At 70.7% G+C, this 57487-nt stretch carries 51 protein-coding genes (2 of these 51 only partly in view); 35 read left to right on the top strand and 16 right to left on the bottom strand.

Annotated features, from left to right (window positions below; all coding sequences use genetic code 11):
• From ACF062_RS14405 to ACF062_RS14370, 8 genes are all read left to right on the top strand, one after another.
• Nucleotides 1-1331 carry the 3' portion of a fatty acid--CoA ligase gene (locus ACF062_RS14405; RefSeq protein WP_392138103.1) on the top strand. 334 nt of this gene lie to the left of the window's left edge, so the window shows 1331 of its 1665 coding nt (coding positions 335-1665); its start codon lies beyond the left edge, outside the window; it ends in the stop codon at nt 1329-1331.
• 64 nt (nt 1332-1395) lie between these two features.
• Entirely contained in the window at nt 1396-2412 is a 1017-nt protein-coding gene (locus tag ACF062_RS14400; protein ID WP_320590053.1) for an LLM class flavin-dependent oxidoreductase, read from the top strand.
• A 44-nt stretch (nt 2413-2456) separates the two neighbouring features.
• Nucleotides 2457-3224, top strand: a complete 768-nt coding sequence (locus ACF062_RS14395) for a thioesterase II family protein (RefSeq protein ID WP_392138863.1) — start codon at nt 2457-2459, stop codon at nt 3222-3224.
• Between the two features lie 25 nt (nt 3225-3249).
• Nucleotides 3250-4728, top strand: a complete 1479-nt coding sequence (locus tag ACF062_RS14390) for an MFS transporter (RefSeq protein WP_392138101.1) — start codon at nt 3250-3252, stop codon at nt 4726-4728.
• 199 nt (nt 4729-4927) lie between these two features.
• Nucleotides 4928-6139, top strand: coding sequence for a cytochrome P450 (locus tag ACF062_RS14385; RefSeq protein WP_392138100.1), 1212 nt, complete (start codon nt 4928-4930; stop codon nt 6137-6139).
• Between the two features lie 109 nt (nt 6140-6248).
• Nucleotides 6249-7205 (top strand): diacylglycerol/lipid kinase family protein, encoded by a 957-nt coding sequence (locus ACF062_RS14380; RefSeq protein ID WP_392138098.1) that lies wholly within the window; start codon nt 6249-6251, stop codon nt 7203-7205.
• A 70-nt stretch (nt 7206-7275) separates the two neighbouring features.
• Complete coding sequence (locus ACF062_RS14375; RefSeq protein WP_392138096.1) at nt 7276-7644, top strand: nuclear transport factor 2 family protein; 369 nt, start codon at nt 7276-7278, stop codon at nt 7642-7644.
• A 101-nt stretch (nt 7645-7745) separates the two neighbouring features.
• A complete protein-coding gene (locus ACF062_RS14370) occupies nt 7746-9299 on the top strand; it encodes an MmgE/PrpD family protein (protein ID WP_392138094.1) in 1554 nt (517 codons plus the stop codon).
• A gap of 18 nt (nt 9300-9317) precedes the next feature.
• On the opposite strand, the gene ACF062_RS14365 is transcribed toward ACF062_RS14370, so the two are convergent.
• Nucleotides 9318-9980, bottom strand: coding sequence for a ScbR family autoregulator-binding transcription factor (locus tag ACF062_RS14365; RefSeq protein ID WP_392138092.1), 663 nt, complete (start codon nt 9978-9980; stop codon nt 9318-9320).
• A 229-nt stretch (nt 9981-10209) separates the two neighbouring features.
• Here ACF062_RS14365 and ACF062_RS14360 point away from each other — a divergent pair, with 229 nt between their 5' ends.
• Nucleotides 10210-11238, top strand: a complete 1029-nt coding sequence (locus tag ACF062_RS14360) for a ScbA/BarX family gamma-butyrolactone biosynthesis protein (RefSeq protein ID WP_392138091.1) — start codon at nt 10210-10212, stop codon at nt 11236-11238.
• On the opposite strand, the gene ACF062_RS14355 is transcribed toward ACF062_RS14360, so the two are convergent.
• Entirely contained in the window at nt 11215-11817 is a 603-nt protein-coding gene (locus ACF062_RS14355; RefSeq protein WP_392138089.1) for a TetR family transcriptional regulator, read from the bottom strand. The two genes, ACF062_RS14360 and ACF062_RS14355, sit on opposite strands and share 24 nt — an antisense overlap.
• Before the next feature lie 93 nt (nt 11818-11910).
• On the opposite strand from ACF062_RS14355, the gene ACF062_RS14350 reads away from it, so the two are divergent.
• Nucleotides 11911-13137, top strand: a complete 1227-nt coding sequence (locus ACF062_RS14350; RefSeq protein WP_392138087.1) for an oxidoreductase — start codon at nt 11911-11913, stop codon at nt 13135-13137.
• On the top strand, nt 13124-13771 hold the full coding sequence (locus ACF062_RS14345; RefSeq protein WP_392138085.1) for an HAD family hydrolase: 648 nt from the start codon (nt 13124-13126) through the stop codon (nt 13769-13771). The genes ACF062_RS14350 and ACF062_RS14345 overlap by 14 nt, the downstream gene beginning before the upstream one ends.
• Nucleotides 13772-13942: 171 nt before the next feature.
• Here ACF062_RS14345 and ACF062_RS14340 read toward each other — a convergent pair whose 3' ends face one another.
• Nucleotides 13943-15034: a pyridoxal-phosphate dependent enzyme gene (locus tag ACF062_RS14340; RefSeq protein WP_392138861.1), complete on the bottom strand. Its 1092-nt coding sequence runs from the start codon at nt 15032-15034 to the stop codon at nt 13943-13945.
• A 305-nt stretch (nt 15035-15339) separates the two neighbouring features.
• Between ACF062_RS14340 and cpt the strand changes: the two genes are divergently transcribed.
• From cpt to ACF062_RS14300, 8 genes are all read left to right on the top strand, one after another.
• Complete coding sequence (gene cpt / locus ACF062_RS14335) at nt 15340-15879, top strand: chloramphenicol phosphotransferase CPT (RefSeq protein ID WP_392138083.1); 540 nt, start codon at nt 15340-15342, stop codon at nt 15877-15879.
• 301 nt (nt 15880-16180) lie between these two features.
• On the top strand, nt 16181-17755 hold the full coding sequence (locus ACF062_RS14330; protein ID WP_392138082.1) for a S8 family serine peptidase: 1575 nt from the start codon (nt 16181-16183) through the stop codon (nt 17753-17755).
• A gap of 12 nt (nt 17756-17767) precedes the next feature.
• On the top strand, nt 17768-17908 hold the full coding sequence (locus ACF062_RS14325) for a hypothetical protein (RefSeq protein WP_392138080.1): 141 nt from the start codon (nt 17768-17770) through the stop codon (nt 17906-17908).
• Between the two features lie 77 nt (nt 17909-17985).
• Nucleotides 17986-18741, top strand: a complete 756-nt coding sequence (locus ACF062_RS14320; protein WP_392138078.1) for a GntR family transcriptional regulator — start codon at nt 17986-17988, stop codon at nt 18739-18741.
• A 241-nt stretch (nt 18742-18982) separates the two neighbouring features.
• A complete protein-coding gene (locus ACF062_RS14315) occupies nt 18983-19168 on the top strand; it encodes an SPOR domain-containing protein (protein ID WP_392138076.1) in 186 nt (61 codons plus the stop codon).
• Between the two features lie 16 nt (nt 19169-19184).
• The gene (locus ACF062_RS14310) at nt 19185-19583 is read left to right on the top strand and encodes a (deoxy)nucleoside triphosphate pyrophosphohydrolase (protein ID WP_392138075.1); all 399 of its coding nucleotides are present in this window, start codon (nt 19185-19187) and stop codon (nt 19581-19583) included.
• A gap of 116 nt (nt 19584-19699) precedes the next feature.
• Nucleotides 19700-20116, top strand: coding sequence for an ATP-binding protein (locus ACF062_RS14305; RefSeq protein ID WP_223776562.1), 417 nt, complete (start codon nt 19700-19702; stop codon nt 20114-20116).
• A gap of 173 nt (nt 20117-20289) precedes the next feature.
• Nucleotides 20290-22962: a SpoIIE family protein phosphatase gene (locus ACF062_RS14300; RefSeq protein WP_392138072.1), complete on the top strand. Its 2673-nt coding sequence runs from the start codon at nt 20290-20292 to the stop codon at nt 22960-22962.
• A 48-nt stretch (nt 22963-23010) separates the two neighbouring features.
• Here the strand turns inward: ACF062_RS14300 and ACF062_RS14295 are convergent, their stop codons facing one another.
• Nucleotides 23011-23724: a PspA/IM30 family protein gene (locus ACF062_RS14295; protein ID WP_392138071.1), complete on the bottom strand. Its 714-nt coding sequence runs from the start codon at nt 23722-23724 to the stop codon at nt 23011-23013.
• A 76-nt stretch (nt 23725-23800) separates the two neighbouring features.
• Nucleotides 23801-25891 (bottom strand): TPM domain-containing protein, encoded by a 2091-nt coding sequence (locus ACF062_RS14290; protein WP_392138860.1) that lies wholly within the window; start codon nt 25889-25891, stop codon nt 23801-23803.
• Nucleotides 25892-26065: 174 nt separating this feature from the next.
• Here ACF062_RS14290 and ACF062_RS14285 point away from each other — a divergent pair, with 174 nt between their 5' ends.
• Nucleotides 26066-26755, top strand: a complete 690-nt coding sequence (locus ACF062_RS14285) for an SMI1/KNR4 family protein (RefSeq protein WP_392138069.1) — start codon at nt 26066-26068, stop codon at nt 26753-26755.
• Between the two features lie 200 nt (nt 26756-26955).
• Here ACF062_RS14285 and ACF062_RS14280 read toward each other — a convergent pair whose 3' ends face one another.
• From ACF062_RS14280 to ACF062_RS14260, 5 genes are all read right to left on the bottom strand, one after another.
• The gene (locus ACF062_RS14280) at nt 26956-28188 is read right to left on the bottom strand and encodes an alpha/beta hydrolase family protein (RefSeq protein WP_392138067.1); all 1233 of its coding nucleotides are present in this window, start codon (nt 28186-28188) and stop codon (nt 26956-26958) included.
• 99 nt (nt 28189-28287) lie between these two features.
• The gene (locus ACF062_RS14275; protein ID WP_392138065.1) at nt 28288-29112 is read right to left on the bottom strand and encodes a succinate dehydrogenase/fumarate reductase iron-sulfur subunit; all 825 of its coding nucleotides are present in this window, start codon (nt 29110-29112) and stop codon (nt 28288-28290) included.
• Nucleotides 29109-31037, bottom strand: coding sequence for a fumarate reductase/succinate dehydrogenase flavoprotein subunit (locus ACF062_RS14270; protein ID WP_392138063.1), 1929 nt, complete (start codon nt 31035-31037; stop codon nt 29109-29111). The genes ACF062_RS14275 and ACF062_RS14270 overlap by 4 nt, the downstream gene beginning before the upstream one ends.
• Nucleotides 31037-31873, bottom strand: a complete 837-nt coding sequence (locus ACF062_RS14265; RefSeq protein WP_392138062.1) for a hypothetical protein — start codon at nt 31871-31873, stop codon at nt 31037-31039. The genes ACF062_RS14270 and ACF062_RS14265 overlap by 1 nt, the downstream gene beginning before the upstream one ends.
• A gap of 70 nt (nt 31874-31943) precedes the next feature.
• Nucleotides 31944-32258 carry a hypothetical protein gene (locus ACF062_RS14260; RefSeq protein WP_392138060.1) on the bottom strand — a complete coding sequence of 105 codons (315 nt, stop codon included), beginning with the start codon at nt 32256-32258 and terminating at the stop codon, nt 31944-31946.
• 348 nt (nt 32259-32606) lie between these two features.
• Here ACF062_RS14260 and ACF062_RS14255 point away from each other — a divergent pair, with 348 nt between their 5' ends.
• From ACF062_RS14255 to ACF062_RS14210, 10 genes are all read left to right on the top strand, one after another.
• Complete coding sequence (locus ACF062_RS14255; RefSeq protein ID WP_392138058.1) at nt 32607-35114, top strand: ABC transporter family substrate-binding protein; 2508 nt, start codon at nt 32607-32609, stop codon at nt 35112-35114.
• A 329-nt stretch (nt 35115-35443) separates the two neighbouring features.
• Nucleotides 35444-37318, top strand: coding sequence for a translational GTPase TypA (gene typA / locus ACF062_RS14250; protein ID WP_223776571.1), 1875 nt, complete (start codon nt 35444-35446; stop codon nt 37316-37318).
• Between the two features lie 491 nt (nt 37319-37809).
• The gene (locus tag ACF062_RS14245) at nt 37810-39438 is read left to right on the top strand and encodes an ABC transporter substrate-binding protein (protein WP_392138056.1); all 1629 of its coding nucleotides are present in this window, start codon (nt 37810-37812) and stop codon (nt 39436-39438) included.
• A 90-nt stretch (nt 39439-39528) separates the two neighbouring features.
• Nucleotides 39529-40458 carry an ABC transporter permease gene (locus ACF062_RS14240; protein WP_223776573.1) on the top strand — a complete coding sequence of 310 codons (930 nt, stop codon included), beginning with the start codon at nt 39529-39531 and terminating at the stop codon, nt 40456-40458.
• Nucleotides 40451-41413 (top strand): ABC transporter permease, encoded by a 963-nt coding sequence (locus tag ACF062_RS14235; protein ID WP_392138055.1) that lies wholly within the window; start codon nt 40451-40453, stop codon nt 41411-41413. The genes ACF062_RS14240 and ACF062_RS14235 overlap by 8 nt, the downstream gene beginning before the upstream one ends.
• Before the next feature lie 11 nt (nt 41414-41424).
• Nucleotides 41425-42486, top strand: coding sequence for an ABC transporter ATP-binding protein (locus ACF062_RS14230; protein ID WP_356581662.1), 1062 nt, complete (start codon nt 41425-41427; stop codon nt 42484-42486).
• Entirely contained in the window at nt 42479-43663 is a 1185-nt protein-coding gene (locus tag ACF062_RS14225) for an ABC transporter ATP-binding protein (RefSeq protein WP_392138053.1), read from the top strand. The genes ACF062_RS14230 and ACF062_RS14225 overlap by 8 nt, the downstream gene beginning before the upstream one ends.
• A gap of 166 nt (nt 43664-43829) precedes the next feature.
• Complete coding sequence (locus tag ACF062_RS14220; RefSeq protein ID WP_392138051.1) at nt 43830-44387, top strand: SigE family RNA polymerase sigma factor; 558 nt, start codon at nt 43830-43832, stop codon at nt 44385-44387.
• On the top strand, nt 44380-45051 hold the full coding sequence (locus tag ACF062_RS14215) for a hypothetical protein (RefSeq protein WP_392138049.1): 672 nt from the start codon (nt 44380-44382) through the stop codon (nt 45049-45051). Before ACF062_RS14220 ends, ACF062_RS14215 begins: the two co-directional genes overlap by 8 nt.
• Nucleotides 45052-45140: 89 nt before the next feature.
• Nucleotides 45141-45728, top strand: coding sequence for a GNAT family N-acetyltransferase (locus ACF062_RS14210; RefSeq protein WP_392138047.1), 588 nt, complete (start codon nt 45141-45143; stop codon nt 45726-45728).
• Nucleotides 45729-45740: 12 nt separating this feature from the next.
• On the opposite strand, the gene ACF062_RS14205 is transcribed toward ACF062_RS14210, so the two are convergent.
• From ACF062_RS14205 to ACF062_RS14180, 6 genes are all read right to left on the bottom strand, one after another.
• Nucleotides 45741-45911, bottom strand: coding sequence for a hypothetical protein (locus ACF062_RS14205; protein ID WP_392138045.1), 171 nt, complete (start codon nt 45909-45911; stop codon nt 45741-45743).
• A gap of 247 nt (nt 45912-46158) precedes the next feature.
• Nucleotides 46159-47199, bottom strand: coding sequence for an ABC transporter ATP-binding protein (locus tag ACF062_RS14200; RefSeq protein ID WP_392138043.1), 1041 nt, complete (start codon nt 47197-47199; stop codon nt 46159-46161).
• A 26-nt stretch (nt 47200-47225) separates the two neighbouring features.
• On the bottom strand, nt 47226-48296 hold the full coding sequence (locus ACF062_RS14195) for an ABC transporter ATP-binding protein (protein ID WP_392138041.1): 1071 nt from the start codon (nt 48294-48296) through the stop codon (nt 47226-47228).
• Nucleotides 48297-48308: 12 nt separating this feature from the next.
• Nucleotides 48309-49289 carry an ABC transporter permease gene (locus ACF062_RS14190; protein WP_223776582.1) on the bottom strand — a complete coding sequence of 327 codons (981 nt, stop codon included), beginning with the start codon at nt 49287-49289 and terminating at the stop codon, nt 48309-48311.
• A gap of 91 nt (nt 49290-49380) precedes the next feature.
• Complete coding sequence (locus ACF062_RS14185) at nt 49381-51168, bottom strand: ABC transporter substrate-binding protein (RefSeq protein WP_392138039.1); 1788 nt, start codon at nt 51166-51168, stop codon at nt 49381-49383.
• An 85-nt stretch (nt 51169-51253) separates the two neighbouring features.
• Complete coding sequence (locus ACF062_RS14180; RefSeq protein ID WP_392138037.1) at nt 51254-52279, bottom strand: ABC transporter permease; 1026 nt, start codon at nt 52277-52279, stop codon at nt 51254-51256.
• Nucleotides 52280-52644: 365 nt separating this feature from the next.
• Here ACF062_RS14180 and ACF062_RS14175 point away from each other — a divergent pair, with 365 nt between their 5' ends.
• The 5 genes in view from ACF062_RS14175 to ACF062_RS14155 are tightly spaced (at most 16 nt apart) and all read left to right on the top strand, a layout consistent with a single transcriptional unit that may run on beyond the window.
• On the top strand, nt 52645-54264 hold the full coding sequence (locus ACF062_RS14175; RefSeq protein ID WP_392138036.1) for an ABC transporter substrate-binding protein: 1620 nt from the start codon (nt 52645-52647) through the stop codon (nt 54262-54264).
• Nucleotides 54265-54280: 16 nt separating this feature from the next.
• Nucleotides 54281-55204 carry an ABC transporter permease gene (locus ACF062_RS14170; protein WP_392138034.1) on the top strand — a complete coding sequence of 308 codons (924 nt, stop codon included), beginning with the start codon at nt 54281-54283 and terminating at the stop codon, nt 55202-55204.
• On the top strand, nt 55197-56183 hold the full coding sequence (locus tag ACF062_RS14165; RefSeq protein WP_392138032.1) for an ABC transporter permease: 987 nt from the start codon (nt 55197-55199) through the stop codon (nt 56181-56183). The genes ACF062_RS14170 and ACF062_RS14165 overlap by 8 nt, the downstream gene beginning before the upstream one ends.
• Nucleotides 56184-56189: 6 nt before the next feature.
• Complete coding sequence (locus tag ACF062_RS14160; RefSeq protein ID WP_392138030.1) at nt 56190-57224, top strand: ABC transporter ATP-binding protein; 1035 nt, start codon at nt 56190-56192, stop codon at nt 57222-57224.
• A protein-coding gene (locus ACF062_RS14155; protein ID WP_392138028.1) for an ABC transporter ATP-binding protein crosses the window boundary here: on the top strand, nt 57211-57487 show its 5' portion. Its footprint extends 764 nt past the window's final position; 277 of the gene's 1041 nt are visible here — the first part of the coding sequence; its start codon is at nt 57211-57213; its stop codon lies off the right edge, out of view. Before ACF062_RS14160 ends, ACF062_RS14155 begins: the two co-directional genes overlap by 14 nt.

Genomic DNA, 57487 nt, shown 5'->3' with positions numbered 1-57487 from the left:
TCGACGACGAATTCTGGGAGACGGCGGACCGCGTCAAGCCGCAGCTTCCGCTGCTGCGCACCGTCGTCCGCGTCGACGGAACCGACAGCGAGGGCGAACCGGCCCGCGGCACCGGGCTGCCCGCCTGGTACGCCAACCACCCCGCCACCGACCTGGAACCGGGCACCGGCCCCGACGACGCCGTCGTGCAGATCTACACCAGCGGCACCACCGGCCTGCCCAAGGGCGCCGTCCTCGCCCACCGCAGCTTCTTCACGCTGCCCGCCGCGATGCGCGAGCACGGCGCCAACTGGCTCGACTGGCTGCCGGACGACGTCAGCCTGATCTCGCTGCCGGGCTTCGGCATCGCGGGCATCGGCTGGTTCATGCACACCTTCAACGCCGGTGGCACCAGCGTGGTGATGCCGCAGTTCATCCCGCAGGAGGCGGTGCGGCTGATCCGGGAGCACGGCGTCACGATCACCTTCGCGGCGCCCGCCATGCTCCAGATGATGATGGCCGAGCGCGACGCGGGCCCCGCCGCGTTCACCTCGATGCGCAAGATCGCCTATGGGGCCGCGCCGATGTCCCCGACGCTGCTCGAACGCTGCCTGGAGGTTTTCGGCTGCGAGTTCGCCCAGATCTACGCCAGCACGGAGACCGGCAGCGTCGCGGTGTGCCTGCCGCCCGAGGCGCACCGCCCCGGCACCCGCCTCCTGACGTCGGTCGGCAGGCCCTGCCCCGGCAACGAGGTAAAGGTCATCGGCCCGGACGGCGAGACACTGCCGCCCGGTGAGACCGGCCAGATATGCGTACGCACCCCCTCACGGATGCTCGGCTACTGGAACCTCCCCGAGGCCACCGAGCGGACCCTGGTGGGGGAGTGGCTGCACATGGGCGACGCCGGCTACCTCGACGAGGACGGCTACGTCCACCTCCGGGACCGCATGAACGACACGATCATCGTGGCCGGGCAGAACATCTACCCCGCCGAGGTCGAGAAGGCGCTCGCCGCGCACCCGGCCGTCGCCGACGCCGCCGTGGTCGGAGTGCCCGACCCGCACTGGGGCGAGGCGGTGCACGCCGTCGTCGTCCTGCGGCCCGGCGCCACCGTCAAACCCCGCGAACTCCTCGTCGCCCTCCGCGGCCACCTCGCCGACTACAAGATCCCGAGCAACTTCCACTTCGCCGACGACCTGCCGCGCAACCCCTCGGGGAAGATCCTGCGCCGCGCCGTACGGGAGCGGCTGACCGCCGAGGCCCCCGCGCCGGCCGAGCGCCTCACGCTTCCCCTCCAGCGCCGCACCTCGGCCAAGGCGGCCTCCCTGCCGCCGCAGAGACAGCCCATCTGACGCGTACGCCCCGTCAGCGCACCGCAGCCACAGCAACCTCCGCCACACGAAACGGAGTACCCCCATGCAGTCCTTAGCCGCCGGGCCCCTTCGCATCGGCATCCTGCTGCCCACCCGGGAGCAGGCCATCAACGGCACCTACGCCGCCGCCCCGCTGCTCGACTTCGCCCGGCAGGCCGAGGCGCTCGGCTTTGACTCGCTGTGGGCGGGGGACTCGCTGACCGCCCGGCCGCGCCTGGACCCCCTCGTCGTGCTCTCCGCGGCCGCCGCGGCCACCGAGCGGATCACCGTCGGCACGGCCGCGTTCACCCCCGCCCTGCGCCACCCGCTGATCGGCGCCCACATGATCGCGAGCCTCGACCACGTGGCCGCGGGACGGCTGGTCCTCGGGCTCGGCTCCGGCTTCCCGATGCCCGAGACGGAGGAGGAGTTCGCCTCGGTCGGCGCCTCCTTCGCCGGACGGGTGGGACGGCTGGACGAGATCACCGCCCTGTGGCGCACCGCCTGGCGCTCCGGCGAAGAGGGCCGGCCCTGCGACTTCGAGGGCAGGTTCTGGCAGGCCGACCGCCTGGAGCGGCTGCCGAAGCCGGCCACGCCCGGCGGTCCGCCGCTCTGGCTGGCCGGCAGCGACACCCCGAAGGTGCTCGCCAGGGTCGCCGAGAAGTACGACGGCTGGCTGCCGTTCCTGCCCGACGCCGAGGCGTACGGCAGGGCCCGCGCCCGCATCGCCGAACTCGCCGAGGCGGCGGGCCGCGCCCCGGACGCGGTCACCCCCGCGCTGTACGCGACGGTCACCGTCAACCGCGACGAGGCGGCGGCCAAGGCCGAGCTGGAGCACTACATCGAGCACTACTACGGGCGCTCCCTGGAGCAGATGTCGGCCATCCAGGCCTACGGCTGGGGCAGCGCCGAGAGCTGCGCCGAGTGGCTGGGCGCGTATGTGCGGGCCGGCGCCCGCCACCTGGTCATCCGCGTCGGATCGCTCGACCCGGAGCCGCAGCTGAAGGAGATCGCCGAGGTGCTGCTGCCCGCGGTACGCGCCATCGGGGAGCAGACAACCGTTGGGAGAGCACAGTCGTGACCACCGCCACCACCACCGCCACCACCGCGGTCCTCGGCCAGGACATGTCCGCCGCGGGGGAGTGGTTCCACCCCGCCGAGCCGTCCGAGGACGCCTCCGTACGGCTGTTCATGCTGCCGCACGCGGGCAGCGGCGCCATCATCTACCGCGACTGGGAGCGGCTGCTGCCCGCCGACATCGCCCCGCAGGCGGTGACGCTGCCCGGCCGCCACAACCGGCGCGAGGAGATGAGTTACGAGGACTGGGACCCGCTGCTCGACGCGCTCCACGAGGCCGTGCTCGACGACCTGGACGAGCGGCCCTTCGCGCTCTTCGGGCACTGCCTCGGCGCCCAGCTCGCGTTCCGGCTCACGATCCGCATGGAGGCCGAGAGCGGTCCCGCGCCGATCCTCGTCGGCATGTCCGGCTGGTCGCCCGAGGGCTTCTTCCAGCCGACGGAGGAGCAGAGCCGGATGCCGGACCCCGAACTGGTCGAGTGGATCAAGAAGTTGGGCTCGTTCCCCGCCGAGATCTACGACAACCCGGAGATGCTCGCCCTGGTCGTCCCCGCGCTCCGCGCCGACCTGCGGGTCGCCGCGCAGTACGTCGACGACGGCGCGGGCACCGCCTGCCCGCTGGTCTCCTACGGCGGCGCCTGTGACCCGCTGATGGAGAGCCCGGACGCCATGTCGCACTGGGCCGGGCGCAGCCCCCAGTACCTGGGCCACAGCGAGTACCCCGGCGGCCACTTCTACATCGACAGCCACGCCGAGGCCGTCACCACGCACTTCGCCCAGCGGCTGCGGCGGCTCGTCACCGCGTCCGCCCGCTGAACGAACGATTCAGGGAAGGTCGGTCATGACCACCGAAGCGGAAATCAAGGGCGCGCAAGCACCACCGCTCGCGCCGACGGCCGCGCCGCCGGACGAGGCCACGGCGGCCAGGCCCTCCTACGGGGCGCTCCTGGTCGTCCTGGCCGGTCTCTTCATCACCAATCTCGACTTCTTCATCGTCAACGTGGCGATCCCCTCGCTCCAGAAGAACATGCACGCCACGGCGGCGGACATCCAGCTCATCGCCGTCACGTTCACCATCGGCCTGTCCGCGCTGCTGATCACCGGCGGCCGGCTCGGGGACATCTACGGGCGGCGCCGGGTCTACTCGATCGGCGTGGCGGTCTTCACGCTCGCCTCGCTCGCCTGCGGCATCGCGCAGAACATGAGCGAGCTGATCATCGCCCGCGGCATCCAGGGCGCGGCCGCCGCCCTGGTCATCCCGCAGGTGCTCGGCATCCTGACCACCACGTACTCGGGCAAGCACCGGGCCGTCGCGTTCAACGCGTACGGCGTGGCGCTCGGCGCGGCGGCGGTCTTCGGGCAGCTGATCGGCGGCCTGCTGATCAAGGCCGACGTGTTCGGCTGGGACTGGCGGACCATCTTCCTGATCAACGTGCCGATCGGCGTGCTCGTCCTCGTGCTGACCCCGAAGCTGGTGCCGGAGTCGAGGTCCGAGGGCCGCACCGGGCTCGACCTGACCGGAGTCCTGCTGGTCACCGCGGGCCTCACCGCCGTCGTGCTGCCGCTGGTCATCGGCCGCGAGGAGGGCTGGCCCACCTGGACGTGGCTGTGCATGGCGGCCGCGGTGCCGCTGCTCGCCGCCTTCTGGGCCACTCAGCGGCGGCTCGCGGCGCGCGACAAGTCGCCGCTGGTGAGCCCGTCCCTCTTCCGTGACCGCGCGTTCGGCGTCGGGTCCGTCACGATCCTCGTCTACTTCTCGGTGATGGCCTCCTTCTTCCTGGTCCTCGCGCTCTACCTCCAGCAGGGGCACGGCGTCTCCGCCCTGAAGTCGGGGCTGCTCTTCGTGCCGCTGGGGCTCGGGTTCTTCGTGGCCTCGGCGATGGCGCCCAAGTTCGCCGCGCGGCTGGGACGCCAGGCGCTGGCGCTCGGCGCCCTGGTGGTGGCCGCGGGCGACATCGCCTTCGCGCAGACCGCGGCGCAACTCGGCACCACCGGCTCGGTCGGCTGGTGCGTCCCCGCGATGGTGGTCTGCGGCTTCGGCATGGGCATGGTGGTCGCCCCGCTCACCTCCCTCGTCCTGGAGGGCGTGGCGCCCGGTCACGCCGCGGCGGCCTCCGGGGTCTTCTCCACCGGCCAGGAGATGGGCAACGCCCTGGGCATCGCGGTCATCGGCGTCGTCTTCTTCGACCGGGTCGGGGAGCATCCGTCCGCACAGGGCTACACCGACGGGTTCGGATTCAGCCTGTACGTCCAGGCCGGCATCTGCGTACTGGTGGCGGTGCTGGTGCAGTTCCTGCCGCGCAAGGCCGAGAAGGCCTGAACAAGGGCCCGGACACGGGCGGCCGACAACGGCGGGTGCCCCGGAGCTTTTCGCTCCGGGGCACCCGCCTTTCGCAGGTCAGAAGCGGTATGGAGGGCTCCGTGAGGGTCAGTCGGGCGTCAGGGGAGCATCAGAGGTTTCGGCCAGCATGACGGAAAGGAATCAGCCAGAACTCAGCCAGAAATCAGGGGGGAATGTCATGACGGTAACTCCTGTCATGCCGGTCACCGAGGAGCGTCTCGCCGCCTGGCCCATGCCGCGGACCTGCCCGTACGCGCCACCGGACGCCTACGCCGAGCTCCGCAAGGGCGCACCGGTGAAGGTAAGGATCCGGACAGGCGAGGCGTGGCTTGTCACCCGCTATGCGGATGTGCGCGCGATCCTCACCGATCCGCGCTTCAGCTCGGACGACACGCTGCCGGGCTTCCCGGTGCGGATACAACTGCCGCCCACGCCGCGGGTGATGTCCTTCACGCGCATGGACGGACCCGAGCACGGGCGGCTGCGCCGCATGGCGATGACCGAGTTCACCGCACGCCGCACCCGCGCGCTGCGGCCCTCCGTGGAGCTTCTGGTGGAGCGCCTCGCCGACGAGCTGGAGCGGGGGCCACGCCCGGCCGACCTGGTGGCGCGCTTCACCGTCCGGCTGCCGTCCCTGGTGATCGCCCGCATGCTGGGCGTACCGCAGGAGGACGAGTGCGACTTCACCGAGCTGAGCCAGGCCGTCCTCTCGCAGGACGCGACGCCCGCGGAGATCTACGGCTCCTTCGTCGAGATGACGGCGTACCTGGACGGGCTGATCAGGCGCAAGGCCGAGGACCCGCGGGACGACCTGCTCAGCCGCCTGGCCACGCGGTACCTGACCACGGGCGAGCTGGCCCACGACGACCTCGTGGCGATGGCCCGGCTCTTCCTCGTGGCCGGCCACGAGACCACCGCCCACCAGCTCAGCCTCAGCGTGCTCAGCCTGCTGCGCGAACCGGGGCTGTGGGACCGGCTGCGCCGCGACCCCGGCCTGTTCGCCCCGGCCGTCGAGGAGCTGCTGCGCTACTGGTCCATCACCCAGGACAACCAGGTCCGGGTCGCAGTAGAGGACGCGGAGATCGGCGGCGCCCGCATCGCGAGCGGCGACGGCGTGATCCTCGCCTACCCCAGCGCCAACCACGACGAGAGCGTCTTCCCCGGGGGCGACCGCATCGACCTGGAGCGGGACGCGAGCCGGCACATCGCCTTCGGCTACGGCCCGCATCTGTGCCCGGGTGCCTCGCTGGCCCGCATGGAGCTGGAGGTCGCCCTGCGGGCCCTGGTGGGGCGCTTCCCCGGACTGCGCGTGGCCGACGTGCCCGGGGCGGTCTCGTTCCGCGAGAACACCATCAACTACGGCCTGAACTCCCTGACCGTGACCTGGTAGCAGCCGCGTCCCGCCGCCCGGCCCGCCCGTCAGCTGCGCGTCAGATCCGCGTCAGCACCCGGTGGAAGAGTCGTTCGCAGGTGCTTCCAGATCAAGGAGTATGCCCGACATGGCCGACAGCAGCGACGCCGCGGGCCCCACCAGGGCCCTGGTCATAGCCAATCCCGCATCCGGCAGCCACAGCCCCGAACTGGTGCGTGAGGTCCAGGAGTTGTGCTCCGCCCACCTGCGCCACAGCGAACTCCACCTCACCACGGCACAAGGGGACGCGACCGGCTTCGTGCGCCGCGCCCTGGAGCGGTCCGAGGGGGCGCCGGACCTCGTCGTGGCCATCGGCGGCGACGGCACCGTGCGCGAGGTGGTGCAGGGCCTCGTCGGCGCCACTGGACGGGCCGCGCTCATGGTGGTCCCCGGCGGCACCGGGAACTCCGGGTACAAGATGCTCTGGGGCGAGCGGCCCTGGACCGAGTCCCTGAAGGCGGTGCTCGCCGACTCCGGTGCGGGCGGCAGCGCCCGGCTGCGCCACCTGGACCTGGCGCGGCTCGCCGAGACCCGCAACTGCGTCTACCTCGGTGCGTGCAGCGGGGTGATCGCCGACGCGCTCATCACCGCGAAGGGCATCCCGCTCCGCGGCCGCGAGCGGTACGCCCGCGCGTTCACCGAGACCGCCGAGACCTATGTCCCGTACCCGGGCCGGGTCGTCGTCGACGGGCGGGTGGTGCACGAGGGCCCGACCGTCCTCGCCAACGTCGGGGGCGGCCGTCACCGGGGCGGCCGGTTCCTGGTGCTGCCCGACTCGCTGCTGGACGACGGGCTGCTCGACGTCTGTGTCATCGGTGACGGCATGGCCGCCGCCGAGGTGCCCGGACTGACCCTGGAAGCCGCGCACATGGCCCACCCGGCGACCGTGTACGCACGCGGCCGCACGATCACCGTCGAGCGCACCGACGGCGAGCGGCTGCCCCTGGAGCACGACGGCGAGTACCAGCACTCCATCGGCGCATCGGCCACCTTCGAGGTGCTCCCCGGAGCGCTCGCCGCCTGGGCCCCTGCGGACCTCACCTGACCGGGCCGCCCTCCCTCCCCCTTTCTTTTCCTTCCTTCCTTCCCACCCTCTTTTTTCGCAAGGAGACCTCATGAGCGACCTCACCAACACCGTCACCCGCTACCTCGCCATCTGGAACGAGGCGGACGCCGACAAGCGTGCCGCGGCCATCGCCGAGCTGTTCACCGCCGACGCCCCCTACATCGACCCGCTCGCCGCGGTCGAGGGCCACGAGGGTGTCGCCGCGGTCATCGCGGGCGCCCGCGACCAGTTCAAGGGCCTCAGCTTCGAGCTGATCGGCATGGTGGACACCCACCACAACCTCGCCCGCTTCCAGTGGGGCCTGGTGACCGAGCCCGGCGCCGAGCCGATCGCCATCGGCTTCGACGTCGCGGTCACCGCCGAGGACGGCCGCATCAAGGGCGTCTACGGCTTCCTCGACAAGGTCCCCGCGGCCTGATCGCCCCGGGGCGGCCGTGCGCCACCGGCGTGCCGCCGCCCCGGACCACACCGCCCGGCAGCGCGCCGCCGGGCCCGCACAGGAAAGGCAGGGTGCGTCACATGTCGGGTGTTCTCGCCGAGCGGGTGGCCCGAACGCTGTGCGAGCAGTGGGAGCCGCCGCGGGCCACGTCGCCCCGCGCCTCCACGGACACCCCGCTGCGCGAACTGTCCCGGTGGGCGGCCCGGCTGCGCCCCCAGGACGTCCCCTGCCGGGTGCTGAAGCTCGCCGCCAGCCAGGTGCTCTCGCAGATCGCCTCCATCAGGGCGGGCCTCGCCCACCCGCTGGGCCGCAAGCTCGTCGCCGCCTTCGGCCACCCCATGCAGCGCGACCCGCGGGCCGCCGCCGGTGTCTTCGCCGCCCTCGGCTCCTGGCTCAACCTCGACGACACCGCGTACGCCGGTCATCTCTCGAACTCCACCGTCGCGGTGCCCCTCGCCTTCGCCTACGCCCGCAAACTCGACGGGCTCTCGCTGCTGACCGCCGTGGTCGCCGCCAACGAGTGCGCGGCCCGCATCACCGCCTCCGCGACGCTCGGCCCGCTGCGCGGCCAGAGCGCCGTGCACACCCATCTCGCGGGCGCGGTGGCCGGCCGGCTGCACTGCGACCGGGCCCCGGCCTCCCAGTGGGAGAACTCCTTCGGCCTGGCCTTCGCCATGCCCAACTGGCCGCTGATGCGCGCCTTCCTGGCCAGCGACGCCCGGCTGTTCAACACCTTCACGCCCGTACGCACGGCCATGGACGCCTGTGACGCGGCGGCCGCCGGGCTGCGCGGCGCCCCCGACATCATCGAGCACCAGGACGGCTTCCTGGCCCGCTTCGCGACCGTCCCGCTCCCGCAGGCGGTGGCCAAGGGCCTCGGCAGCCGCTGGCACACCGACACCCTCTCCTTCAAGATGCACCCGGGCGGCCCCGGCATCGACGCCGCGGTGGACTGCGCCGCCGAGATCCACCGGGAGCTCGGCCCGGTCAGCCCGCGAGACGTGTCGGAGATCGTCGTCGAGGCGTCCCTCTACACGCTCTTCGCGGGGGAGCGCGCCGCCCAGTACGTCAACGGCCCCGGCTCGCCGCTCGGCGCCCTCGTCCTCGACGTGCCCTACCCGGTCGCCACCACGCTGCTGACCGGGGAGTTCTCGGTGGACGACTTCTCCTCGCCGCGCCTGGACGACCCGGACCGCTGGGAGCTGGCCGACCGGGTGCGCCTGGAGCACGACACGGGCATGACCCGCGAACTCTTCCTGTCGGACGCGCCGTTCGGCGAGGCGGTGCGCGAGGCGGGCCCGCTGGCCGCGCCCTGGCTGCGCGGCTTCGGCGGCGACGAACTGGTCGACCTCATCGGCGATCTCGGCACGGCGGGCCAGGACTTCTCCCGCTCGACGAAGGCGACCGGCGCCCGGGTCACCGTACGGCTGAAGGACGGTCGTACGCTCACCCGCGGCCGTCTCATCCCGGTGGGCGCCGCAGGTCCCGACACGCGCTCGCGGCACTCGGAGATGGTCCGCGAGAAGTTCCTCGCGGTCGGCGGATCGCACCAGGTGGCCGACACCGTGGGCGCCCTGCACCGCATGCGGCCGGGCGGGGTGCGCCGCTGGATCGAGGCGGCCTTCCTCGACTGAGCGGGCCGGGCCCGACCGTCAGTACACCGTCTCGTGCGTCGCCAGGAAGACGTCGACGATCTCCTGTACGCGCTCGACGACGTCCTGGCGGTCGGCCTGCACCCAGGAGATGTGCTGCGCGCCGAAGAGCGCGGCCCGCAGCACACGCGCCAGCGCGGCCGGGTCGGCGGTCCGCAGTGTCCCCGCCTTGTGGCAGTTCTCCAGGAGTTCGGTGAGCAGGTCGGTGAAGCCGACGTAGGGGATCGGCATGTCGCCCTTGATGTAGGGGCGTTCGATCTGGAGCCGGGAGCCCGCCTTGATGTAGTCGTCGTCGCGGAAGCCGCAGGCCACCGCCGTCAGGACGTCGACCACCGTCTGCGGTGAGGCCGGGTCGCCGTCCTCCAGGACGGGGGCGATGATCTCGTTCAGCCGCCGGTAGAACTCGTCCGCCACAGCGACCGCGATCGCCTCCTTGTTGGCGAAGTGGAAGTACACGGCCCCCTTGGTCAGCTCCGCCTTGTCGGCCACGTCCTTGATCGTGACGGCGGGGAAGCCGGTGTCGGCGAAGACCGAGGCCGCCGCGTTGAGGATCGTCCTGCGGGTGTGGATGGCCCGCTCCTGCTTGAGGTGCGACGTGTCGTCGGACGAGGCGGCCGTCGGGAGAGGTGGCAGGGGCAGCGGTGCCTTGCGTTCGTTGCTCATGGCTTCCATATCGTGCTCTACGCCAACTCGTGGCTGGGCAGGGCGAGTTGGTGGCAATGGAACGTGGTTTCGACCCTTGAAATATACCTTCTCGCAGGTATATTAATTCCCGCGCAACAAGGCTTCACACGTCTGTTCTCTGGCAAGAGTTCGTCCTGATTTGGGGGAAGCGTTGTCTCAGAAGTCGGTCGTGCTCATCGATGATCCCAGAAACCCGGATGCCGCATCAATGGCTCCCGCGGTACCCGTCCTCACCTTCCTCAGACCCGTCCCGCGCGAGCTGGTGCACCGCAGCTCGATCGCGGAGGTCTTCGTCACGGACGGCTGTCGCACAAGCGACAGCCGTTTCTCGGTAGCGGCCCAGTGGCCGCGCGATCACGCGCTCTACCACCCCGACGAGCAGGGTCTGAGTGACCCGATGCTCTTCGCCGAGACCCTCCGCCAGGCCCTGCTCTACGTGGCCCACGAGTACTGCGAGGTGCCGCTCGGCCACCGGTTCGTCGGGCGTGACCTGTCCTTCGACATCACCGACCCGGCCGCGCTGCGGATCGTCGGCGTCCCCGTCCCGGTGCTCCTCGAGGCCGAGTGGACCTGGGAGGACGGCCGGCCGAGGGGGGCCCGGCTCGACGTACGGCTGCTGGTGGGCGGCAAGTCCTGCGGCACCGGCACCATCCGGGTCTTCGTGATGGACGACCGGCGGTACGGCCTGCTGCGCCGGATGGCGTGGGGCGGCGACGCCCCGCCGGTCCCGGTCCCGGCCGCGGGCGAGGACTCCGCCGCGCCGCTCGTGCCGCCGCGCCGGGTCGGCCGGCTGCGCTGGAAGGACTGCGTCCTTGAGCGCTGCTGGCCGGACGGCGACTGGCAGTTGCGGCTCGACCGCGACCACGCGGTGCTCTTCGACCATCCCACCGACCATGTGCCGCTGATGGTCCTGATGGAGGGCTTCCGGCAGCTCGGTCACCTCTGTGTGCACGAACGGGTCGAGGAACCGCTCGGCGACCGGGCGTACGCGCTCGTCGGCGCCCAGGTCGAGTGCGCGGCCTTCGCCGAACTGGACGCGCCGATCCGGCTGCTGGTCGAGCAGAGCGTGCCGGGTGCCACCGCGACGGACGCCTTCCGGCTGCGCGTCGCGGCCCTCCAGGGCGACACCCTGCTGGCAAGGACCGACATGGAGTGGGCGGGCGTGGGCCCGCGCGACCCCAGGGAGGCGGCGGGCCGGTGGCCCGAGCCGGCCTCACTGACCGGCCTTGCCCCGTAGGGCGTGGGCCAGGACGTTCCACATCGCGGCCACCCGGCCGCCCGACTCCGTCCGCTCGGCGGCGGAACCCATCCAGAACACACCGAAGAACGCGGCCACGAGCAGGTCGGCCACGGCCTTGGCGGACGCCGAGGCCTCCCAGCGCCCCTCCTGCTGCACCTCGCCCACCAACCGCAGCACCACCGCGTGGGTCTCCTCCAGCAAAGCCGCCGTGACCCCTGACGCCTGAGCGGTCTCCAGCGTCAGTCTGAGCGCGGCGCGCGCACGCACATCGCCCTGGAAGAGCTCCCCGAGGGTGAGCATGAGGGTCCGCAGCCGGTCGAACGCCGGATCGGTGGAGGCCTTCGCCTCGCCCAAGGGGAGTTCGACCGCGGCTGCCAGGTGGGTGGACAGTACGGCCGCCAGCTCCTCCTTGTTGGAGAAGTGGCCGTAGAGGGCGCCCTTCGTCAGGCCGATCTGGTCGGCGATCTTCTGCAAGTTGGTGTTCGCGTACCCGTATCGCGCGAACTCGTAGGCGGCGGCGTCCAGGACGGCGTCGTATGTGCGCAAGGCCCGTGCTTGCTTCGGCAAGGTGCACACCTCCTTCACTGGGAATCGAGCGGCGAGGGATTGACGGCGCTAAAGATACGTTCGAGAACGAATTCTAATCGGCCCTAGGGGTGTATGCCACAGATGATTCAGTCACAGAGTTCACCAGCGGGACACCGACGCGTCAGTGGAGTTGCGCTCCTGCCGCCCGCCGCGGTCGCGAGCGCCGCCCGCTCGGCGGCCGTGCACGCCGACGCCGCCGAGCGCGAACGCCGCCTGAACGACGAGACCGTGCGGCTGCTGACCCGCGCGGGCTTCACCCGCCACTTCGTGCCCCGCGCCTGGGGAGGCACCGAAGGCACCTTCGGCGCCCTGCTCGACGCGGCCTCCGCGGTCGGCGCGGCCTGCGCGTCGGCCGCGTGGTGCGGCGCCCTGTGGGCCGCGCACGGCAGATTCGCCGCCTATCTGCCCCCCGACGGACAACGCGACCTCTGGGCGGCCTCGCCCGACACTCGCATCACCGCCGTGATGGGCCCCTCGGGCGAGGCCACGCCCACCCCGGACGGCTGGCTGCTGAGCGGCTCCTGGGCGTACGCGAGCGGGGTGGCCTTCGCGGACTGGCTGCTGCTGACCTCCAAGGAACCCGCCGAACAGGGCAGTGGCTGCCGGGTGTTCGCGCTGCCGCGCGGGCAGGTGGAGGTCCTCGACACCTGGGGCGCCGACGGGATGTGCGGCACCGGCAGCCACACCGTCGTCGTCGACTCCGTCGCCGTGCCCCGGCACCGCTCCTTCCTCTTGGCCGACCTGACCGCCGGCACCCCTGGCCCCGGGCGGGCCAGGTGCCACACCGTCCCCGCCCAGCTGGGCGGCGGCCTCCTCTTCTGCGCCCCCGCCCTCGGCGCCGCGCGCCACGCGCTGGAGGCGTGGTCACGGTGGGCGGCACGGCACGCGCGCGACCTCCCCGAGGCCGCCGCGCTGCGGCTGCACCGGGTCCTCGCCCTCTCCGCGGACGAGATCGAGGCCGCCCAGCTCCTGCTGCGGGACGCCGCGCAGCGCGCCGACGCCGAGTCCTGGACCGAGCGGGACGTGGCGCGCAACCGGCGCATCGCGGCCTCGGTCGTCGGGCTGCTCGCCCGGGCGGTCGAGCGGCTCCACCGCACCGGCGTCCGCTCCAAGGACGCCGGCCCGGACGTCGTCGAACGGTGCCGCCGCGACGTACGCACCGTGGCGGGCCACCGCATGCTGCGCCGGGAGCAGGCGGCGGTGGACTACGCGCGCAGCGTCTTCTCCGAAGTGTCGGCGGAACTGTCCGGCGCGGAAGTGTCCGGCGCGGACCTGGCCGGGATCGAGGTGCCCCATGCCGAGGTCTGACGCCGCCCGCCGTCCGCGCCTGGTCTTCACCGACGTCGACGAGACGCTGATCACCTGCAAGAGCCTCTTCGACTTCCTCGACTACTACGCGGCCGGCCGGTACGGCGCCGAGGGAGCGCGCCGCGCGGCCCGGGTCCGCGAGGACCTGCGCGCGAAGACGACGGCCGGCCTGCCGAGGGAGGAGGCCAACCGCGCGTACTACCGGGCCTGGCGGGGCGAGCCGGTGGCGGCGGTAGAGGAGTGGGCCCGCCGCTGGTTCACCGAACGCAGTGCCGCCGAGGGCTTCTACGTACGCCGTGTCGCCGAGGAACTGCGCGCCCACCGGGCCGACGGCGCGCGCATCGCCCTGGTCTCCGGCTCGTTCCGCCCGCTCCTGGCACCCCTCGCCGAGGCGGTGGGCGCCGAACACGTGCTGTGCGCGCGCCCGGAGCGGTGCGGCCGGGTCTACACCGGGGCACTCCTCGGCGCCCCGGTCATCGGCGCCGAGAAGCGGCGCCTGGTGAGGGAGTTGCTCGCCCGGTACGCCGACATCGACCCGGCGGACTGCTACGGCTACGGGGACGACCCCTCCGACCTGCCGATGCTGGACGAGGTGGGCCACGCCGTCCGGGTGGGGGCGCTCGCCCGCGGTTAGGGCCTGTCTGGCAATTCGCGTCGTCGCCCGGAGGGCGGCCTCGCGGCGTCAGGTGCGTGCTCTCGGCGTGCCGGGCGTAGGGCCTCGTACTGGATGTACTTGGCTCTGCGCCCGGTGCGGCGAGAGTGCGTGCATGGCGTCGCGAGGCAGGCGGGAATTGTCAGACAGGCCCTAGGCCTTCGCCCCCGCCCCGCACAGCGGCACCACCGCCGTCCGGCCGTCGAGCGCTCCGTCCCGCACGGCCGCCCAGCAGGCCACCCCGGTGGGCTCCACGTACAGCCCACGCGCCGCCAGGTCCCGTCGGGCCGCCGCGATCTGCTCGTCCGACACGGTGAGGAAGGAGCCCCTGAACTCCCGTACCGCTGCCAGGATCTGCCGCGCGCGCGGCGGACGCGGGATCGCGATACCCTCCGCCGAGGTGGCCGCCGCCGGGGTCTCGCCGACCAGGTCCGCGGCGCCCGCCCGCCATGCCTCGGCGAGCGGGGCCACCGCCGCGGCCTGCACCGCGTACAGCGCCGGCGCCTTCGCGATGAGCCCGGCCGCGTGCAGCTCACGCACGGCGAGGGCGGCGCCGAGCAGCAGCGTTCCGTTGCCCACGGGGACCACCAGCGCGTCGGGCAGCCGGCCGCCCAGGTCCTCCCAGAGCTCGTGTACGTACGTCTTGGTGCCCTGGAGGAAGTAGGGGTTGTGGACGTGCGAGGCGTAGAACGTGCCGGGAGTGCCGGCGGCGGCACGGGCCGCGCGGGCGGTCGACTCCCGGCCGCCGTCGACGACTTCGAGCCGCGCCCCGTGCGCCCCGATCTGCGCCAGCTTCCTCGGCGGTGTCCCGGCGGGGACGTACACGGTGCAGGGGAGCCCGGCCCGCGCGCAGTACGCGGCGACCGCCGTGCCCGCGTTGCCGCTGCTGTCGGCGATGACGCGGTCCGGGCCGAGATGCCCCGCGAGGGCGGCGAGCACGACCGCGCCCCGGTCCTTGAAGGAGAGCGTCGGCATCAGGAAGTCCAGCTTGGCCGAGACCTCCGGGGTCAGCTCCACGAGGGGCGTGCGGCCCTCGCCGAGCGAGATCGCGGGGGCGGGCAGCGGAAGGGCCTCCGCGTACCGCCACAGGGAGTTGACGCGCCCGGACAGTGCGGTGAGGGGCGCCGGGGTGGGAGAGAAGTCCAGGTCGAGCGGGCCCCGGCAGACAGGACAGGCCCACTCCAGCGACCCCCCGGGCACGCGGGCCCCGTCGGCGGGACAGAAGCGGTCCGGCAGCGCGGTCATGGCGGTCACGCGGGTCACGGCGGTCATGCGCGCAGGCTAGGGCCTGTCTGACAATTCGCGTCGTCGCCCGGAGGGCGGCCTCGCGGCGTCAGGTGCGTGCTCTCGGCGTGCCGGGCGTAGGGCCTCGTACTGGATGTACTTGGCTCTGCGCCCGGTGCGGCGAGAGTGCGTGCATGGCGTCGCGAGGCAGGCGGGAATTGTCAGACAGGCCCTAGTGCCGGGTCTCGAGCGGTTCGCCGCGCGGCAGGGGCAGGCGCGGCGGAAAACCGCTTCGAGCCCTGGTCTCCAGCGCCTACCGTGACCCCGTGACGACTCAGGTGATCGTGTTGAACGGCGGCTCCAGCTCGGGCAAGTCAGGCATCCTGCGGTGTCTCCAGGCGGTGCTGCGCGAGCCGTGGCTGGCCGCGGCGGTCGACTCCTTGGTGGACGCGATGCCGCTCGCCCTGCGCACGGGCACGGCGGAGGGGGGGATCGAGTTCGCCGCGGACGGTGGTGTCAGCGTCGGCGAGGACTTCCGGCGGCTGGAGGCGGCGTGGATGGAGGGCGTCGCCGCGATGGTCCGCGCGGGTGCCCGGGTCATCGTCGACGACGTGTTCCTCGGCGGGCCCGAGTCCCAGGCGCGCTGGCGCGAGGCCCTGGCCGGGCTCGACGTGCTGTGGGTCGGCGTCAGGTGTGAGAGCGAGGTCGCCGCGGGCCGCGAGACGGCCCGCGGGGACCGGCCGACGGGCATGGCCGCGGCGCAGGCGGAGTCGGTCCACCGGGGTGTGGTCTACGACCTGGAGGTGGACACCACGCACACCGAATCCCTGGCCTGCGCCCGCCTCATCGCCGCCCACGTCGAGTGACCGGGAGGCCGATGGACGAGGGGGCGGCCGGAGGCAGAGCCTGACGGGGCGTCATGCGAGCCGTGGGGCTGTTGAGTTCCGTGCGGCGAACGGCGCCCGCGGCGGTCACGTTCCGTCCGGTCCTGGCCCTTGTGGGATTCCTATGGATCCGCCAATCTTTCGTCCCGACGGAGGCGGATCCCGCACGGTCGGGCGGCGTGTCGTATTGACATGCCCCTGTCGAGCGGGCGCCTCCGCGTGTGTGGGCACCACAGGCACCAATCCCCCACCAGCGCACCACCTATTGAGGAGGACCCCTCAGATGGCAGTGATGCGTCATAACCGCCGAAGACTGGCCGGGATCAGCGCGACAGCGGTCGCGGCCCTCGCCCTCGGCGTCGTCTCCGCCCTCCCGGCCACCGCCGACGCGCGGCAGGCGGACGGCAGGATCGAGAACGCCGGCGCCCCCGGCACGATCAAGAACAGCTACATCGTGAGCCTCGACAAGGACGGCCCGAAGGCCCGCTCCGCCGAGGGCAAGGCCCTCGCGAAGGAGTACGGCGCGAAGATCGAGCGGACCTACGACAAGGCCCTCAACGGCTACGCGGTCGAGCTCACCGAGGCCGAGGCGAAGAAGTTCGCGGCCGACCCGGCCGTCGACGCGGTCGTCCAGAACCGGACGTTCACTGCCTCCGCGACCCAGGCGAACCCGCCTTCCTGGGGCCTGGACCGCATCGACCAGAAGACTCTGCCGCTGGACCAGAAGTACACGTATCCGGACTCCGCGGGCGAGGGCGTCACCGCGTACGTCATCGACACCGGCGTCCGCATCAGCCACAGCGACTTCGGCGGCCGGGCCTCCTACGGCTATGACGCCATCGACAACGACAACACCGCGCAGGACGGCCACGGCCACGGCACCCACGTCGCGGGCACGGTCGCCGGGACCCTGCACGGCGTCGCCAAGAAGGCCAAGATCGTCGGCGTCCGCGTCCTGAACAACCAGGGCTCGGGCACCACCGCCCAGGTCGTCGCGGGCATCGACTGGGTGACGAAGAACGCCGTCAAGCCCGCCGTCGCCAACATGTCGCTCGGCGGCGGCGCCGACAGCGCGCTCGACACGGCCGTACGCAACTCCATCGCCTCCGGCATCACGTACGCCGTCGCGGCGGGCAACGAGTCGACCGACGCGTCGACGAAGTCGCCCGCGCGCGTGGCGGAGGCCATCACCGTCGGCGCCACGACCAGCACCGACGCCCGGGCCAGCTACTCCAACTACGGCAGCATCCTGGACATCTTCGCGCCGGGCTCCTCGATCACCTCGTCGTGGAACTCCAGCGACTCGGCGACCAACACCATCTCCGGTACGTCGATGGCGTCCCCGCACGTCGCCGGCGCCGCCGCCATCTACGTGGGCCAGAACCCGTCGGCGACCCCGGCACAGGTCTCCTCGGCCCTCGTCAGCGCCTCCTCCACCGGCGTCGTCACCAGCCCCGGCACCGGCTCGCCCAACCGCCTCCTGAACGTGACGGGCGGCACCACGAACCCGCCGGGCAAGAAGTTCACCAACGACACGGACTACGCGATCCAGGACAACGCCACGGCCGAGTCCCCGGTGACCGTGACCGAGGTCGCGGGCAACGCGCCCGCCGCCCTGAGCGTGCCGGTGACCATCCAGCACACCTACATCGGCGACCTCCAGGTCCAGCTGATCGCTCCGGACGGCACCGCCTATACCCTCAAGGGCTACGGCACCGGCGGCAGCGCGGACAACATCAACACCACGTACACCGTGAACGCCTCCTCGGAGACGGCCAACGGCACGTGGAAGCTGCGGGTCAGCGACAACGCGGCCCAGGACACCGGGAAGATCGACTCCTGGAGCCTGCAGTTCTGAGGCTCTGAGTGCGTGAACCTCGCCCTCGCGGTGCGGATCGGGGTCGGTGACCCGGTCGGCCGCGAGGGCGAGTGCCTGTACGACGAGGTGCTTGTATCCGGAGAACGGCCCCGCGGGAAGACCCGGCAGGGCAGAAATCATCACTTCGAGTGATTCCTTGGCCTTGGGTTGCAGGCAACAACCCACGGTTGCCAGGCTGTAGCTGTCTGTCAACCTGATGGGAGTGGCCAGTGACTTTCGGTGAGCAGCCGGCGTATCTGCGCGTCGCGGGCGATCTGCGCAAGAAGATCGTCGACGGTTCGCTGCCGCCGCACACCCGGCTCCCCTCGCAGGCCAGGATCCGCGAGGAGTACGGGGTCTCGGACACCGTCGCCCTGGAGGCGCGCAAGGTCCTGATGGCCGAGGGCCTGGTCGAGGGCCGCTCCGGTTCCGGCACGTACGTGCGCGCGCGCCCCGTCCCCCGAAGGATCGCCCGCACCGGCTACCGCGCGGTGAACGGCGGCTCGACCCCCTTCCGCCAGGAGCAGGCGGCCGAGGGCGCGCGCGGCACCTGGGAGTCGCGCAGCGAGCAGGTCGAGGCGGGTGCCGCGATCGCCGAGCGGCTCGCCATCCGCCAGGGCGACCGCGTGATGTGCACCAAGTACGTCTTCCGGGACGCGGGGGAGGCCATGATGCTCTCCACCTCCTGGGAGCCCCTCGCCGTCACGGGCCGCACCCCCGTGATGCTCCCCGAGGAAGGCCCCCTCGGCGGCTGCGGAGTCGTGGAGCGCATGGCGGCCATCGACGTGGTCGTGGACAACGTCGCGGAGGAGGTGGGCGCCCGGCCCGGCCTCGCGGAGGAGCTGACGGCGCTCGGCGGCGTCCCCGGCCACGTGGTCCTCGTCGTCCAGCGCACGTACTACGCCTCGGGCCGCCCGGTGGAGACGGCCGACGTCGTCGTCCCCGCCGACCGCTACCGCGTCGCCTACCACCTGCCCGTGAAGTGACTTCGGAGCAGTCCGTGGAGTGATGGAGTGACCCGCCGGGGGCGCGTCGCGTGCGTGCGCCCCCCACCTGCTCCGCACAAGTGGCCGATTGCCTATGCCTGGCACTCCGTGCCGCGTATCTCTTTGTGCAAACGCGTATCCGCACAGTAAAGGTCGGGCGTAGGCTCGGGCATATGCGTATTGCGGTTTCCTTAGTGATCGAGGCGTGGCGCGCGCCGGGGGCGGCGAGCGGAGGGGCGCGATGAGCGACGGGACGGTCACGCTGCCCTGGCTCGTCATCAGGCAGGACGACAACGGCAACCGCTACCGCGTCGGCAGGTTCGCCACGAAGGCCGAGGCCCAGAAGATCGCGGACAGCCTCGACGACCGCGGTCACCAGCAGCTGTACTGGATCGAGAAGCTGAATCAGAACGGCGGCGGGCGCTGACCGTAGGCTCCGGCGCATGAACGAACGCATCGTGGTGGGCGCCGCCCTGTACGACGACGGACGCCTGCTCGCCGCACGGCGCAGTGCGCCCCCCGAACTCGCGGGCGGCTGGGAGCTGCCCGGCGGCAAGGTCGAGCCCGGTGAGCGCTGTGAGGACGCGCTGGTGCGCGAGCTCCGCGAGGAACTGGGCGTCGAGGCGGAAGTGGTGGAGCGCGTGCCCGGACAGTGGCCGCTCGCCAAGGGGTACGTCCTGCGGGTCTGGACGGCCCGGCTCCTCTCGGGCGTCGCCGAGCCCCTCCAGGACCATGACGAGCTGCGCTGGCTCGCCCCTGACCAGGTGTGGTCGGTGGACTGGCTGACGGCGGATGTGCCTGCTGTGACGGCGGCGCTCGCCGTGGCACGCGCCACGCACTGATCTCTTCTACGCCGTTCGTGCCACAGTGCGCCCCATTACGCGGTAAAGCCGCCGGGGTATCGGGTATGTGGGCATTAACCACCCGAAACCGGACAGGTTCCGCTTCTGGTCTGGAAGTGATCGGCGTGATCGACATCGAAGGCGACTGCGCCGAGTGGGACTTCCCCGCGGACCCCGGCGCCGTCCGCACCGCTCGCCATGTCGTCCGCGAGCAGCTCGGCGACTGGGGTCTCGCGTCCCTCGGTGACATCACCGCGTTGCTCGTGAGCGAGCTGGTCACCAACTCCCTGCGGCACGCCTCCGGGCCCATCGGCGTACGCCTCGTACGCCCCGCCGACCCGCTCGGCACCCTCCTCGTGGAGGTGTCCGACCCCCTGCCCGATCCGCCCCTGGCGCGCGCCGCCGCACCCGACGACGAGAGCGGACGCGGCCTCCAGCTCGTGGCCCGCTCCTCGCGGCGCTGGGGCACACGGCAGGGCAGGACGGGCAGGACGGGGAAGACGGTGTGGTTCGAGCTGGCGCTGCCGGGTTAGAAGACTTGCAGTGTGCGAAGGGCGTCGGGCACAAGTGCGGCACGGGCCAAAAAGCGTCGAGTCCGTGCTGTGATCGTGAACGCCGTGTGGCGCTGCACCGTAGTGCTGGATACTGCGGTCAGCCGTACGCGGTGACCGGTGCCGGACGCGGTGAGCTGGAGGGGACGGTTCGCGTGAGCGAGATACCAGCGAAGGCGACGGAGCCGCATGGGCCGTCGGGCGACGCGCAGACCGAGCGGCCGTCGGGCGATCCGGCGGCCGGCGGACCGGCCGCCGACGTGCCGGGCGAGGCCCCCGGCGACGTGCCGGCCGACGAGACGTGGCACAGCAGCCCGCCCGGTTCGATCTACGACTACATCAAGGTCGCCTCGTTCTCGATCGGCCCCGACGGCCTCGTCGACCAGTGGAGCGCGCGTGCCGAGCGGCTCTTCGGTGTGCCCGCGCGCGACGCCGTCGGCAAGGACCCCATCGAGGCCTTCGTCCCCGCCGAGCTGCGCGCCGGCGGCCACCGCAAGATGGCGGAGATCCTCGACGGACGGGAGTGGACGGGCGTCGTCCCCTTCCGCGTGCCCGGCGAGGACGGCGCCGGAGAATCCGGTCTGGAGGGCGTCGCCGAGGTCTACGTCATGCCGACCCGCACCGAGGACGGTGAGCGGGCCGCGGTCTGCATCGTCGTCGACGTCCGCGCGCTCCGGCAGATCGAGACGGACCTTGCCGCCTCGCAGGCCATTTTCGGCCAATCTCCCTTCGGCTTCCTGCTCTTCGGCACGGACCTTCGGGTCCAGCGTGCCAACCGCCGCTTCGCCGCCGTCTTCGGCGGTGGCACCGAGGACCACCGCGGCCGCACCGTCCACGACTACCTGCCGCGCCACGAGGCCGACCGCATGGCGGCCGCACTGAAGCGGGTCCTGGAGACCGGCGACTCCGTCACGGACATGCAGATCGTCGGCCCCGCGCCCGGCAGCAGCGACCGCAGACACTGGTCGATCAACCTCTACCGCGTGCACAGCGGCTCCGGCCGCCCCATCGGGGTCGCGGGCCTCGGCACCGACGTCACCCGGCGGCACGCCGCCGCCCGCGAGGCCGCCCACGCCCGCCGCAACCTCGCCCTCCTCAACGAGGCGGGCGCCCGCATAGGGAACTCCCTCGACCTGGAGACGACCGCCAGGGAACTCCTCGACGTCGCCGTCCCCGGCTTCTGCGACCTCGCCTCCGTCGACCTGTACCAAGGCCTGCTCGCCGGTGACGAGACCCCGCCGGGCCTCGCCGACGGCAGCGCGGAACTGCGCCGCGTGGCCTTCGCGAGCGCCGTCGCCGATGCCCCGTTCCCGGAAGGGGGCGCGCCCGTCGACGTCGGCGCCGTGCACCGGTTCGCCTTCACCTCGCCCTGCGCCGACGCGCTGCGCGCGGCCCGGCCCCGGCTGACCACCGCGCGGGACGACGGTTCCGCGAGCCGTCTCACCGGCGGCCTCATCCAGTCGACGCTCGCCGTGCCGATGATCGCCCACGACACCGTGGTCGGCCTCGCCCAGTTCTCCCGTACGAAGGGCAGCGAACCCTTCGGCGAACGCGACCGCGCGCTCGCCGTCGAACTGGCCGCCCGCGCCGCCGTCTGCATCGACAACGCCCGCCTCTACCGCCGCGAACACGAACGCGCGCTGATCCTGCAACGCTCCCTGCTGCCGCCCGGCGACCCCGAGGCGTCCGGCCTGGACATCGCCTGCCGCTACCTGCCGGGCAACGCCGCCACGGAGGTGGGCGGCGACTGGTTCGACGTCATCGAGCTGCCGGGCCACCGCACCGCCCTGGTCGTCGGCGACGTCATGGGCCGCGGCCTGCGCGCCGCCGTCGCCATGGGGGAGCTGCGCACCGCCGTACGGACGCTGGCCCTGCTCGACCTGGAGCCCGCCGAGGTCCTCTCCGCCCTCGACGAGATCGCCCGCGGCCTCGGCAACCCCGCCGGGCCCCAGCAGAACACCCGCGCGGCCCGCAAGGCGGCGGACGCGGACCTCAGCGAGGTGTACCTCGCCACCTGCGTCTACGCGGTCTACGACGCCGTCACCCGCCGCTGCACCTTCGCCAACGCGGGACACCTGCCGCCCGCCCTGGTCGAGCCCGGGGACCCCGGGCAGGTCGCCCTCATGCTCGACGTCCCGCCGGGCCTGCCGCTCGGCGTCGGCGGCGAACCCTTCGAGGACGTGGAGGTCGAACTGCCCGAGGGCGCCCTCCTCGCGCTCTACACCGACGGCCTCGTCGAATCCCGCGACCACCCGCTGGACGAGGGGCTGAACGCGTTCGTACGCGCCCTCGGCGACGCCCCGCCGGCCCTGGAGGACGTCTGCGACCACGTCCTGAACTCCCTCGACACCCACCACGGCGAGGACGACATCGCCCTCCTGATGGCCCGCGTCCAAGGGCTGCCGGCCGAGCACGTCGGCGACTGGACGCTGCCACGCGACCCGAAGTCGGTGGGCCGCGCCCGTGAACTGGCCTGCGACCAGCTGCGGGCCTGGGACCTGGAACCGCTCTGCGACACGGCGGAACTGCTGGTCAGCGAACTCGTCACCAACGCCCTGCGGTACGGCGAGGGCGAGATCCGGCTGCGGCTCCTGCTTGACCGCACCCTGGTCTGCGAGGTCTGGGACGGCGGCTTCGTCCAGCCGCGCCGCCGCCGGGCACGCGACACCGACGAGGGCGGGCGCGGACTCCAGCTGGTCGGCCTGCTCAGCGCCGCGTGGGGCTCACGCAGGACCCCCCGGGGCAAGACGGTCTGGTTCGAACTCCCGCTGCCCGACGGGGAGACGGAGCCGATGGACGCGGCGGAGGCACTGCTCAGCCTGTTCTGACCGCTGCGGCTGTGCCGAGCCCGGCTGCTGTGCTGAGCCCCGCGGGATTCATGTGGCCGACTTGAGGGCGGCGAAGCGGGCATCGACCTCCGCCGCGTCGCCGAGGCCCTCCAGCTCCTCGAACTGCCCGTCGAGCGAGGACGCGGCGAGCTCTTGCCTGCCGAGCGCCCGCGCCTCCTCGCGCCGCACCTTCTCCTCGAAGCGGCTCAGCTCGCTGCTCGGGTCCAGGACGTCGATGGTCGCGGCGGCGTCCATCATCCGGTTCTGCGCCTGCGCGGTCTTGGCGCGCGCCACCAACTGGTCGCGGCGCGAGCGCAGATCGGCCAGTTTCGTCTTCATCCGGTCGAGCCCCGACCTGAGCCGGTCCACGATCTCGGTCTGCGAGGCGATGACCGGCTCCGCGGCCTGTGCCTCCTTCTCGCACTGGAGCTGACGCCCGAGGGCCACCTTGGCGAGCCGGTCGAACCGGTCCGCCTCGCCCGCGCTCCCGGCCGCCCGCAGCTCGTCCGCCTTCCGGCTCGCCGCGAGCGCCTTGCCGCCCCATTCGGCGGCCGCGTCCCGGTCCTCCCGGTGGTCCTGCTCCAGCATCCGCAGATTGCCGATGGTGGTCGCGACCGCCTCCTCGGCCTCCGCGATGTTGTTCGTGTAGTCGCGGATCAGCTGGTCGAGCATCTTCTGCGGATCCTCGGCCTGGTCGAGGAGCGCGTGGACGTTCGCCTTGGCGAGCTGGGTGACACGGCCGAGGATGGTCTGCTTCGTCATGGCCTGGTCCTCCTTGTCCGAGTATGAACCTGCTGGTGGTGAGGCCGACGGGGCTTTTCCGGAAGCGGAGCGGTGCTCAGAACCTGCCGCCCCCGCCCCTGCGCCCCCGCGTCCCCCCGCCGCCGAAGCTCCCGGGCCCGGGGCCGCCGCCGAACCCGCCACGTCCGTAGCCGCCGCCCGCGCGGCCCATGCCGCCGAACAGCTCGCCCAGGATGATGCCGCCGAGAACCGCGCCGCCCATGCCCCCGCCGCGGCCGCCGCCCGGGCCGGGACCTCCGTACGGATTGCCGTAGCCCCGCACGTCGCGCTCGGCGAGCTGGTGGGCCTGGCGGGCCAGCGTGTCCGCCCGCTGCGCCGCGGCGAGCGCGGCCGTCGCGTCGCCGTCGTCGGCACCGTCCTGGAGTGCCTCCGCCCGCGCGAGGTGCCGCCCAGCCTCGGCCAGGCGGGTCCTCGCCTCACTGGCGACGGCGCCGCGGTGCGTGGTGACGTAGTCCGCGGCCGCCCCGACGGCGCTGCGGGCGGTGAGCAGGGCCTGCCCCAGCAGGTCGCGGGAGCGCCGGTCGGCGACCTCGCGCTCCCGGGCGCCCGCCAGCGCCGCGTCGAGCGCCGCGTCCGCCTCCTCCACGCGGCGCAGGGCCGCGATCGGGTCGCAGGGCCCCGCGGCCAGTTGGTTCCGCACCTCGGCGACCACGGCCTCCGCCCGCGCGATACGGCCCCGCAGGTCCGCCGTGGGCACCCCCGCCGCGGTGCCTTCGAGCAGCCCGCGCGCGTCGGCGAGGTCGGTCTCGGTCTCGGTGAGCGCGCCGGGCAGCCGCTCGGCGGCCGCCGCGAGCTCCCCGGCGAGGCGCTCGACGGCGGCCACGAACGTGCCCGCCTGGTCGACCGCGCCCTCCGCCGCGCGCAGATGGACGGCGGCCACACCGCTCTCGCCCGCGTCGAGCGACTGCCGGGCCCGGTTGAGGTGGGTGGTGGCGAAGAGGAGGCGGTCCTTGGCCTGCTCGGCGTGGCCGACCACGCCGGCGAAGGCACTCGGCGCGTACGTCCGGCGCAGCGCCGCGAGGCTCTCATCGGCCGTGCCGGTCCGCGCCGCGACCTGCCGGAACACCGTCTCGGCCTGCGCCAGGGCCTGCGGGGCGTTCTTCTCCAGGGAGCGCAGCTCGTCGAAGGCGGCCGTCTCCGCGTCCAGGCGGCGGTCGGCCTCCGTGCAGCGCGCGATGATCTCGTCCAGCATGCGGCGCCGGGTCGCCTCGTCCTCGCCGTAGGCGTCGTCGAGCTCCTGCCGCAGCCGGAAGGCCGCCGTCAGCTCCGAACGGGCGTACGCGAGCGCCTCGCCGAACGGCTTGACCGCGTCCTCGCCGAACTGGGCGGTCGCGAACCCCAGTTCCTCGGCGCTGGTGCGGATCGCGTCGTCCGTCTCGACCAGCAGCAGCCGGGCCTTCTTGTCGAGTTCGTCGAGGCGGGGGAGCGGGGTGAGGCCGGTACCCGCGCCACGGCCCCAGCCGGGCGTCGTACGCGTCGCGGCCCGCCTCCTGCGCCGCCGGTAGGCGACCAGGGCGGCGGCCCCGGCCACGCCCGCCACTGCCACCGGCAGCACGAGGTCGCCGGCCACGGAGTCGTCGCGCCCGCCGGGATCGGCCGGGCCGGGGGTGACCGACGGCGTCGGCACGGGCCGCCCCGCGAGGACCGCGCGGTAGCCGTTCGCGGCGCCGATGGCCGCACCGGCCCAGTCGTTCTCCCGCAGGGCGGGCCGGATGGCGGTGGTGGCCACCTCCTGGAGCTGGGCGTCACTGAGCCGGGAGGCGTCGTCCACGGAGTAGGCGAACTGCCGGTCGTGGGTGGCCACAGCGAGCAGCACGTCGTCCAGGCCGAGGCCGTTGCGCCCGGCGGTGGCGTCCGCCCAGCTCTGCGCGGAACGGCCGGAGAAATCACGTACGTAGACGACGAAGAGCTGCACGCCCCGGTCGTCGTAGAGCCGGTCGAGGGCCTGCTCCGCGGCGTCCGCGCGCTCCCCGAGGGCGTCCACCCTGTCGGTGATCTGGCCGGTGCGGGAGAGCGTGACGGGGTCCTCCGCGAAGGCCGGCCAGGGACACAGCAGCGAGAACCAGGCGAGCAGCGCGGCCACGGCGACCGCGACTGCCCGCGCGGGCAGCCGCGGGGACGGCGTCACAGGCGTCACATGGGCGAGCGTAGGTCGGCCTCCGGGCCGCCGCGACCGGACGGCGGCCCTCTGAAGGCGGCCCCCTGGAGGAGGCCCCGCCGCCGGAGGCACCAGCACGGCGGACGCGTACGGTGACCCGGTGCGGGACGCTTCGAGGAGCGGCCGGAAGAGGAAGGGGCGCAGGTGGGAGGGGTCTGGACGGGGGTGCGGGAGCGGGTGCTCGCCCTGCGCTCCGCGCCGTACCGCAAGGCGGTGTTCGGCGCCGAGTTCCATGAGTACGGCCATGGCTTCGCGCTCCTGCCCGTGCTGACGCGGGAGCAGGTGGCCGCGGTCGAACGGCACCGCGGCGTGACGTTCCCCGCGGAGTACCGCAGCTTCCTGCTGGAAGTCGGCGCGGGCGGCGCCGGACCCGACTACGGCCTGTTCCCCGTGCGCCCGGTCGGGCCCGACACACCGCCCGCGACGCCCCACGGCGCGCGCCCCTTCCGCCCCGAGCGCACCCGGGAACTCGCGGACCACCAGGACGCGGAGCCGTCGCGCGCGGCGTACGGCGGCACACCGCAGGACGAGGCACGGTTCCGCCGCGACCATCACGCCTGGGACCGGCGCGAGGACGAGCTCCTTGAGATCCTGACCGAGGGCACCCTGTGCGTGGGCGACCAGGGCTGCGGCTATTACACGCTGCTGGCCCTCACAGGGCCCGAGCGCGGCACGATGTGGCACGACGCAAGAGCGGCGGCCGAGGGCGTGGCCCCCGTCCAGTTCGTCGGCAGGCCCGGCCGCGTCACGTTCGCCGCCTGGTACCTCCAGTGGCTGAACCGCGCGGAACGCCAGGCGACGCGGCCTCCCGAGACCACCCGCGCCACCCCCTAGGGCCTGTCTGACAATTCGCGTCGTCGCCCGGAGGGCGGCCTCGCGGCGTCAGGTGCGTGCTCTCGGCGTGCCGGGCGTAGGGCCTCGTACTGGATGTACTTGGCTCTGCGCCCGGTGCGGCGAGAGTGCGTGCATGGCGTCGCGAGGCAGGCGGGAATTGTCAGACAGGCCCTAGCCGCCGGACGCCCGCTCACGGCACGTCAGCCCGCGAACACCACCTCCGGACAGCGCTCCGAGGGCCGCTCCAGCAGCCCGTCGTCCTCCCCCTTCAGCCACCGGTCGAAGAACGAGACCACATACGCGCGCTGCGCCGCCACCGCCCGCTCCGGGACGATCGTGCCTATGTGCTCCTCGACGGTCGCGCGGTCCACCCCGGCCCGGGGCAGCAGCGCGGCCAGGTCGGTGTACGTCTGGTGCTTGGCACCCCGCAGCGTGAGGTTCCGCTTCCAGCCGGTGCTGTGGGTCCAGAAGGACCGCCACGACGGCTCGGTCGTACGGTCGCTTCCCTCGCGGCCCATCAGCAAGAAGGGGCGGTCCAGGCCGTGCCGTGCGACCGGCAGGAGGTTCGTCCCGTCGGGCTCGGGGTTGAACTCCAGCGTGCCGTCCAGGTCGACGCCAGCCTTGACCCTGCGGTCCTCGTACATCGTCTGGGCGGCGCAGACCCCGCCCGCGGACTGTCCGACCATGCCGACGCGGCTCCGGTCGACGATCGCGGACAGGCCGTGCGGAAGCGAGCCGAGGCGGTCGAGGACGAACGTCGAGTCGGTGACCCGGACCCCGAGGACCTTCTTGAGCAGGGCCGGCATGGTGCCCTCGCGCTGCGCCTTCGCGAGGGCCTCCAGCAGCGGTTCGTTGCCCTTGACCGAGCCGTCGGGGAACTGCACGCCGGGGCTCTCGTAGGTGTGGTCGACGGTCACCACGACATAGCCGCGGCTCGCCAACTCCTCCACCAGCGTGGTGCCCCAGGTGCGCGGGTCGCCCGCGCCCGCCGCGTACAGCAGGACGGGACGCCGCCCGCCGCGGATGGCCGCCGCTCCCTTCCTGGCATGCGTCCGCAGGGCGGCGAAGTCGAGGGCGCCCCGCGGGATGCCGTGCGGCGCGGTGGCGTCCCAGCGGGCGGCGGCGCCCGGCGCCATGTAGGGCGCGCGGCGGTGCCCTCCGCCCGGGCCGGGCGGGCCGGGCGCGGCCGGATACCAGACGTCGACCATCAGCTCGCGGTACGGCAGCGCGGGCACCCACGGGTCGGGCCGTGACCGGTCGACGAGCCGGGCGGACACGGTCCCGATCGCGAACGGACCGGTCGGCGCGGGCAGCCGGACCCTCGCACCGGCGCGGGGTGCGGCGGTGGCGGGCGTCGGCAGTAGGCCCGCCGCGAGCCCGGCGGCCGCGAGCCCGACGAGCGAACGACGGGTCGGAAAGGCACGAGAAGTCATGCCTCCATGCTGATCGCCACCGGCCTTCGCGACCATGGGGGAAAGCACGGATTTCCCGACTGGGGGATCACCCCCACAAACCCTGAGAACCGCCGGCGATCACTCTCCCCGCCGCCGGATCTTGTTCCCCAGCCACACCAGCGGATCGTACTTGCGGTCGACCGCCCGCTCCTTCAAGGGAATCAGAGCGTTGTCCGTGATCTTGATGCCCTCCGGGCAGACCTCAGTGCAGCACTTGGTGATGTTGCAGTAGCCGAGCCCGTGCTCCTCCTGCGCGGTCCGCTTGCGGTCGAGGCCGGACTCCGCCGCCGCGTCCAGCGGATGCATGTCCAGCTCGGCGACCCGCATCAAGAAGCGCGGCCCGGCGAAGGCGCTCTTGTTCTCCTCGTGGTCGCGCACCACATGGCAGGTGTCCTGGCACAGGAAGCACTCGATGCACTTGCGGAACTCCTGCGAGCGGTCCACGTCCGCCTGCTGCATGCGGTACTCACCGGGCCCGAGGTCCGTGGGCGGCACGAACGCCGGAACCTCACGCGCCTTCGTGTAGTTGAAGCCGACGTCCGTCACCAGGTCCCGCACCACGGGGAAGGCCCGCAGCGGCGTCACCGTGATGACCTCGTCGCGGCCGAAGACCGACATGCGCGTCATGCACATCAGCCTCGGCCTGCCGTTGATCTCCGCCGAGCACGAACCGCACTTGCCCGCCTTGCAGTTCCACCGCATGGCGAGGTCGGGTGCCTGGGTGGCCTGGAGGCGGTGGATGATGTCGAGGACGACCTCGCCCTCGTTGACCTCGACCTCGAAGTCCGCCAGGCCGCCGCCGCCGACGTCCCCGCGCCAGACCTTGAACCGCGCGTCGTACGAACTCGATGAACTCGATGAACTCGATGAACTCGACGGACTCGATGGACGCGACGGACTCATTCGTACAGCTCCTCTTCAGCCAGGTACTTGACCAACTCCTCCTTCTCGAAGAGGGCGAGCAGGTCCGGGCGGATGGGCTCGGTCGTGTCACGGACCAGGTCGATCTGGCCGCGCACGGGATCGGCAGCGGCCAGACCACCGCTCGGATCGGTCAGTTGACACAGCAGATTGACGCGGCGCCACTCGCGGCTCATCGCCGGATGGTCCTCGCGGGTGTGGCCGCCGCGGCTCTCCGTGCGCTCCAGGGCGGCGCGGGCGACGCACTCGCTGACCAGCAGCATGTTGCGCAGGTCGAGCGCGAGGTGCCAGCCGGGGTTGAACTGGCGGTGCCCCTCGACCCCCGCCCGCCGCGCCCGCGACCGCAGCTCGGCGAGCTTCTCCAGGGCCTGCGCCATCTCGGCCTCGCGGCGGATGATGCCGACCAGGTCGTTCATGGTCTGCTGGAGTTCCTGGTGCAGGGTGTACGGGTTCTCCGGAGTCTCTCTGTCCGCGAGGCCCTCGGCGCTGAACGGCCGCAGCGCCTCGGCCGCCGCGGCGTCCACCTGCGCCTCGTCGATCACGGGCCGCGCGGTGAGCCCGGCCGCGTACCGCGCCGCGTGCAGCCCCGCGCGCCGCCCGAAGACGAGCAGGTCGGACAGGGAGTTGCCGCCGAGCCGGTTGGAGCCGTGCATGCCGCCCGCCACCTCGCCCGCGGCGTACAGCCCGCTCACGCGGCGCGCGGCCGCGGTGTCGGAGTCCACCGCGATGCCGCCCATCACGTAGTGGCAGGTCGGCCCGACCTCCATGGCCTCCGCTGTGATGTCGACGTCCGCGAGTTCCTTGAACTGGTGGTACATGGACGGCAGCCGCCGCTTGATGACCTCGGCGGGCATACGTGTCGACACATCCAGGAAGACGCCGCCGTGCGGTGAGCCGCGGCCCGCCTTCACCTCGGAGTTGATGGCACGCGCGACCTCGTCGCGGGGAAGCAGCTCGGGCGGGCGGCGGTTGTGGTCCGGGTCGTCGTACCAGCGGTCGCCCTCCTCCTCCGACTGCGCGTACTTCTCCTTGAAGACGTCGGGGATGTAGTCGAACATGAACCGCTTGCCCTCGGAGTTCCGCAGCACCCCGCCGTCACCGCGCACCGACTCGGTGACGAGGATGCCCTTGACCGACGGCGGCCAGACCATGCCCGTCGGGTGGAACTGCACGAACTCCATGTTCAGCAGCGGCGCCCCGGCGAGCAGCGCGAGGGCGTGCCCGTCGCCGGTGTACTCCCACGAGTTCGACGTCACCTTGAAGGACTTGCCGATGCCGCCGGTCGCGAGGACGACGCTCGGTGCTTCCAGGACGAAGAAGCGGCCCGACTCGCGGTCGTAGCAGAAGGCCCCGCCGACCCTCTCGTCCTCCTTCAGCACGCGCGTGACCGTGCACTCCTGGAAGACCTTCAGCCGCGCCTCGTGGTCGCCGAACTCCCGGAAGTCCTCCTGCTGGAGGGCGACGATCTTCTGCTGGAGCGTGCGGATCAGTTCGAGCCCGGTACGGTCGCCGACGTGCGCGAGCCGCGGGTACTCGTGCCCGCCGAAGTTGCGCTGGGAGATCCGCCCGTCCGGCGTACGGTCGAACAGGGCGCCCCAGGTCTCCAGCTCCCACACGCGGTCCGGTGCTTCACGCGCGTGCAGCTCGGCCATCCGCCACTGGTTGAGGAACTTGCCGCCGCGCAGGGTGTCGCGGAAGTGGACCTGCCAGTTGTCACCGGAGTTCACGTTGCCCATGGAGGCCGCGATACCGCCCTCGGCCATCACCGTATGGGCCTTGCCGAACAGCGACTTGCAGATCACGGCCGTACGGGCGCCCTGCTCACGCGCCTCGATCGCGGCCCGCAGACCGGCGCCACCGGCGCCCACCACGACAACATCCCACTGCTGCCGCTCCACTTGAGACATCAGAACAACCTCGGATCGTCGAAGGCGCCGGACGCGATCAGATACACGTAGAAGTCGGCGAGCGCCACGCTCACCAACGACGCCCAGGCGAGCAGCATGTGGCGTGCGTTCAGTTTTCCGACCCACTGCCACATGCGGTACCGGACCGGATGCTTGGAGAAGTGCTTGAGCTTGCCCCCGACGATGTGCCGGCACGAGTGGCAGGAGAGGGTGTATGCCCAGATCAGCGTGATGTTGAGCAGGAAGACGAGCGTGCCGAGGCCCATGTGGCCCCACTCGTAGTGCTCGTCGCGGAAGGTGAGCACGGTGTCGTACGTGAGGATGCCCGCGACCGGCACCGCCGCGTAGAAGAAGTACCGGTGGATGTTCTGGAGTACCAGCGGGAAACGGGTCTCACCGGAGTACTTCTTGTGCGGCTCGGCGACCGCGCAGGCGGGTGGTGACGCCCAGAAGCCGCGGTAGTAGGCCTTGCGGTAGTAGTAGCAGGTCAGCCGGAAGCCGAGCGGGAAGATCAGGATCAGCAGCGCGGGCGACAGGCCCCACCAGCTGCCGAAGATCTCCCAGTTGGGTCCGGAACGCATCGGCTCGCAGTTGTCGGCCAGGCACGGCGAGTAGAACGGCGAGACATAGGGCGCCTGGTAGTAGTCCGCGTTCGCGAACGCCCGCCAGGTCGAGTAGACGACGAAGGCGAGCAGCCCGGCGGCGGTCGCCGCGGGCGCCAGCCACCAGCGGTCGGTCCGCAGGTGGGCAGCGGCGATCGCGGCGCGCGTGCCGTCGCGCACGCCGCCGCCGGGGGCCGTTCCGCTCTTCGGTTGGGGTTCCGTGCCGGTGGCCAACGAGGCTCCACTCCTTCGTCCTCGGGTACCGCGGTGTCAGGCGTGCGGGAGGGGTTCGACGGGGCGGGTGTCAGGGGGCGTGGCGGTCGTGGGCGCCCAGACCCTCGTCGTCGCAGTCCCCGGCGTTCGTCCATAGCGAGCTGTCGTACGGCGTGTCGGGAATGGTCACGAGATCGGTCCGCAGCGGCTTCTCGCGCGGTGCGGACGGCGCGGTGGCGGAGCGCAGCAGGGCGACGCTCTCGGTCAGCCGGTCGGTGTCCGTGCGCACCCGGCGCACGTCGACGGCCGCCAACTGGTCGCCGGCCTGGCTCTCCAGCCTGCCGACGGTACGGACCAACTCCTCGACGCAGCGCTGAACGGCCGTCAATTCATCGTGCAGAGCCATGACTTGCCCTCACTTAGGGGGTGCGGTGGCAACGCTCATGCGCCTGCGAGTGTCGCGCGCCACATCCCGGCTTGTGAAGAGATCTGCACCGATTGCCGGATCGAGGGCGGTGAACGCGCCGGATCACGCCCCTGTCGCGCCGGTCCGGACCTCGGACACTCCGGCGCGTTGGGCCGCACGAGTGGCATCCGGGCGCCGCCACGCCGTGTCTGCGTCGCGCGGCCCGCCCGGTCACCTTCAGTGGGGCCATAGATGTGATCAGCTCCATATACCGCCAAACGTGATCAATCCCGGCCCGGTCCTGGTAGCGGGGGGCCGGGCGAGCCCCGGACCCCGGAGGTACCAGCCATGTCCCACGACCGCGTCAGGGCCAGATCTGTCGTGTTCCTCGCGACGGGGGTGCTGGCTCTGCCCGCCCTCGCCGGATGCAGCTCGAACGACGAGGCCGGCGGGCCGGCCGCAGGCCAGGACGTCGCTCCCGCCGCCCGGGGCATGGTCGCCGACGGGGGGACCATGAACTGGGCGCTCGACGCGCTGCCCGAGACCCTCAACACCTTCCAGTCCGACGCCGACGCGGGCACCTCGCGGATCGCGGGCGCGGTCCTGCCGTCCCTGTTCCGCCTCGACGCGCAGGGCAGGCCGCAGCGCAACGCCGACTTCCTGGAGTCGGCGGAGGTCGTCGAGCGCGAGCCCCGGCAGGTCGTCCTGTACAAGCTCAACCAGCAGGCGGTCTGGAGCGACGGCCGGGAGATCGGCGCCGATGACTTCGCCGCCCAGTGGCGGGCCCTGTCCGGCAAGGACACCGCGTACTGGACGGCGCGGAACGCCGGATACGACCGCATCGAGAAGATCGAGCGCGGCGCGAACAACCTGGAGGTGCGGGTCACCTTCGGCAAGCCCTACGCGGACTGGCGCTCGCTGTTCTCCCCGCTCTACCCCAAGCAGGTCATGGGCAGCCCCGACTCCTTCAACGACGGCGCCCGCCGCAAGCTGAAGGCGACCGCGGGCCCCTTCACGCTCACGGACATCGACCGGAAGGCCGGCGAGGTGACCCTCGGGCGCAACCCGCGCTGGTGGGGGCGGCAGGCCAAGCTCGACAAGCTGGTGCTGCGCGAGGTGTCCCGGAGCGAGCGGGCCGAGGCGCTCGCCAAGGGCAGGGTCGACCTCGCCGAGATCGACGCCACGGAGGCCGGGCGGATCACGCTCGCCGCCCGCGACAAGGCCGACGGGGGCGCACCGGCCCACGGCCCCGGCGCGCAGCTGACGCCCGCCAAGGCCCTGCGCTCCTGGGCGATCGTCAACGGCTCCGACGAGGAGGCCGCTCAGGCGGAGTACGAGGCCCGCGAGAAGACCCGCAGGGCGGTCAAGAAGTACGCGACAGAGCAGGCGGGCCTGAGCGGCTACGTGGTCCGCAAGTCCCTTGAACCGGCCTACACGCAGCTCGCCCTCAACGGCTCCGAGGGGCCGCTCGCGGACGACCGGGTGCGCCGCGCGGTCGCCCGCGCCCTGGACCGCGAGGAGCTCGCCGAGGCGGTGCTCAAGCCGCTCGGCCTGCCCGCCGAGCCGGTCGGCAGCCACCTCGCCCTCGCCGGACAGTTGGCGTACGCGGACAACAGCGGGGCTCTCGGCAAGCAGGACACCGCCGAGGCGCGGGCGCTCCTCGCGGACGCGGGCTGGACGCCGGGCGCCGCGGTCAAGGACGGGCTGAAGGACAAGAAGAAGACGAAGACGGCGGGCGGCCAGGCCTCCGCGAAGCCGTCGGACACGGAGTCCGGATCCGGGGCCGACGACGGCACGTACATCGTCGGCCAGGACGACGGAAAGCCCGGCGACAGCAGCTCCTCCGTGCTCGCGCCCGCCCCCGCCGCCGCTCACCAGAAGGCCGCGCTGACCCGCCAGGCGGACGTCCTGCGGCTGCCGGTCGAGGCCGAGACGGAGCAGAAGAAGGCCGAAGGCAAGGCGGCGAAGAAGGCGGAGAAGGAGAAAGCGGAGAAGAAGAGCGCGGGAAAGAAGAGCGCAGAAAAGAAGAGGGCCGAAAAGAAGCAGGCGGAAAAGAAGAGGGCCGCCGAGCGGGCCGAGGAAAGGCGCGAGCAGAGGTCCGAAAGCCGCTTCGGGGACAGGTCCGAGAACAGGTTCGGGAACACGTTCGAGAAGAGGGACACCGCCGACCGCACCGGGCAGCAGGGCGACCGGCAGTCGGTCACGTCCCGCTCCCGGGACCACGCCAAGGGCGGCGCCCCCGGCGCGTACGCCCCCAAGGGCACCGCCGCGCCCGCCGCGGGCGCACCGCTGGCCAAGGACGGCAAGCCCCTCACCCTCCGCTTCGTGCTGCCCTCCGGGGACGGCTCGGAGCCGCTGCGGGCGGTGGCCGACCGGATCTCGCGGATGCTGGAGAAGATCGGCGTGCGCACGGAGACGGCGAAGGTCTCCGACAGCAGCTACTTCAAGGACCACATCGCCTCCGGCCAGTACGACCTCGCCCTCTACTCGTGGCCCGCGTCGGCCTTCCCGGCCACCGACGCCCGCCCGATCTTCGCCAAGCCGGTCCCGGCCGCCGACGGCTCGCTGAACGTCGAGCAGAACTACACGCGCGTCGGCACCGACCACATCGACCAGCTGTTCGACCAGGCGATGAGTGAACTCGATGAAGAAACGTCACGCTCCCTGGTGAAGAAGGCGGACGCCCGCATCTGGGCCGAGGCGGGCTCCATCCCGCTCTACCAGCGGCCCCAGCTGATGGCGACCCGCCCGAACCTCGCCAACGCCGGGGCCTTCGGCTTCCAGGCCCCGAACTACGAGGACATCGGCTTCCTGAAGCCGGGCGCGAAGCCGTCGGGCATGCCCGCGGCCAAGTGACCCCGGGCCCCGGCCCGGGCACGGCGTACGTGCCGTGCAAGTGACGTACACCATCTCTTCACGGGACCGACGCTCAGATTCCGCTCAACTCCCTTGCCCGCCGACCACCTCGGCGGGCAAGGTCGTACCCACCCATTGACCTGCGGTTTCACCCCTGACGCCCCCATCCGGGGCAGGCGCTCGCGGCTGCCCGGAAACCCCCCGCGGAGGCCGCCTCCGCGCGAGCCACGTAGACTGGGGTAAGGCCGTGGCGTGTTGTCTGCCCGGCAGGGCACGCGTACCGGACCGTACGCGCCGCCGTCCACTCTTCCCGGGAGAAGCGCAGCTGTATGCCCACGCGCCACGACATTCGTAACGTCGCCATCGTCGCCCACGTCGACCACGGCAAGACGACCATCGTCGATGCCATGCTCAAGCAGGCCGGCGCCTTCGCCGCCCACGCCGCGGAGTCGCTCGACGACCGCATGATGGACTCGAACGACCTGGAGCGTGAGAAGGGCATCACGATCCTGGCCAAGAACACGGCCGTCAAGTACCACCCCAAGGATGGTGGCGACCCGATCACCATCAACATCATCGACACCCCCGGCCACGCCGACTTCGGCGGCGAGGTCGAGCGCGGTCTGTCGATGGTGGACGCGGTCGTCCTCCTGGTCGACGCCTCCGAGGGTCCGCTGCCCCAGACCCGCTTCGTGCTCCGCAAGGCCCTCCAGGCCCGGATGCCGGTCATCCTGTGCATCAACAAGACCGACCGCCCGGACTCCCGGATCGACGAGGTCGTCAACGAGACGTACGACCTCTTCCTCGACCTGGACGCCGACGAGGACCAGATCGAGTTCCCGATCGTCTACGCCTGCGGCCGTGACGGCATCGCCTCGCTGACCAAGCCGGAGGACGGCACCGTCCCGGCCGACAGCGACAGCCTGGAGCCGTTCTTCACGACGATCCTGGAGCACGTCCCCGCTCCGGAGTACGACGAGTCGGCCCCCCTCCAGGCCCACGTCACCAACCTGGACGCCGACAACTTCCTCGGCCGTATCGCGCTCTGCCGCGTCGAGCAGGGCGAGCTGCGCAAGGGCCAGACCGTCACGTGGATCAAGCGTGACGGCACCCAGCAGAACGTCCGCATCACCGAGCTGATGATGACCGAGGCGCTCACCCGCAAGCCCGCCGAGAAGGCCGGCCCCGGTGACATCTGCGCCATCGCCGGTATCTCGGACATCATGATCGGCGAGACCCTGGCCGACCCCGAGAACCCGATCGCGCTGCCGCTGATCACGGTCGACGAGCCCGCGATCTCCATGACCATCGGTACGAACACCTCGCCGCTGGTCGGCAAGGGCGGCAAGGGCCACAAGGTCACCGCCCGCCAGGTGAAGGACCGCCTGGACAAGGAGCTGATCGGTAACGTCTCGCTGCGCGTCCTGGACACCGAGCGCCCCGACGCCTGGGAGGTGCAGGGCCGCGGTGAGCTGGCGCTGGCCATCCTCGTCGAGACCATGCGCCGGGAAGGCTTCGAGCTGACCGTCGGCAAGCCCGAGGTGGTCACCAAGGAGATCAACGGCAAGGTCCACGAGCCGATCGAGCGCATGACGATCGACTCCCCGGAGGAGCACCTCGGCGCCATCACGCAGCTGATGGCGACCCGCAAGGGCCGCATGGAGACCATGACGAACCACGGTTCGGGCTGGATCCGCATGGAGTGGATCGTCCCGTCCCGCGGCCTCATCGGCTTCCGTACGGAGTTCCTGACCCAGACCCGCGGCACGGGCATCGCGCACTCCATCTTCGAGGGCCACGAGCCGTGGTTCGGCGAGCTGAAGACCCGTAACAACGGCTCCCTGGTCGCCGACCGCGCGGGCACGGTCACGCCGTTCGCGATGATCAACCTCCAAGAGCGCGGTGTCATCTTCACCGAGGCCGGCACCGAGGTGTACGAGGGCATGATCATCGGTGAGAACTCGCGCTCCGACGACATGGACGTGAACATCACCAAGGAGAAGAAGCTCACCAACATGCGCGCCGCGTCGGCCGACTCCACGGAGAACGTGGTCCCGCCGCGCAAGCTGTCGCTGGAGCAGTCCCTGGAGTTCTGCCGCGACGACGAGTGCATCGAGGTGACCCCGGAGACCGTGCGCATCCGCAAGGTCGTCCTGGACCAGAAGGAGCGCGGCCGCACCGCGTCGCGCGCCAAGCGCAACTGACGCCCCCTCACCGCCGGAAGGTAAACCTCCGGCGGTGCCACAGGGACGCATGAGGCCGGTTTCCGCCCTCCCTCAGGGGAGTTGGCGGAAGCCGGCCTCCGGCGTTTCCGCTGGCGGTACCGTGTGCCCACTGTCGCGTGAAGAGATCCGTGGCAACCGCTTTTCGGCGGGGAAACGTCCGCTATGCGGACGTCACTGACCGTTAGATGTGTAACACGTCCGTTTCGCAACCATCTATCTAGGATCGGTTTGTCCGGATTTTGGAAGTTGTACGTGCCAGGTGTGATTGAACCGAGACCAAAAGAGTGTGGTCGACCGGTACCTCATGGCTAATAGTTGACCGCGTATAGCTCGGGTCAATGGGTCACGCGCTGTGGGGAGCGCCGACTCACGAGCACACTGGGGTACTCGATCTTCGCCGTCAGGGGTGTCGGCGCGATCGCACGTACCCCCTCTTGTAGTGAACAAGTGGACTCATGAGGAGGAACCCCATGCGTGGTGCCAAGAGCGCCAAGTGGGTCGCGATAGCCGGTGTTGTGGCTCTGACTGCCACCGCTTGTGGCGGCGGCAGCGACAGCGGCGACAACAGCAACCGCAAGGTCGACCCCAAGGGGATCGTCAGCTACGCCAACGGTGAGCCGCAGAACGCCCTGCAGCCGTCCAACACCATGGAGGCGTACGGCAGCGTCGTCATCGACGCGCTCTTCACCGGGCTTGTCCACTACGACAAGCAGGGCAACATCACCTATGAGAACGCCGAGTCGGTCACTCCCGACAAGGCGAACAAGGTGTGGACCGTCAAGCTGAAGCCGGGCTGGAAGTTCCACAACGGCGAGGCCGTCACCGCCAAGTCGTACGTGGACGCCTGGAACTGGGCCGCGGACCCGGCCAACGGCCAGCAGAACAGCTCCTGGTACCGCGACATCGTCGGCTACGACGACGTCCACCCGGAGAAGGGCAAGGCCAAGAAGAAGGCCATGTCCGGCCTGAAGGTCGTCGACGAGAACACCTTCACCATCACGCTGGACCACGGCATTCCGTACTACGAGTACAAGCTCGTCTACAAGCCCTTCTTCCCGATGCCCTCGGCCGCGCTGAAGGACCCGAAGAAGTACGGCGAGTCGCCGGTCGGCAACGGCCCGTACAAGTTCAAGAGCTGGGACCACAAGAAGTCGATCCAGGTCACCGCCTGGGCCGACTACAAGGGCGAGGACAAGCCCAAGAACGGCGGCATCAACTTCAAGGCCTACAACAAGGACACGGCGGCCTACGCCGACCTGAAGTCGGACAACGTCGACACCATGCCGCTGGTCCCGAACAGCGAGATCGCCAACTTCAAGCAGGACTTCGGCGACCGCGCGATCGACATGGACTTCTCGGCGATCAACACGGTCAACTTCGCCTTCTACACCAAGCAGTGGAAGGACATCGACGTCAAGGTCCTCCAGGGCCTGTCGATGGCGATCGACCGCGACACCATCGCCAAGACGGTGTTCCACGGCACGCGTGAGTCGGCCACCGGCTGGGTCGCCAAGGGCGTCAAGGGCTACCAGAACGACGCCTGCGGCGAGTTCTGCAAGTTCGACCCGAAGAAGGCCAAGCAGTCCATCAAGGCCGGCGGCGGCGTTCCCGGCAACAAGATCTCCATCCAGTACAACGCCGACCAGCCGCACAAGGACTGGGTCGTCGCGGTCTGCAACTCGATCACCAACTCGACCGGCGTCAAGTGCGTCGGCGACCCGGTGACCGACTTCGCGGCCGACACGGAGATCCGTGACCAGAAGAAGGTCAAGTCGATGTACCGCTCCGGCTGGGTGCTCGACTACCCGTTCAACGGCAACTTCCTCGCCGACCTCTACGGCACCGGCGTCGACGGCAACAAGGGCGGCTTCTCGGACAAGAAGTTCGACGAGCTGACCAAGAAGGCCGACCAGGCCAAGACCATCGACGAGTCCGCGAAGCTGTACCAGCAGGCCGAGAAGGAGCTGGTCAACAGCTTCCCGGGCATCCCGCTCTGGTACAACAAGACGCTCTCCGCGTACTCGAAGAACGTGAAGAAGGTCGAGTTCGACCAGGCCGGTGACCCGATCCTCACCGAGGTCGAGGTCTTCGAGAAGTAGCAGTCGTCGGAGTTCCGCTCCCGCGAAGCGACGCCCGGCGATCCCGGGCGTCGCTTCGCGGGCGGCTCCGCAATGGACGGAGGCACCACCATGGGGCGCTACGTCGCGAGGCGACTGCTCCAGATGATCCCGGTCTTCATCGGGACCACACTCTTGATCTTCCTGATGGTCAACGTGCTGCCGGGCGACCCGGTGGCCGCGCTGTGGGGGGACAAGCCGCCGGACCCCGCGCAGGTGGCCCAGATCAAGCACGACCGCGGGCTTGATCTGCCGCTGTGGCAGCAGTACTTCCACTACATGGGCGGACTGTTGCAGGGCGACTTCGGCAACACCATCGCCGGCAACCGGCCGATCCTCGACGAGATCACGCAGGCCTTCCCGGTCTCGGCACGGCTCGCCGCCATGGCGTGGACGTTCGAGCTGGTCGTCGGAATCGCCCTGGGCGTGCTGGCCGGCGTGAAGCGCGGCCGCATCCTCGACAACACGGTGACGCTCTTCACGCTCCTCGTGATCTCCGTCCCGATCTTCGTCTTCGGCCTCTTCCTCCAGCTGATCTTCGGCAACGAACTGGGCTGGGTCACGCCGACGGTCCAGGACTCGGAGAACATCGGGGAACTGCTCCTGCCGGCCCTCGTGCTCGGTCTGGTCGGCCTCGCCTACGTGGCCCGCCTGACCCGTACCTCCATCGCCGAGAACCGGCAGGCGGACTACATCCGTACCGCCGTCGCCAAGGGGCTGCCGCGCAAGCGCATCATCACCCGGCACCTGCTGCGCAACTCGCTGATCCCCGTGGTCACCTACCTCGGTACGGACATCGGCACCCTGATGGGCGGCGCGGTCATCACCGAGGGCATCTTCAACGTCGCCGGCGTCGGAAACCTCCTCTACGACGGGCTGTTCCAGCACGAAGGAACCGTCATCGTCGGAGTCGTGACCGTCCTCGTGCTCGTGTACCTCCTCGCCAGCCTGCTCGTCGACCTGCTCTACGCGGTCCTGGACCCGAGGATCCGTTATGCCTGACATCACCAAGACGCCGGGCCCGGCCGAGGCGGCCGCCGGCATCGTGCCGAGCGATGCGCAGGCCGTGGCCGAAGCCGTGGAGGCGCCCGGCAAGCCGCGCAGCCTCTGGGGCGACGCGTGGCGGGACCTGCGCCGCAGGCCGCTGTTCCTCATCTCGGCCGCGCTGATCCTGCTGCTGCTGGTCGTGGCCGCCTTCCCCGGCGCGTTCACCGACGCGAATCCGCGGTATGGCGACCTGACGAACCACTTCCTGGAGAAGCCGAACCTCGGCCACTTCTTCCAGGCCGACTGGTTCGGGTACGACCGGCAGGGCCGCAGCGTCTATGCCCGCGCCGTCTACGGCACGCGCAACTCGATCATGGTCGGCCTCGGCGTGACCATCCTGGTCACCCTCTTCGGCGGCATGGTCGGCATGCTGGCGGGTTACTTCGGCGGCATCTGGGACAGCCTGCTCTCCCGCATCGTCGACGTGTTCTTCGGCGTCCCGTTCCTGCTCGGCGCCATGGTCGTCCTGAACGCCTTCACCGAGCGCGACGCGCTGGTGATCATCGGCGCCCTCGCCTTCCTCGGCTGGACGCAGATCGCCCGTGTGATGCGCGGCGCGGTCATCACCACCAAGCACGCGGACTACGTGGTGGCGGCACGCGCGCTCGGCGCGGACACCAAGCGGATCCTCTTCCGGCACATCCTGCCGAACGCCATCGCCCCCGTCATCGTCATCGCGACCATCGCGCTCGGCTCGTACATCGTCGCCGAGTCGACGCTGTCGTACCTGGGCCTCGGCTTCGGCGACGACGCGCTCTCCTGGGGCGGCGACATCTCCGACGCCCTCAGCGACATCCGGAACAACCCGCACACGCTGATCTTCCCGGCCGGGATGCTCAGCCTCACCGTGCTGGCGTTCATCATGCTCGGCGACGCCGTACGCGAAGCCCTCGACCCGAAGCTGCGCTGAGGGAGGCGTACATGACCAGCATCGATCTGAAGACAGACTCCGTCCCCGCCCCCCGCTCGGGCGAGGAGAAGAGCGGCAGGCTCCTGGACGTCAAGGACCTGCACGTCGAGTTCCACACCCGAGACGGTGTGGTCAAGGCCGTCAACGGCGTCAACTACAGCGTGGACGCGGGCGAGACGCTCGCCGTCCTCGGTGAGTCGGGGTCCGGCAAGTCCGTGACCGCGCAGGCCATCATGGGCATCCTCGACATGCCGCCCGGCAAGATCCCGCACGGCGAGATCCTCTTCCGCGGCCAGGACATGCTGAAGATGTCGGGCGAGGAGCGCAGGAAGATCCGCGGCCGCAAGATCGCGATGATCTTCCAGGACGCGCTGTCCTCGCTCAACCCCGTCCTCTCGGTGGGCTACCAGCTCGGCGAGATGTTCCGGGTGCATGAGGGGCTCGGCCGCAAGGAGGCCAAGGCCAAGGCCGTCGAGCTGATGGACAAGGTCAAGATCCCGGCCGCCAAGGACCGGGTGAACGACTACCCGCACCAGTTCTCCGGCGGTATGCGCCAGCGCATCATGATCGCGATGGCGCTCGCCCTGGAGCCGGACCTGATCATCGCGGACGAGCCCACGACGGCGCTCGACGTGACGGTCCAGGCCCAGGTCATGGACCTGCTCGCGGAGCTCCAGCGCGAGTACAACATGGGCCTGATCCTGATCACCCACGACCTCGGCGTGGTCGCCGACGTCGCGGACAAGATCGCGGTCATGTACGCGGGCCGGATCGTCGAGACGGCACCGGTCCACGAGCTGTACAAGCGCCCCGCGCACCCGTACACCCGTGGCCTGCTCGACTCGATCCCGCGCCTGGACCAGAAGGGCCAGGAGCTCTACGCGATCAAGGGCCTGCCGCCCAACCTGCTCAAGATCCCCGGTGGTTGCGCGTTCAACCCGCGCTGCCCGAAGGCGCAGGACATCTGCCGCACGGAGGTCCCGGCCCTGGTGCCGGTCACCGAGCGGGACGGCGGGGAGCTGCCGGGCCGCGGCAGCGCGTGCCACTTCTGGAAGGAGACGATCCATGGCTGAGCCGACGAAGGCCTCGAAGGTCTCTAAGGCTTCGAACGCCTCGAAGGCCGAGGAGCCGCTGGACGCCATGCCGAACGTCTCCGAGGTGGAGACGGTCGAGGCCGCCACCGAGACGGAGGCCGTGGCCGCCATCGAGGCCCCGGTCGAGCGCGGCGAGCCGATCCTCCAGGTCCGCAACCTGGTCAAGCACTTCCCGCTCACGCAGGGAGTCCTGATCAAGAAGCAGGTCGGCGCGGTCAAGGCGGTCGACGGCATCTCCTTCGACCTGTACCAGGGCGAGACGCTGGGCATCGTGGGCGAGTCCGGCTGTGGCAAGTCCACGGTCGCCAAGCTCCTGATGACCCTGGAGCGGGCCACGGCCGGCGAGGTCTTCTACAAGGGCCAGGACATCACCAAGCTGTCCGGGCGCGCGCTGAAGGCGGTCCGCCGCAACATCCAGATGGTGTTCCAGGACCCGTACACCTCGCTCAACCCGCGTATGACGGTGGGCGACATCATCGGGGAGCCCTTCGAGATCCACCCCGAGGTGGCCCCGAAGGGTTCGCGCCGCCAGAAGGTCCAGGATCTCCTGGACGTGGTGGGCCTCAACCCCGAGTACATCAACCGCTACCCGCACCAGTTCTCGGGCGGCCAGCGCCAGCGCATCGGCATCGCGCGCGGCCTGGCCCTCAACCCCGAGATCATCATCTGCGACGAGCCGGTCTCGGCCCTGGACGTCTCCGTCCAGGCCCAGGTCATCAACCTGATGGAGAAGCTGCAGGACGAGTTCAACCTCTCCTACCTCTTCATCGCGCACGACCTGTCGATCGTCCGGCACATCTCGGACCGCGTGGGCGTGATGTACCTCGGCAAGATGGCGGAGATCGGCTCGGACGAGCAGATCTACGAGCACCCGACGCACCCCTACACGCAGGCGCTGCTCTCCGCGGTCCCCGTCCCGGACCCGGAGGCCCGCGAGGGCCGCGAGCGGATCATCCTGACGGGTGACGTGCCGTCGCCCGCGAACCCGCCCTCGGGCTGCCGCTTCCGCACCCGCTGCTGGAAGGCGGAGGACAAGTGCGCGAAGGAGGTCCCGCTGCTCGCTGTCCCGGAGCGGTTCAAGGGCCAGGACACGCCGGCGGCGCACGAGTCGGCCTGCCACTTCGCGGAGGAGAAGAACGTCGTGCACGCGGCGTGATCCTCCCGGCCTCTGGCCCGTACGACACCGAAGGCGCCCCCGGCCGTCAAGGCCGGGGGCGCCTTCGCGTGTAAGGGGGCGCCTTCGTGTGTAACAAGTCGCGCTCACCGTGCGTGTAACTGTCAGAGGCAAGCGAAAGCGCGCGCGGTACAGACGGGGGAACACGATGGCGACGCGGTCGGAAGGCTCTGCGGACTCCGCGGAGTTCGACGCGTTCTACGCCGCCACCGCCAAGCGTCTGGTCGCCACGGTCTATGCGATGACCGGCGACCTGGCGGAGGCGGAGGACGCGGTGCAGGAGGCGTATGTACGGGCCTGGCAGCGGTGGGATCGGCTGACCGGGGAGGGCGATCCGCTGCCGTGGGTGCGGACGGTGGCCTCGCGGCTCGCCATCAGCACCTGGCGGCGGACACGGAACCGGCTGCGGGCACACCTGCGGCACGGCGCGGCCTCGGACGCCCCGGAGCTGTCCCCGGACCGGGTGGCCCTGGTGGCGGCCCTGCGCCAACTGCCGCCCCAGCAGCGGCAGGCGGTGGTCCTGCACCACCTCCTGGACCTCCCGGTGGAGCAGGTCGCCCGGGAGACGGGCTCCTCCAGCGGCGCGGTCCGCACCCGGCTGAGCAGAGCCAGGAAGGTCCTCGGGGAGCGCCTGTCCGACTCACCCACGCACACATCCACACATACGTCCGCACACACTGCCGAGGGGGCGGCCAGCCATGGCTGAAGTGAAGGTCGAGGAACTGCTGGACGAGGTCACCGTACGGATGCCGGGAGGCGAGGAACTGCGGGCGCGGGGCCGCAGGAGGACGGTTCGGCGACGGGCCGCGCTGGTGGCCGCGGCCGTGGCGGTCACGGGAGGCGCGCTGGCGATGGCGGCGCTGGCCCGGGGCGGCGAGGGCGGCCGGGACATACGCCCCGCGGCGTCGCCCACGAAGAACCCCTTCCTGGTGGACGGCATGGTGCGCCTGCTGCCTCCCGAGCGGATGCCGGCCGCCGGGAAGTGGCAGTGGACGGGCGACGAGGAAGAGACGACGGAGAACCACCCGCTGCCGAGGGTGGGGGGACGCGACAGCTGCCCGGCGTCATACGCGGAGCGGTCGGCACCCGACCAGACGCAGTACGGCACGGAGTATGGCAGCGACGAAGGCGCCGCCAAGGCACGGCACCGCGTCACGTCGTACGAGAGCGGGGCCGTCGCCCGGCGCGAGGCCGCCCTGCTCGAAGAGGCGCTGACGGAGTGCGGTCTCCAGCGGCACGGCAAGGGGACGGCCGGCCACTGGTCCGGCACGACGGAGTCCGCCTCGTGGCTGCGGGTGGAGGTCGAGCGCTGGGGCAGGTGGATCTCCGTGGTGGAGGTGGAGGTGGAGGAGTCGGCGAGGGGCCGGTGATGAAGGAGCCCTCCTCATGACCTCTCGGCCCATAACCTCTCGGCCCATCGCCACCTTGTGGGCTCCCCGCCCCGACAGGAAGCAGAACCATGAAGAACCGCTCCCACTCCCCGCTCCTGCCCCCACCGGCCTCGGACGGGCCGCTGTTGCGGCCCTGGCGGCGCGGGGACGCCCCCGCTGTCCTGGAGGCGTTCGCCACCCCGGAGATGGCCCGTCAGGCCGATCAGCCCGTCGACTCCCTCGACGCGGCGGCTCGTTGGACAGGCCGCCGCACCGCCGAGTGGGAGGCCGGTTCGGCGTACGCCCTCGCGGTGGTGGACGGCACCACCGGCACGGTCGTCGGCAACGTCGCGGTGGGCGCCGTCAACCGACTCCACGGCCTCGGCTGGGTGTCGTACTGGACGACACCGGCCGCGCGGGGCAAGGGCGTCGCCACATACGCCTGCAGAGCGGTGGCGCGGTGGGCCTTCGACGACTTGGGGCTGTTCCGGCTGGAGCTGGGCCACCGCACCAACAACCGCGCCTCCTGCCGCGTGGCCGAGGCGGCCGGCTTCACGGTGGAGGGCCTGCAACGCCAGAGGCTGGAGTACGACGGGGTCCGTCATGACGTGGAGCTGCACGCACGGTTGGCCACGGACCCGGACCCGGACCCGGACCCGGCCCCGGACCCGGGGTGAGACGCGCCTGCCTCAGCCCTCGCCGTCGCCAGGCTTCCCGTACCGCCGGAGATCGATGGTCTCCAATCTCCAGGGGCCGAACGGCGCGACGTCACCGAAGATGTACGGCTCCTTGCGCGGGTAACGGCCCACGCACGGCTCTGAGTGCACTTCGATCGTGCCGGTCCGAGGGGCGACGATCATGTAGCGGCGGATGCCCGTGGCCGGGTAGTCGGACAGTTTCTACTCGGCGATCGCACGCATCTTGGCGTAGTCCATGCCTGGAGGGTAGCCAGAACGGCCTGGCCGGAGCGGCTGCCGTAGGGCGCCCCTGCCCCGGAACCGGCTCCGCCCCCGCTCGGGTCAAGGGGGAGGGGGCGGAGCTGGTTCCGGGCGGGCGGGGCCGGGCCCGGAGGGGTGGGCAGGGCCCCGGTCCGAGGGCGGACGCCGGTCAGAGGGACTTGCGTGCCGCGGGGACGGACAACTCGGCGGCGTCCTCCGGGTAGTGGCACGCCGTCAGGTGCCCGCCGCGGTTGCCGTCGATCTGGACCAGCGGCGGGTCCTCCGACGCGCACTTGTCCGTCGCCTTCCAGCAGCGCGTGCGGAAGCGGCAGCCGGAGGGCGGGTTGACCGGGGACGGGACGTCGCCCGTGAGCAGGATGCGCTCGCGGCGCGGGGCGTCGTCCGCCGTCGCCTCGGGGACGGCCGACAGGAGCGCCTTCGTGTAGGGGTGGCGAGGATTGCCGTACAGGTCCTCGCGGTCCGCGATCTCCACGATCCGGCCCAGGTACATCACCGCGACCCGCTGCGAGAAGTGCCGCACCACCGCCAGGTCGTGCGCGATGAACAGGAAGGCGATGTTCAGTTCCTTCTGGAGCTTCTGGAGAAGGTTCACCACCTGCGCCTGGATCGACACGTCGAGGGCCGAGACCGGCTCGTCCGCGACGATCAGTCTGGGTTCGAGGGCCAGCGCCCGCGCCACGCCGATGCGCTGCCGCTGACCGCCCGAGAACTCGTGCGGGAAGCGGTTGTAGTGCTCCGGGTTGAGGCCGACCGTCTCCAGGAGTTCGCGGACCCGGGCCTCCCGGCCGCCCGCCGGGTTGATGCCGTTGACCTCCATCGGACCAGAGATGATCTTGCCGACCGTCTGGCGCGGGTTCAGCGACGCGTACGGGTCCTGGAAGATCATCTGGATCTCCGAGCGGACCGGCGCCAGCTCCTTGCGCGAGGCGTGCGTGATGTCCTTGCCCCGGTAGGAGATCTTGCCGCCGGTCGGTTCGAGGAGGCGCGTGATCAGGCGGCCCGTCGTCGACTTGCCGCAGCCGGACTCACCGACCAGGCCGAGGCTCTCGCCCTCGGCGACGGTGAAGTCCAGGCCGTCCACCGCCTGCACGGCACCGATCTTCCGCTTGAACGGGAAGCCGCCCATGATCGGAAAGTGTTTGGTCAGCCCGCTGACATCCAAAAGAGGAGTGGGAGTGGTGCTGCTCATTGGAGTGAAGTCCCGTCTCTTGTACGTCAGTCGCGTCGGTCGGCGGTGCTCGTGCCACGCTCGGCAGCGCCCGCGGAACCCGCGGAACCCGCGAAGCCCGTGAAGAGCTCCGACCGCTGCTCCGAGGTGAGGTGGCAGGCGGCGCCCCGGCCCCCGGTCAGTTCGAGGAGCGGCTGCTCGCCCGAGCAGCGCCCGCCCCCGACCTGCTCGGTGAACGTGCACCGCGGGTGGAAGCGGCACCCGGAGGGCGGGTTGAGGAGGCTCGGCGGGGTGCCGGGGATGGGCGAGAGCGGCACGTCCACCGGGCCGTCCAGCGACGGCATGGAGCCCAGCAGGCCCCAGGTGTAGGGGTGCTGCGGCGAGCGCAGTACCTCCTTCTTCGTGCCGCGCTCCACGCACCGGCCGCCGTACATCACGAGGACGTCGTCCGCGATGTCCGCGATCACGCCGAGGTCGTGGGTGATGAAGATGATCGACGTGCCGAACTCCTGCTGGAGGTCCTTGAGCAGGTCCATGATCTGCGCCTGGACCGTCACGTCGAGGGCCGTGGTCGGCTCGTCCGCGATCAGCAGCGTCGGGTTGCAGACCAGCGACATCGCGATCATCGCGCGCTGGCGCATACCGCCGGAGAACTGGTGCGGATAGTCGTCCACGCGCAGGTCCGGCTGCGGGATGCCGACCTTCGTCAGCATCTCGATGGAGCGCGCCCGCGCCTCCTTCTTGGAGGCCCCGGTGTGCTTGCGGTACGTCTCGCCGATCTGCCGGCCGATGGTGTGGTACGGCGACAGGGAGGCGAGCGCGTCCTGGAAGATCATCGCCATCTTGTTGCCGCGCAGCCGCTCCAGCTCCCGCTCGGTGGCGGTGAGGAGCTCCTGTCCGTCGAGCAGGATCTCGCCGTCGATGGCCGTGCTGTCCTTGTGGTGCAGGCCGAGGATGGCGAGGTTGGTGACGGACTTGCCGGAGCCGGACTCGCCGACGATGCCGAGGGTCTTGCCCTGCTCCAGGTCGAAGTCGAGGCCGTCCACGGCCTTGACCACGCCGTCCTCGGTGGAGAAGTGGACGCGCAGGTCGCGTACGGAGAGGAAGGGGGTGCTCATGGGTTCCGGCTCCTAGGCGAGGCGCACGCGCGGGTCGATGAGGGCGTAGATCGCGTCGACGATGATGTTGAAGACGACGATCGCCGTGGCGGCCACCAGCACGACACCGAGCAGCATCGGCAGGTCGCTGGTGTTGACCGCGCGGACCGACAGGTCACCGATGCCGTGCAGGGCGAAGGTCTTCTCGGTGATGATCGCGCCGCCGAGCAGGACGCCGAGGTCGAGGCCGAAGATCGTGACGATCGGGCCCATCGCGCCGCGCCAGGCGAAGCGGAAGAAGACCGAGCGGCCGGACAGGCCCTTGGCGCGCGCCGTACGGACGTAGTCCTCGCTGAGGGTCTCGACCATCTGGGAGCGCGTCATACGGGTGTAGTTCGCCGTGAAGATCAGGGAGAGGACCATCCACGGGATCATCAGGCCCGAGAACCAGGCGCCCGGATCCTCGCTGAACGGCGTGTACTGCGGCCGGTCCAGCCACTGGAGCTGGTAGGTGAAGAGGTACACGGCGAAGACGCCGACGACGTAGATCTGGAGCGACGACGCGATCAGCGACGCGGACGAGGCGATCTTGTCGATGAGCTTGCCCTGCTTGCGGGCGGCCAGCATGCCGGTGCCCACACCGAAGATGACGAAGACGAAGGCCGCGCCGAGCGAGAGCGACACGGTGGTCGGGAAGCGGTCCAGGATCGTGCCGAGGACGGGCTCACGGTTGCGGAAGGAGTAACCGAGGCACGGCGCGGGGCAGTTGCCGAACGAGGCGTAGTCACGGCCGACGAACAGGCCCTGGAACCAGTGCCAGTACTGCACCGGCAGCGAATCGGCGATCCCCAGGTTGTGCCGCACCAGGTCCAGGGTCTCCGGGGAGCAGACCTTGCCGCAGGCCAGCCGGGCGGGGTCGCGCGGGGCGGCGTAGAAGAGGACGAAGACGAGAACGCTGATGATCAGCAGGATCACCGCGCCACCGGCGATGCGGCGAAGGAGGAAGCGGAGCATGGCAGTTGGTTTTCCTGACGGATGCCGTGGGTGAGGAGAGGGCGGGGCGGCCCTCGGCGAGGAGGGGCCGCCCCACCACAGGGGTCGGTCGTCAGGCCTTGACGTAGGTCTTGTAGATCAGCGTCGCGGCGAACTGCGGGTCGTGCTGGGCTCCACCGACCTTGGAACCGTGCAGGTAGAAGCGGCGCTGGTAGGTCTCCGGGATGATCGGCACGACCTCCGTCATGATCTTCTTGTCGAGCTCGGCCCAGGCCTTGCCGGCCTCCTTCTGGTCCGAGATCTCGGCGTTCTTCTTGATCGCCTCGTTGATCCAGTCGACGTCGGTCTGCGAGATGTTGTTCTGGCCGTCGCCGATGGCCGCACCGTCGAAGAGCGGCTGGATGAGGGTGTAGGCGGTCGGCCAGTCCGGGGACCAGCCGAACCACATCACGTCGAACTTGTTGTCGATGCGCTGTGCCTGGTCGTAGTAGTCCGTCGAGTTCAGCGGCTTGATGACCGGGTCGAAGCCCGCGGCCTTCAGCGCGTTCTCGATGACGACCTTGGTCTTGTCGTACGAGGGGCGCTGCGGGAAGGCGTAGACGATCTTCTGGCCGAGCTTGCCGGCCTTCTTCAGGACGGCCTTGGCGCGCTCCGGGTCGCCGGCGGGCTTCTTCAGCTTGCCGAAGACGTCGAACTTCTCGCGGCCGATGATGTCGGGGCTGAGGATCGTCGTCGCCAGCTCACCGGCCGACTCGCCGCCGTAGATCCGGCGGATCTGCTCCAGCGGCCAGGCGATGTTGAGGGCCTTGCGCACCTCGACGTCGGTGATGCGCTTGGTGTTGATGGCGTAGTAGTACGTGCCGGAGGACAGGCCGTTGAAGGACCGCTTCTTGATGGCCGGGTTGGAGAGCACCTTCTGCATGCGCTCGGCCGGGATCGGCTCGTAGATGGCGATCATCTGCTGGTCCTTGCCCTGGTCCGCGATGAAGCGGTCGCAGGAGTCAAGGCCCGTCGGCCCGAACTCGAACTCGAAGCTGTCCGGGTAGGCGGTGCGGATCGGGTCGGTCTTCGGGTCCCAGTGCTTGTTGCGCGTCAGCGTCATCGACTTGTCGATGGAGCGGTGCTTGACGATGTAGGGGCCGCAGGAGAAGGGCGTCTTGTCGTACTTCTCCTTGGTGTCGTGCTTGACGGGCACGGGGGAGTACGAGGTCATCGCCAGCGTGAAGTTGAAGTCCGGGCGGGCTTCCTTCAGCTTGAAGGTGATCGTCTTCTTCGCCTTGTCGGTGACGATCGAGTCCAGGTGGTCACCGCCGTACGGGCCCTTGTAGCCCTCACGCCACTTGGCGCCCTTGCCGGTCAGCGCCATCTGGACGTACGAGGCGCCCTCGGTGATGAAGGAGGCCCAGGAGCGCTCTATGCCGTGGCGGACGTCCTCGACGGTCAGCTCACTGCCGTCCTGCCACTTCAGGCCGTCCTTCAGCGTGAAGGTCCAGGTCTTGTTGCCGTCGGACGCCTTGCCCACGTCGGTCGCCAGGTCACCGACGAGGGTCATGCCGCCCTTGGGGTCGATGTAGTAGCCGGTGAGGGCGCGGGCGTAGAGCATGGCGACCGAGGAGTTGTACGCGAAGTAGATGCGCTGCGGGTCCATGTGCGACACGTCGTCCTCGGCGACGCCGTAGATCGTGCCGCCCTTCTGCGCGCCCTCGACCTCGGGGGCAGGGCCCTTGGAGTCCTCCGCGCTGCCGATCTTGACGTGGGCGCCCGTGTACTCGGTGGCGCCACCGTGGTTTCCGCCCTTGCCGCCGTTGCCGGAGCCGCCGCTGCTGCACGCGGACAGGACCATCGATCCGGCCGCCGCGACCGAGGTCGCGACGACGAAGTTTCTGCGGGAGAGAGACATCTGGCTACCAACCCTGAGTGTCGAGAGAAGAGGAGCGGAGGACGGCCCGGCACTGCCCCGTCGCGGGTGCCGGGCTTGGGGAGTGTCAGCGTTTGGTCTTCGGGTCCAGCGCGTCGCGCACCGAGTCGCCGAGGAGGTTGAAGGCGACGACGAAGATCACCATCGCGATGCCGGGGAAGGCCATGTACGTGATGTCCTGCTCGTACACCTCGGAGGCGCGCTGGATCATCACGCCCCAGTCGGGGGTGGGCTCCTGAAGTCCCACGCCCAGGAAGGCGAGTCCGGCCTCCGCGGTGACGAACATCGGCAGGGCGAGCGTGGCCTGGATCAGGATCGGCGTCCACAGGTTGGGGAGCAGTTCCTTGAAGATGATCCGGGCCGGCGAGGCCCCGGTCACCTTCGCCGCCTCCACGAACTCCCGCTCGCGCAGGGCCAGTACCTCACCGCGCAGCAGTCGGGCGATGGAGGCCCAGCCGAAGGCCGTCATCACCGCGATGAGGCTGGTGACCGTGAGCCAGGTCGGTGTCTTGTCCTCCGGGGCCACGACAACGGAGATCATCACCGGCCAGAAGGCGATGAAGAAGAGCGTCGAGGGGAAGGCCAGCAGGATGTCGATGACCCGGCCGATGAAGTAGTCGGTCTTGCCGCCGAGATAGCCGGCCGTGACGCCGACCGCGATGCCGATGAGCGTCACCAGGATCGTGGTGGCCGCGGCGATCAGCAGCGAGTTGCGCATGCCGTACAGCAGGAAGGTCAGCACGTCCCGGCCGAGCTGCGGCTCGATGCCGAACCAGAACTCGCTGTCGATGCCGCCGTTTGGCTTGATCGGATAGCTGAACTCGTTGAACAGGCTGGGGTCGTTCACGCCGTACGTGGTGTACGGATCCTTGCCGTAGAGCTTCGAAATCAGTGGTGCGCACAGCGAGATGACGAAGAAGAAGAGCACGACGCACGCGGCGGTCACACCCGACTTGTCCCTCTTGAACCGAGTCCAGGCGAGCCGCCCCGGCGAACGGCCCTCGCTGCCCTGCTTCTTGGGCGAGGAGGGGTTGCCGTCGGTCTTGCCCGTCACTTCAAGCGTGGCGGCAGCGGCGGGAGTTGGCGAGGTCATGGCGCTCCAGGCCCGGAGGGGTCATCAGGATTCCGCAGGACAACCAGGCACCTACGGGCTAGGCGCGACTTTCGCAAGGCGTTTCCCACGCGGTCAATGAATGTTGGTCCGACTTGATGGGCTCTTGGGATCCTTGACCATGTCTTTGCTCAATCAAGGCCATGGCATTGCCTTGGCGTAATCAAGCGTGATGGACAAGGTGGCGCGATACGGGGCAAGCACGGCAATGAGTCCGATATGCGGGCGCCGCCGTCTCGGAATGCGTACATCCGGATGGGCTCGGACACGTACGGGTGGGGTAAATATGCGGTTCATCCTGCTTGCGGTGATATTGGGCGATACATATCCCGGAACAGGAGATCTCCATGCGTGGAGCCACGCACGCCAGGTGGGCCGCATGCGCGGTGGCCGTCGTCGTCGCGGCGGCCGCCTGTGGCGGCGGCGGAAGCGGCGGCGGCCCCGGGGTCGTGACCTCCTCCTGGGGCGACCCGCAGAATCCGCTGGAACCCGCGAACACCAACGAGGTCCAGGGCGGCAAGATCCTCGACATGATCTTCCGGGGCCTCAAGCGGTACGACCCGAAGACCGGCGAGGCCAAGAACATGGTCGCCGAGTCGATCGCGACGAAGGACGCGCGGAACTTCACCGTCAAGATCAAGAGGGGCTGGACGTTCAGCAACGGCGAGAAGATCACCGCCAAGTCCTTCGTGGACGCCTGGAACTACGGCGCGAACGCCCGGAACAACCAGAAGAACGCGTACTTCTTCGGCTATATCGACGGATACGACAAGGTCCACCCCGAGCAGGGCGACCCGAGCGCCGAGACCCTCTCCGGGCTGAAGGTCGTCGACGACACCACCTTCACCGTCAAGCTCTCCCAGAAGTTCTCCACCTGGCCCGACACCCTCGGCTACCCCACCTTCGCGCCGCTGCCCAAGGCGTTCTACGACGACCACGACGCCTGGCTCGCCAAACCCGTCGGCAACGGCCCGTACACCGTCGACGCGTACACCAAGGGCTCACAGATGTCCCTGCGCAAGTGGGACGCGTACCCGGGCGAGGACAAGGCGCGCAACGACGGGGTGGACATGCAGGTCTACACCGACAACAACACCGCCTACACCAACCTCATGGCGGGCAACCTCGACCTCGTCGACGACGTGCCCGCGGCGCAGCTCAGGAACGCCGAGAGCGACCTCGGCGACCGGTACATCAACACCCCCGCCGGCATCATCCAGACCCTCGCCTTCCCCTTCTACGACGAGGAGTGGAACAAGCCGGGCCGGGAGAAGGTCCGCCGGGGACTGTCCATGGCGATCAACCGCGAGCAGATCACCGAGACGATCTTCCAGAAGACGCGGACGCCCGCCACCGACTGGACCTCGCCGGTGCTCGGCAAGGACGGCGGCTACGAACCCGGGCTCTGCGGCGACGCCTGCGCGTACGACGCCGCGCGCGCCAGGCGGCTGGTCGAGGAGGGCGGCGGCATCCCCGGCGGCCGGCTGAGGATCACGTACAACGCGGACACCGGATCGCACAAGGAGTGGGTCGACGCCGTCTGCAACTCCATCAACAAGGCGCTCCAGAAGGACAAGGCCTGCGTCGGCAACCCCGTCGGCACCTTCGCCGACTTCCGCAGCCAGGCGTCCGAGCAGCGGCTCGACGGGCCCTGGCGCGCGGGCTGGCAGATGGACTATCCGCTGATCCAGAACTTCCTGGAGCCGAACTACTTCACGGACGCCTCGTCCAACGACGGCAAGTTCTCCGACAAGGAGTTCGACAGGCTCGTCAACGAGGCCAACGGAGAGACGGACACCGCCAAGGCCGTCGCCACGTTCCAGAAGGCCGAGAAGATCCTCGCCGAGAAGATGCCGGCCATCCCGCTCTGGTACCAGAACGGCAGCGCGGGCCACTCGGACCGGATCTCCGACGTCGCGCTGAACCAGTTCAGCGTGCCGGTGTACGAGCAGATCACGGTGGACTGAGAAGCCGGAGGCGGCCATGGGACGTTATGTGATCCGGCGTCTGCTCCAGATGATCCCGGTCTTCTTCGGCGCCACCCTGCTGATCTTCTTGATGGTGCACGTGATGGGCGACCCCGTCGCGGGCCTGTGCGGGGACCGCGCCTGCGACGCCGCCACGGCCACGCGGCTGAAGCAGGAGTTCGGCCTGGATGAGCCGGTGGGGCAGCAGTACCTGACCTACATGGGCAACGTCTTCGTCGGCGACTTCGGCACCGCCTTCAACGGCCAGCAGGTCACCGAGCTGATGGCGGCCGCCTTCCCCGTCACCATCCGGCTGACCCTCGTCGCCGTCGTCTTCGAGATCGTCATCGGCATCTCGCTCGGCGTCCTCACCGGGCTGCGGCGCGGGCGGCCCATCGACACCGCCGTACTGCTGCTCACGCTCGTGGTGATCTCCGTCCCGACGTTCGTCACCGGACTCGTGCTCCAGCTGCTGCTCGGCGTCCGATGGGGCGTCATCAAGCCGTCCGTGTCCAGCGAGGCGCCCGTCGACCAACTGCTGATCCCGGGGCTCGTCCTCGCCTCGGTCTCCCTCGCGTACGTGACCCGCCTGACCCGCACCTCCATCGCGGAGAACCGGCGCGCCGACTACGTGCGCACCGCCGTCGCCAAGGGACTGCCCCGGCGCCGCGTCATCACCCGGCACCTGCTGCGCAACTCCCTCATCCCCGTCGTCACCTTCATCGGCACGGACGTGGGCGCGCTGATGGGCGGCGCGATCGTCACCGAGCGGATCTTCAACATCCACGGCGTCGGCTTCCAGCTCTACCAGGGCATCCTGCGCCAGAGCACCCAGACCGTCGTCGGCTTCGTGACCGTACTCGTCCTGGTCTTCCTGCTGGCCAACCTCATCGTCGACCTCCTGTACGCCGTACTCGACCCGAGGATCCGCTATGCCTGAACCCCATCAGCCGGAGCGCGCGATCGCGGCCACCGGCGCGGGCGGCGCCATGGACCTCGCCGCCAGCGAGGCGACCTCGCTGGCGGCGACGCCCGGCGGCCCCGGCGGCCCCGATGGCAGCGGTCCCGCGGCACCCGCCCGCAGCCTGTGGTCGGACGCCTGGCGGGACCTGCGGCGCAACCCGGTCTTCCTCGTCTCGGGCCTGATCATCGTCTTCCTCCTCGTCATCTCCCTGTGGCCCTCGCTCATCGCCACCGGAAACCCGCTGGCCTGCGACCTCGCCAACGCGCAGAAAGGTTCCGCCCCCGGTCACCCCTTCGGCTTCAACGAACAGGGCTGCGACGTCTACACCCGGGTCGTCCACGGCACCCGGGTCTCCGTCACCGTCGGCGTCTGCGCCACGCTCGGCGTCGCGCTCCTCGGCAGCGTCCTCGGCGGGCTCGCCGGGTTCTTCGGCGGTGTGGGGGACGCGGTCCTCTCGCGGATCACCGACGTCTTCTTCGCCATCCCCGTCGTCCTCGGCGGCCTCGTGCTGCTGTCCGTGGTGACCAGCTCCACCGTCTGGCCCGTGGTCGGCTTCATGGTGCTGCTCGGCTGGCCGCAGATCTCCCGCATCGCGCGCGGCTCGGTCATCACCGCCAAGCAGAACGACTACGTCCAGGCGGCGCGGGCGCTCGGCGCCTCCAACACCCGGCTGCTCCTGCGCCACATCACGCCGAACGCCGTCGCCCCCGTGATCGTCGTCGCGACCATCGCGCTCGGTACGTTCATCGCGCTCGAAGCCACGCTCTCCTACCTCGGCGTCGGACTGAAGCCGCCGACGGTGAGCTGGGGCATCGACATCTCGGCCGCCTCCCTCTACATCCGCAACGCCCCGCACATGCTGCTCTGGCCGGCCGGTGCGCTGGCCGTCACCGTGCTCGCGTTCATCATGCTCGGCGACGCCGTGCGCGACGCCCTCGACCCGAAGCTGAGGTAAGCGCCCATGGCAACCGCTTCCGAGGCGTCTCCCGAAGCGTCCACGACGCTCCTCGAAGTACGCGACCTGCACGTCGAGTTCCGGACCAGGGACGGCATCGCCCAGGCCGTCAACGGCGTCGACTACGCCGTCAGCGCGGGCGAGACGCTGGCCGTGCTCGGCGAGTCAGGCTCGGGCAAGTCCGTGACCGCCCAGGCCGTCATGGGCATCCTCGACACACCGCCGGGCAGGATCACCGCGGGCGAGATCCTCTTCCAGGGCCGCGACCTGCTGAAGCTCAAGGAGGGCGAGCGGCGCGAGGTCCGCGGCGCGGGCATGGCGATGATCTTCCAGGACGCCCTGTCGTCCCTGAACCCGGTGCTGAGCGTCGGCGATCAGCTCGCCGAGATGTACGTCGTCCACCGGGGCATGTCCAAGAAGGACGCCAGGGCCAAGGCCATCGAACTGATGGACCGGGTGCGCATCCCGGCCGCCCGCGAACGCGTCGGCCAGTACCCGCACCAGTTCAGCGGCGGCATGCGCCAGCGCATCATGATCGCCATGGCGATGGCCCTTGAGCCCTCCCTCATCATCGCCGACGAGCCGACCACCGCCCTCGATGTCACCGTCCAGGCACAGGTGATGGACCTCCTCGCGGAGCTCCAGCGCGAGCTGCACATGGGCCTGATCCTCATCACCCACGACCTCGGGGTCGTCGCCGACGTCGCCGACACGATCGCCGTCATGTACGCGGGCCGGATCGTCGAGAGGGCCCCCGTCCACGAGATCTACCGGGCGCCCGCCCACCCGTACACGCGCGGCCTGCTCGCCTCCATCCCGCGCCTGGACCAGAAGGGCCAGGACCTCTACGCGATCAAGGGCCTGCCGCCCAACCTCATGAACATCCCGCCCGGCTGCGCCTTCCACCCCCGCTGCCCCCTGGCCCAGGACGTCTGCGTCACCGAGGAACCGCCGCTGGCCCGGGTGACGTACGAGGGCCTCGTCGCGGAACGCAGGAGCGCCTGCCACTTCTGGAAGGAGACGCTCGATGCCACACGGTGAGACCGGGCGCGAACCGATCCTCCAGGTGCGCGGCCTGGTCAAGCACTACCCGCTGACCCAGGGCATCGTCGTCCGCAAGCAGGTCGGCGCCGTCAAGGCCGTGGACGGCGTCGACTTCGACCTCTTCCAGGGCGAGACGCTCGGCATCGTGGGGGAGTCGGGCTGCGGCAAGTCGACGGTCGCCAAGATGCTGGTCAACCTGGAGCGGCCGACGGCCGGCGAGATCCGCTACAAGGGCGAGGACATCACACGGCTCTCGGGCC

The organism is Streptomyces sp. NPDC015345, from assembly GCF_043078805.1.
Taxonomy (GTDB): Bacteria; Actinomycetota; Actinomycetes; order Streptomycetales; family Streptomycetaceae; genus Streptomyces.
The sequence above is the reverse complement of the archived record's forward strand: the minus strand, read 5'-3'. Positions and strand labels throughout refer to the sequence as shown.

Coding starts and splice junctions, on each gene's coding strand:
- ACF062_RS14400 (WP_320590053.1), top strand. CDS start 1,396: ATGCAGTCCTTAGCCGCCGGGCCCCTTCGCATCGGCATCCTGCTGCCC.
- ACF062_RS14395 (WP_392138863.1), top strand. CDS start 2,457: ATGTCCGCCGCGGGGGAGTGGTTCCACCCCGCCGAGCCGTCCGAGGAC.
- ACF062_RS14390 (WP_392138101.1), top strand. CDS start 3,250: ATGACCACCGAAGCGGAAATCAAGGGCGCGCAAGCACCACCGCTCGCG.
- ACF062_RS14385 (WP_392138100.1), top strand. CDS start 4,928: ATGACGGTAACTCCTGTCATGCCGGTCACCGAGGAGCGTCTCGCCGCC.
- ACF062_RS14380 (WP_392138098.1), top strand. CDS start 6,249: ATGGCCGACAGCAGCGACGCCGCGGGCCCCACCAGGGCCCTGGTCATA.
- ACF062_RS14375 (WP_392138096.1), top strand. CDS start 7,276: ATGAGCGACCTCACCAACACCGTCACCCGCTACCTCGCCATCTGGAAC.
- ACF062_RS14370 (WP_392138094.1), top strand. CDS start 7,746: ATGTCGGGTGTTCTCGCCGAGCGGGTGGCCCGAACGCTGTGCGAGCAG.
- ACF062_RS14365 (WP_392138092.1), bottom strand. CDS start 9,980: ATGAGCAACGAACGCAAGGCACCGCTGCCCCTGCCACCTCTCCCGACG.
- ACF062_RS14360 (WP_392138091.1), top strand. CDS start 10,210: ATGGCTCCCGCGGTACCCGTCCTCACCTTCCTCAGACCCGTCCCGCGC.
- ACF062_RS14350 (WP_392138087.1), top strand. CDS start 11,911: ATGATTCAGTCACAGAGTTCACCAGCGGGACACCGACGCGTCAGTGGA.
- ACF062_RS14345 (WP_392138085.1), top strand. CDS start 13,124: ATGCCGAGGTCTGACGCCGCCCGCCGTCCGCGCCTGGTCTTCACCGAC.
- ACF062_RS14340 (WP_392138861.1), bottom strand. CDS start 15,034: ATGACCGCGCTGCCGGACCGCTTCTGTCCCGCCGACGGGGCCCGCGTG.
- ACF062_RS14330 (WP_392138082.1), top strand. CDS start 16,181: ATGGCAGTGATGCGTCATAACCGCCGAAGACTGGCCGGGATCAGCGCG.
- ACF062_RS14315 (WP_392138076.1), top strand. CDS start 18,983: ATGAGCGACGGGACGGTCACGCTGCCCTGGCTCGTCATCAGGCAGGAC.
- ACF062_RS14310 (WP_392138075.1), top strand. CDS start 19,185: ATGAACGAACGCATCGTGGTGGGCGCCGCCCTGTACGACGACGGACGC.
- ACF062_RS14295 (WP_392138071.1), bottom strand. CDS start 23,724: ATGACGAAGCAGACCATCCTCGGCCGTGTCACCCAGCTCGCCAAGGCG.
- ACF062_RS14280 (WP_392138067.1), bottom strand. CDS start 28,188: ATGACTTCTCGTGCCTTTCCGACCCGTCGTTCGCTCGTCGGGCTCGCG.
- ACF062_RS14275 (WP_392138065.1), bottom strand. CDS start 29,112: ATGAGTCCGTCGCGTCCATCGAGTCCGTCGAGTTCATCGAGTTCATCG.
- ACF062_RS14270 (WP_392138063.1), bottom strand. CDS start 31,037: ATGTCTCAAGTGGAGCGGCAGCAGTGGGATGTTGTCGTGGTGGGCGCC.
- ACF062_RS14260 (WP_392138060.1), bottom strand. CDS start 32,258: ATGGCTCTGCACGATGAATTGACGGCCGTTCAGCGCTGCGTCGAGGAG.
- ACF062_RS14255 (WP_392138058.1), top strand. CDS start 32,607: ATGTCCCACGACCGCGTCAGGGCCAGATCTGTCGTGTTCCTCGCGACG.
- typA (WP_223776571.1), top strand. CDS start 35,444: ATGCCCACGCGCCACGACATTCGTAACGTCGCCATCGTCGCCCACGTC.
- ACF062_RS14245 (WP_392138056.1), top strand. CDS start 37,810: ATGCGTGGTGCCAAGAGCGCCAAGTGGGTCGCGATAGCCGGTGTTGTG.
- ACF062_RS14240 (WP_223776573.1), top strand. CDS start 39,529: ATGGGGCGCTACGTCGCGAGGCGACTGCTCCAGATGATCCCGGTCTTC.
- ACF062_RS14235 (WP_392138055.1), top strand. CDS start 40,451: ATGCCTGACATCACCAAGACGCCGGGCCCGGCCGAGGCGGCCGCCGGC.
- ACF062_RS14230 (WP_356581662.1), top strand. CDS start 41,425: ATGACCAGCATCGATCTGAAGACAGACTCCGTCCCCGCCCCCCGCTCG.
- ACF062_RS14225 (WP_392138053.1), top strand. CDS start 42,479: ATGGCTGAGCCGACGAAGGCCTCGAAGGTCTCTAAGGCTTCGAACGCC.
- ACF062_RS14220 (WP_392138051.1), top strand. CDS start 43,830: ATGGCGACGCGGTCGGAAGGCTCTGCGGACTCCGCGGAGTTCGACGCG.
- ACF062_RS14215 (WP_392138049.1), top strand. CDS start 44,380: ATGGCTGAAGTGAAGGTCGAGGAACTGCTGGACGAGGTCACCGTACGG.
- ACF062_RS14210 (WP_392138047.1), top strand. CDS start 45,141: ATGAAGAACCGCTCCCACTCCCCGCTCCTGCCCCCACCGGCCTCGGAC.
- ACF062_RS14205 (WP_392138045.1), bottom strand. CDS start 45,911: ATGATCGTCGCCCCTCGGACCGGCACGATCGAAGTGCACTCAGAGCCG.
- ACF062_RS14200 (WP_392138043.1), bottom strand. CDS start 47,199: ATGAGCAGCACCACTCCCACTCCTCTTTTGGATGTCAGCGGGCTGACC.
- ACF062_RS14195 (WP_392138041.1), bottom strand. CDS start 48,296: ATGAGCACCCCCTTCCTCTCCGTACGCGACCTGCGCGTCCACTTCTCC.
- ACF062_RS14190 (WP_223776582.1), bottom strand. CDS start 49,289: ATGCTCCGCTTCCTCCTTCGCCGCATCGCCGGTGGCGCGGTGATCCTG.
- ACF062_RS14185 (WP_392138039.1), bottom strand. CDS start 51,168: ATGTCTCTCTCCCGCAGAAACTTCGTCGTCGCGACCTCGGTCGCGGCG.
- ACF062_RS14180 (WP_392138037.1), bottom strand. CDS start 52,279: ATGACCTCGCCAACTCCCGCCGCTGCCGCCACGCTTGAAGTGACGGGC.
- ACF062_RS14175 (WP_392138036.1), top strand. CDS start 52,645: ATGCGTGGAGCCACGCACGCCAGGTGGGCCGCATGCGCGGTGGCCGTC.
- ACF062_RS14170 (WP_392138034.1), top strand. CDS start 54,281: ATGGGACGTTATGTGATCCGGCGTCTGCTCCAGATGATCCCGGTCTTC.
- ACF062_RS14165 (WP_392138032.1), top strand. CDS start 55,197: ATGCCTGAACCCCATCAGCCGGAGCGCGCGATCGCGGCCACCGGCGCG.
- ACF062_RS14160 (WP_392138030.1), top strand. CDS start 56,190: ATGGCAACCGCTTCCGAGGCGTCTCCCGAAGCGTCCACGACGCTCCTC.